This window comes from Crossiella sp. NPDC003009, assembly GCF_053591555.1.
In genome coordinates, this window is sequence record NZ_JBSFUA010000017.1 from 1 (window position 1) to 55,254 (window position 55,254).

Consider the following 55,254-nt stretch of genomic DNA (forward strand, 5'->3'; position numbering starts at 1 on the left):
CAACGGCCTCGTACCGGGTTGTACGTGGCCGTTGCGGCGGCACCGCCAGGGACGGGCTGGGCCCGGCGATCGCGCGCGAGATCCACAGGACGCGGGCCTCACTAACTCATGGCCTTGATGAGCGTCTCCCAGGAACGCAGGAACTCTGGGTACTCCGCCGCGAACTCGGCCAGTGCCCGCTCGCCCTCCGGACTCAGCGGAGTGAGCCGGTAGCTGACCGTGACCATGGAGCCGGTGCCGTTCGGCTCGACCTCAACCGTGACCGTGCCCGCCCGCGAGCCAGGCGTGACCCTGGCGTAGCTGATCCGGCGGTCCGGCTGCCGGTCCAGCACGATCCAGGTGGTGGTCTCACCGTCCACAGTGGTCTCGAACACGGTGCCGGGCTCGGTGTCATCCACTGTGGACACCGGGAACCGGGGCTGCCAGCCGGGCACCCAGCGTTCCTCACCGCGCGCGGTGAACAGCGGGAAGGCCGCGGCCGGGGGCAGCGGGAGCGGGAACTGTCCGGTCAGGTGCCGCGTAGCCGTCATCCGGACCAAGGTAGTCGGAGTTGCGCGGGGAGTCTTGCCAAATTGCCGCGCGGCGGAAGCGGGTCCGGAAGTACGCGGACCGATCACCGGGGGCAAGTTCGGGCCACGCGGAGCTGCTGCACTCCGGCGACGGTCGCCGAGGGCTTCCCGCTCCCCCAGGACGCCGCCGAGCTCATCCTGGCGGCCCACCACTGATCCACTCCGCCCAGTGTTAGCTGCTAACGTGTTAGTGGCTAACACTGGGAGGCGTGGTGGCATTCACCTCTGTGCTGGTGGTGGGGGCCGGACCGACGGGCCTGACGCTGGCTTGCGCGTTGCGCGCGGCCGGGGTGGGCGTGCGGGTGGTGGACGCCGCGCCCGGACCGGCGAGCGGTGTGCACGCGCTGACCGAGCGGCTGGCCGACCTTGGCGTCGCGGTCGAGTGGGGCCGGCAGGTCACCGAGGTCGCGCCGGACGGGGACATCGTGGTGGTGCGGGCGGGCGCGGAGGTCCTGCGCGCGGGCTGGGTGGCCGGGTGCGACGGCGCGCACGGCACCGTGCGCACGGCGGTCCGGCGGCCGGCCTACCGGTGCGGGCGGGTGCTGCTGGCCGGGAGCGCGGCGCACGGCCAGGCCGGGGCCGGGATCGGGGACGCGGAGAACCTGGGCTGGAAGCTGGCCGCCGTGGTGCTCGGGCGCGCGGCCGAGCAGCTGCTGGAGACCTACGAGGCCGAACGGCGGCTGGCGGCCAGGCCGCGGCGGCTGCTGGCCGGACCGGGGCCGGTGTCCTACCGGCGCGGCCCGCTGGCCGGGTCGCGCTCCGGCACCGGCGGCGCGCTTGGCCGCGCCGGCGACCGGGTGCCGGACCTGGCCTGCCACCGCGCCGACGGGTCCCCCACCCGGCTGCATGCCGAGCTCGGCGGCCACTGGGCGCTGCTGTCCGCCTTCGCCAACCAGTCCCCGCTCATCCGCCCCTGGCTGGGCGAGAGCGTGACCGACCTGCGCTGGCCGCGCACCGAGCTGGCACTGGTCCGCCCGGACGGCCACCTCGCCTGGCACGGCCGCCACCTCGAAGGGCTGCGGCGCTGGCTGACCAGGGTCCTGGGGCGGGTGGTCGCAACAGCGCCGATACTGGGCCGGTGAGCGAGACCGACTGGCGGGCCCGGAAGAAGGCGGACACCCGGCGCGCGATCCAGGAACACGCGCTGCGGCTGATCATGGCCAAGGGCTTCGAGGCGACCACCGTCGAAGAGATCGCGGCCGCCGCCGGGGTCTCGCACATGACCTTCTTCCGGCACTTCCCGCGCAAGGAGGACGTGGTCGAGGTCGACGACTACGACCCGATGCTGACCACGCTGCTCACCGAGCGCCCGCCCGAGGAGCCGCCGCTGACCGCGGTGCACCGGGCGGTGCGCGCCGGACTGGCCCGGATACTGCCGCAGGACCGGGAGACCGTGCTGATCCGCACCAAGCTGGTCATGGCCACCCCGGCCCTGCGCGCCCGCAACTACCTCAACGTAGAGGCCACCACCGACCTGTTCGCCACCACCCTGGCCACCCGCGCCGGACTGGCCGAGCCCGACCTGGCCACCAGGGCCCAGGCCGCGGCCGCGGTGGCCGCGCTGACCACCGCGGTCACCGCCTGGGTCGCCCGGGACGGCGAGCCGGAGCTGGTGACGCTGGTGGACGAGTGTTTCGCCGCGCTGGGCGTGCCGGTGGTCAGGGCAGCAGCAGGGTGATCCGGTCGGCGTGCCGCTCCACCGCGGCACGGCTGTAGAGCAGCGGGAAGTACTCGCCGTCCCGCCACTTCCCGGCCAGGTCCCGGTAGTGCCGGTTCGCCTGCACGCCGGACTGGCCGGGAGTGTTGATCGCGCGGGCGGCGTCCCAGTTGCCCACGTCCAGGACCATCCGGAACGAGGCGCCGCTGGTCTGGCGGAAGTCGGTGCGGCGGTAGGAGGACTGGTTCACCGTGTCCTTGGAGCCGCCGCGCGGGAACGGGCCGACGTCGAAGCGGGCCCGCTCCGCCGGGGACAGCGTGGGGCTCAGCGGGTGCTGGAACAGCGTGTGCTGCAACCGGCCCCACTGCCAGGCGGCCGGGTCCGGGCCGAGCAACGTCTCCAGCTCGCGCCATGCGGCGGCCAGGGTGCCGGTGATGAGCTTGTCCCGCTTGGCCACCGGGTCCGCGCCGAACCACTTCTCCGGGCGGGCCATGGCTTCCAGCAGGTTGCGGGTGTCGGGGACGGCGATCAGCGGCGCGGCGGCGGGGGCCACGGTCTGGACGAAGGCCGGGCTGAGGTGCCGGGTCAGCCACAGCTCGAACAGCGCGGCCCTCCCGGACTCCGCCGCCAGCACCGCGTCCCAGCCGCGCAGCAGCGCCAACGCCTTGCCGGACAACGGATCCGCGGCCGGCACGGTGGCCAGCACCTTGGTCAGCTCGCGGGCCGGGATGGACAGCTGGTCGTTCTGCAGGCGCTGGGCGTCGGTCGCGGTGAACCGCTGGTCCGCGTTGAGCACCTCGGTGATCCGGTCGTGCCGGTACGGCAGGCCCCACTCGAACCCGATCGGGTGCGGGAAGCCCGGCGGCAGGTTGTACTGGTTGGCCGTGGCCACGTAGCCCTGAGCCGGGTTGTAGGCGTGCGGCAGGTCGTCGCCGGTGTGGAAACCGGTCCACTCGAACCGGCCGTCGCCGGGCGCGGGCAGCAGGCCGTCGTAGCCGGAGCGCTTGGGCGACAGCCCGCCCGGCACCCAGCCGATGTTGCCGCTGGTGTCGGCGTAGACCTGGTTCTCCGTTGGCGCGCCCCAGTTGCGCATGGCCGCCTTGAACCCGGCGAAGTCCTGCTCGTACATGTACCGCACGCTGCCGAAGTAGGGCGCCATGCCGGGTTCCAGCCAGGCCGAGCGGACCGCGAAGGCGTGCCCGTTCCCGCTGGCCAGCACCGGTCCGTGCCGGGTGAACGGCAGCTCCACCGCCACCGGTTCCCGGCCGGCCACCGCGATCTTCTCGCGCAGCACCTTGATCGGCTCCCAGCCATCCCGGTACCGGTAGCGGCCGGGATCGGCCGGGTCGAGCTGGTAGACGTAGAGGTCCTCCTGGTCCATCCGGAAGATGGTCAGTCCGAAGGCGATCCGGCCGTTGTGCCCGATGGAGACGCCGGGCAGCGCGGGCTCGTTCGCGCCGATCACGTCGAGGCCGGGCGCGGACAGGTGGCTGAGGTAGCGCAGCGAGGGCGCGGCGTAGGCGCGGTGCGGGTCGTTGGCCAGCTGGGCGCGGCCGGTGCCGGTGCGGCTGGGTGCGACCGCCCAGTTGTTGCTGCCCTCGCTGACCTCCTCCCTCGGCGTGGCGACCACCGCGCCGCCGGTGAAGCTGACCTGCTGGGTGGCCAGGGTGAACACCCGCAGCACGTCGGCCGGGACCACGCACGGGTCCAGCCCGCCGGGGGACTGGATCGGCCGGTCGGGCTGCAACCGCTGCCGCAGCTTGTCGGTCTCCGCACCGGCCGCGCAGGCGATCTTGGCCCTGGTCACCTCGTCGGTGAGGTTGCCGGTCAGGCCGTGGCTGCGGATGCGCACCACATCCTCCGGCGACCACCTGGCCGGCCGGTAGCCGAGGCGGCGGAACTCCTCCGGCAGCGCGGCCGGGGTGCGGGCCAGGTGGTCCAGGTAGGCGTTGATGCCCTGGGTGAACCGGGTGGCGATGCCGCGGGCCCGCTCGCCGTAGGCCGCCCACTCCCGGTCCAGGTCGCCGCGGTAGAGGAACAGCCGGGTGGCGCGGTCCTGTTCGACGTAGTCCGGGCCGAGCACCTCGGCGAGCTGCCCGAGGCCGCGCCGCCGCCACAGGTCGATCTGGAACAGCCGGTCCCTGGCGGCCAGGAAGCCCTGGGCCAGGAAAGCGTCATCCTGATGGGTGGCGAAGACGTGCGGCACGCCCCAGGTGTCGGTGACCACCCGCACCGGCCCCTTGACGCCGGGGATGCGGTGCACGTCGAGCGCGGGCGCGGCCGTCGCGGGCGTCAGACCAGCGCCGACACTGACCAGCACGAGCGCCACCAGCAGGAACCGTCTCATCGTCCGCCCCTTCCTCGTCACCGTCTCCAGACACCTTTCCGCATCCGGCGGCGCGGTGTAATACCCGTTGGTCCCGGGAATCCGGCACCCATGACCGAACCGCAGGCCTTCGCCGAGCTACCGCCGGAGCGGGAACCCGATCCCGACGATCCGCACGCCGCCGACTTCGAGGATCCGGAGGACTTCGCCGAGGCCGTCGGCCCGGACCCGACCCCGCAGCAGGTGGACGAGTACCGGCAGCAGTTCGGCAAGGGACCGACTCAGGAACCGCCGGACTGACGCTGCTGCCGCGCCAGGAAGTGCGCTGTGTCCACAGTGGACGGATACAGCGCGCGGTAGTGCCGGTGGCTGTCCGCGTACACCTCAACCCGCGCTGGGTCGGGCTCGACCGTGGCGGCCACCGGGTTCCACCGCCGCGCGTCCACCGGCTCGCCGAGCGCCCCGGCGGCCAGCATGGCGTTGCCGAGGCAGGCGCCCATGGTGTGCCGGGGGACTTCCTGCGCGCGCCCGGTGACGTCGCTGACGATCTGGGTCCACAGCGACCCCTGCGCGCCGCCGCCCACCGCGACCAGCCGCTCCGCCCGCCCACCCGCGGCGGCCATGGCTTCCAGGTTGTGCCGGACGCCGTGCGCCACGCCTTCCAGCGCGGCCCGGTACAGCTCGGCGCGGCCGTGCCGCAGGGTGAGCCCGGCGATGATGCCGCGGGCGTCCGGGTCGAAGATCGGCGTGCGTTCCCCGGCGAAGTAGGGCAGCACCAGCAAGCCGTTGCTGCCCGCGGGCACCCGCGCCGCCTCATCGAGCAGGGTGCTGACCTCGCCGCCGAGCAGGCCGCGAAGCCAGTCGGTGATCGAGCCGGCGGTGGCCATCCCGGCGGCCAGGCTGTAGGTGCCGGGGAACACGCCCCTGGTGGTCCACAGCTCCGGCGCGGGCACGGGATCGGCCGGCACCTGGATCAGGAACATGGTGCTGCCGTACATGATCATGGTGTCGCCGGGCGCGCTGACGCCGGCACTGGTCGCCTCGGCCCAGGCGTCCACCGTGCCCGCGGTGACCGGGATCCCCGGTGGCAGCCCGGTCTCCCGCGCCGCCGCTTCAGTGATCACACCGGCGATCTCGGTGGGCCACAACAGCTCCGGCAGTGACAGGCCGGGCGCGACCCGCTCCGCCCAGTCCCGCGCCCAGTCCGCGGCGTGCAGGTCGTAGAGCGGATCGCACTGGCTGGCCGAGTGGTGGTCGAGCACGAACCGGCCGGTGAGCCGGTGCACCAGGTAGGAGCTGGCCATGAACCACAGCTCGGTCCGGCGGTGCGTCTCCGGCTCCTGCTCGGCCACCCAGCGGATCTTGGGTCCGACCGCCTGGCTGGACAGCGCGGTGCCGCCGCGGGCCAGGATCGGCGCCGCGCCCAGCTCGGCGGTGAGCGCGCTGATCTGCTCGGTCGCCCTGGTGTCCACGCCGTAGAGGATCGCCGGGCGCAGCGGCCTGCCCGCGCCGTCGGCCGGCAGGTAGCAGGGGCCGATCCCGCTGACCGCGACCGCGGTCACCGGCCCGGCTTGGGCCAGTTCCCTGGCCAGCGCCCGGAAATCGGCCCACCACACCGCGTCCGCATCGTGCTCGAACCAGCCCGGCCGTGGGGTGGAGGTCTGGTGCGCCCTGGTCGCGGTGGCCAGCACGGTGCCGTCCCGCCGGGTCAGCACACCCTTGCTGCTGGCGGTCCCGATGTCGATCCCGAGCAGCAGTCCCTGGTCCGCCACCGCGCCGGTCAGGCGTCCTTGGTCAGGTCGACCCCGTGCTCACCGGCCAGCCGCTTGAGGTTGTTCAGATCGGCTTCATGCAGGTCGGCGCGGTGCTCGTCGCCCTCGGCACGGGCCGCGCGGACCGCCTCCTGGGCCTGCGCCACCCGCTGGTGGATGTTCGTCTCGAACTCACTTGCCACGTCTTGGTCCCCGAACTCTTGGAAGAAATCGCTCACCAACGGTCGAAATGCAGCACGTCGGACAACGGCTGGCGCGCGGCGCGCCGGAAGTCCGTGCCGACAGCGTAGGCGGTGGGAATAAGGGCGGCCTGACGGACGTCCGCCGGCAGCCCGAGCAGCCCGGCGATGTCGGTTTCGAACGCCAGGTGCAGGGTGGTCCACGCGGTGCCCAGGCCCCTGGCGCGGGCGGCCAGCATGTAGCTCCAGGCCGCGGGCAGGATCGAGCCCCACAGCCCGGCCTGGTTGCCCTCCGGCAGCTTCGGCGCGCGCAGGCACGGGATGACCAGCACCGGCACCTCGCCCATCTTCTCGCCCAGGTAGGCCACGCTGCTGCCCACCTTGGACTGCACCTTGGCCCGCGCCGGATCCTCGGCGAACAGCTTGCCCGCCGCGCCGCTGGAGTCCAGGTACTCGGCCACCGCGCGCCGGTAGAACTCGCCGATCGCGGTCCGCTGTGCCCGGTCGGTGACCACCAGCCAGTGCCAGCTCTGCCGGTTGCTGCCCGAGGGCGCCTGCAACGCGATCTCCAGGCACTCCTCGATCAGCTCGCGCGGCACCGGGCGGTGCAGGTCGAGGCGTTTGCGGACCGAGCGGGTGGTGGTCAGCAGCTCGTCTGGGGTCAGGTCGAGGGTGGACACGCCAGCAGCGTAGCGACGGTGTCGAGCACCGTCCGGGTGCGGGCGACCTGGTGCGCCCGGAACACCGCGGCCCCGGCGTGCGCGGCGATCGCGGTGGCGGCCAGCGTGCCGTCCACCCGCTCGGCCAGCGGCACACCGAGGGTCTCGCCGACGAAGTCCTTGTTGGACAGGGCCATCAGCACCGGCCACCCCGTGCCCACCAGCTCGTCCGCCCTGCGCAACAGCTCCAGCCCGTGCCAGGTGTTCTTGCCGAAGTCGTGGGTCGGGTCGATCAGGATGCCCGCCCGCGGCACGCCTTGGCGCACCAGGCTTTCCGCCCGCTGCGTGGTCTCGGCGACCACCTCACCGACCAGGTCGGCGAAGCGCACCCGGAACGGGCGGTGCCGGGGCGTCAGCCCGCCGGTGTGCGAGCAGACGAACCCGGCGCCGAACTCCGCGGCCACCTCGATCAGCGCGGGGTCGGCCGCCGCCCAGGTGTCGTTGATCAGGTCCGCGCCCTCGGCGCAGGCCACCCTGGCCACCTCGGCCCGCCAGGTGTCGATGCTGATCACCACCTCGGGGAACCGGGAGCGCACCGCGACCACGAACGGCACCGTCCTGGCGATCTCCTCGGCCACCCCCACCTCGACGCCGGGCCCGGCCTTCACGCCGCCGATGTCGATGATGTCCGCGCCCTCGGCCACCGCCTTGGCCACCGAGGCCATCGCGGCCTCGTCGGCGAAGTTGGCGCCACCGTCGTAGAAGGAGTCGGGGGTGCGGTTGATGATCGCCATGATCATGGCGCCGTTCCTGGCGACCCGGCGCCCGCGAAAGCTCAACTCCACCACGTGCCCAGAACTATCACACGCACCTGACAACCAATGCTGACGCGATCCGCACCCTGGCTATCACCCAGTCGAGTGATCACCCGGTTGAACGTGATTTCACCCGCTCACGCATGATCTCCTCGCCCACCGGAGCTGGTACAAACACCCCACCGAGTGCTGATCACCAAACGGAGGGCTGGCCCAGTCATGACCGCGCCCGGTTCGAACGCCGATCCCGTGGACCCGGCCTGCCACTCCTGCGGCCACGCCGCCACTGACCGCCTGACCGGTCTGCTGGACCGCTGGGGCTGGGACGAACGGGCCCCGGCCGAACTCGCGCAGGCCGCCGCGCAACAGGACTCGCTGGCCCTGCTGGTGATCGACATCGACCACTTCAAGCGGTTCAACGACCGGTTCGGGCACATCGCCGGGGACGCGGTGATCAAGGCGGTGGCCGACACGGTGCGCCGCTCCACCAGGGAGACCGACGTGCTCGGCCGCTACGGCGGGCACGGCGGCGATGAGTTCCTGGTGCTGCTGCGCCAGACCGACGCGGCCGAGGCGCTCTCGGTGGCGCACCGCATCCGCACCGGCGTGCGCGCGATCGCGGTGGACGCGCCCAGCACCGATGGCGGCATCATCCGGCTGGACAAGGTGACCACCTCGATCGGCGTGTGCGCCAGGGTGCCAGCTCCGGAGGAGGACCTGACCGCGTTCGTGGTGGCCGCCGACGCCGCGCTCCAGGTGGCCAAGCAGGCGGGACGGGACCGGATCCGGCTGGCCGAGGACTCCCGCACCCCGCTGCCGGTGCCGCTGGCCAGGCACCGCGCGGAACCGGTGACGCCGGTCCGGCGGTACGTGCCGGTGCTGGTCGGCCTCGGCTCCGCGCTGGCCGCCTTCGCCTACATCGTGGCCTTCGCGCCGCCTCCGGAGCGGGAGGAACCGGCGATGGCGGCCGCGCAGCTCGCCCCGGCCACCCCGGCCACGCACTCGGTGGAGACCACCGTGATCGTGGTGACCACGGTGATCGCCCCGCCGCCGTCCGCCCCGCCGCCGCGCCCGGCGAGCAAGGCGGCCCCGGTGAAGAAGAAGCCCACCACCAGCAAACCCGCGCCGACCACCACGACCACCGAGCAGAAGCCGCTGGTCGACGTCTGCCTGATCATGCGGCAGATGATCGGCCGGGGCTGCTAGGTCGTGTTTCCGGTGTCCCGCCAGCGATAGCCGCGCCAGTTCGGCCGCTGGCGGCACGCCCGGAACGCCCGAATACACCCGGTATGAGGCCGTCCCGGCCGCGCCGCCAGCGGCCGAACCGATCACGACTCTCGCCGACGCGACACCGGAAACACGACCTAGCCGATCAACAGCCGAGCCGCGACCAGGGTGCCGTCGGCGCGCACTTGACCGGCGACCTCCTTGGCCCGCGCGGCCACCTCCGGCCGCAGCACCTGGCCGAGCGCCTCGATCAGAGAGTCCGCGGTCGGCACTCCCCTGGCGTGCGCGAAACCGATGCCCAGGGTCTGGATCCGTTCGGCGAAGTAGTGCTGGTCGTACATCTGCGGCACGATCACCTGCGGCGTGCCGGCCTGGGTGACCGCGGTGGTGGTGCCGGAGCCGCCGTGGTGCACCACCGCGGCCAGCCGGGGGAACAGCGCCTGGTAGTTGACCTCGTCCACGGTCAGGCAGTCCGGCTCGCCGGTCAGGGCCAGGTCGGCCCAGCCACGGGAGATGACCGCCCGGCGGCCGAGCGCCCTGGCTGCCTTGAGCAGGGCGTGGCCCAGGTCGGGCGGCGCGGCCATGCTGCCGAAGCCGAAGAACACCGGCGGCTCCCCAACGGCCAGGAACTCCTCGACCTCGGCCGAGAGCGGCCGGTCGTCGGCCATGGTCCAGGCTCCGGTCTGCACCACCTTCAGCTCCGACGGCTGCGGCCAGGGGGCCAGCACCGGGTCCGCGGCCAGCCAGGGTTCGTCGGTGAACACGTGGTCGCGGACCTCGGTGACCGGCGGCAGGCCGAGCCGGGCACGGTGGGTGTTCAACGGTTCCCGCCAGAGCTGGTTGACCAATTCCGCATTCTCCGCCCACAGTGCCCCGAAATCCGCCCCTTCGGCCGGCGGGTGCTGGCCGAGGCTGTCGAATGGCGCGGGACCGTGGTGCGGAGAAGGCAGTGTGGTCGGACCGTAGGCGATGTAGACGTAGCGCATTCCCAGGTGTTCGGCCACCGAGCGGGCCGCGATCTGCAACGCCGACCAGGCCACGATGACATCACAGCCCGCCGCCGCATCGGGCAGCGCCTCGAACTGGGCGGCCACCGTGGCCGCGATCATCTGCCGCCACTGCTCAGCGGTGGATGGCGCGGGCTTGGCCTCGGGCTCGGCCTTGACCTGCGGCCGCACGTGAAGACCGAGCTCGACCGGGAAGAACGGGAACCCGAGGGAGTCGATCCACTCGCGGTAGTCCGGCGGCGCGGCGATCCGGACCTCCTGACCCAGTTCGCGCAGTCGCACGGCCAGCGCCACCACCGGCTGGACATCACCCCTCGACCCGATTGTCGACAGCAGCACACGCATGACAAAGCCCCCTCGGTAAAGGTGAATGCGCGCAGTGGCACGCACAGCGCGAAATCATGGACCAGGACCGGGGCCTTGCCACAAGTCCCCCACTGCACTATAAGTTCCAATGGGGCGGAAATTCCCTAGTTCGTGAACTCCTTCCGAACCCGGGGCAGCACCTCGGTGCCGAGCAGCTCGATCGCCTTCATCACCTGGTGGTGCGGCACGCCCGACCAGTCCATCTGCATCGCGTACCGGTTCGCCCCGACCAGCTTGCCCACGCTGATCAGCCGGTCGGCCACCTCTTCCGGGCTGCCGGTGAACAGCGCGTTCGCGTTGTCGGTGTAGCCGTCGTAGTCGGCCCTGGTCGGCACCGGCCAGCCGCGCGCCCGCGCCCCGTACTTCATGGTCTGCAACCAGTACGGGTAGAAGATCTCCTTGGCGTCCTGGGAACGCGGCGCGACGAACCCGATCGCGCTCATGGTGACGTGCAGGTCCTCCGGCGCGTGCTCGCCGGCTTCGCCTGCCTGGCGGTAGAGGTCCACCAGCGGGGCGAAGCGTTCCGGCTGGCCGCCGATCACCGCGTACACCACGGGCAGGCCGAGCACCCCGGCGCGGATCGAGGACTCCGGGTGGCCGCCGGTGCCGATGGAGATGCGCAGCCGCCGCCGGTACGGGCGGGGCAGCACGCGCACCTTCTCCAGCGGCGCGCGGTACTTGCCGGACCAGGTCAGCGGGTCCTCGCGGTCGATGCGCAGCAGCAGCGCGAGCTTCTCCTCGAACAGGTCGTCGTAGTCGCCGAGGTCGGCGCCGAAGAGCGGGAAGGACTCGGTGAAGGAGCCGCGCCCGGCCAGCAGCTCGGCCCGGCCCTGGCTGAGCTGGTCCAGGGTGGTGAACTGCTGGTAGAGCCGCACCGGGTCCTCGGTGCTGAGCACGGTGACCGCGGAGCTGAGTGTGATGTGCTCGGTGATGCTGGCCGCGGCGGCCAGCACGGTGGCCGGGTTGGAGATCGCGTACTGGTCCAGGTGGTGCTCGCCGAGGCCGTAGAAGGACAGGCCGAGCTCGTCGGCCAGCTTGATCCGCTCCAGCTGGTTGGCCAGTGCGCGCGCCACGGAGACCTGCTCGCCCGTCACCGGGTCGGGGCTGCGGTCGCCGAAGCTGTAGATACCGAGTTCCATGGCTCCTACAACGTTCCGACGGGGTTAACCGATTCCAGGCAGGTGCAGGCCATGATCGACCAGGCGGATGTGGTGGTGGCGGGCTCCGGCGCGGCCGGGCTTTCCGCGGCGCTGGCCGCGGCCGTGGGCGGGGCCTCGGTGCTGCTGCTGGAGGGCAGCGCGTGCTGGGGCGGCACCACCGCGGTCTCCGGCGGGCAGGCGTGGGTGCCGGACAACCACCGGATGGCCGAGCTGGGCATGGCCGACGACCGGGCCGAGGCGCTGACCTACCTGCTGGGCCGCACCGCCGGACGCGAGCCGGGGCTGGCCGCCGCGTTCGTGGACGGCGCGCCGCGGATGGCCCGGTTCGTGGAGGAGCACAGCCCGATCCGGTTCACCGCGATGAGCGTGCCGGACTCCTTCGCCGAGGCCCCCGGCGGTCGCCCGGCCGGGCGGAACATCGAGGTCGCGCCGGTGGCGCTGGGTGAGCTGGGCCGGGCGGAGGAGCTGTTCTGGTCGCCGCCGTATCCGATGGTGCTGACCAACGAGGAGGTGATCGGGCTGGGCCTGGTCAGCGGCGGCGAGCTGCCCTCGGGGCTGATGGAGTACCGGCTGGCCAACGGGCAGGTCACCCTCGGGCAGGGCCTGGTCAGCGGGCTGCTGCACGGCTGCCGGGCGGCGGGTGTGCGGCTGCGCAAGGGTCAGCCGGTCACCGGTCTGCTGCGCTCCGAGCAGGGGGTCACCGGCGTGCGCACCCCGTACGGCGAGGTCGGTGCGGGCGCGGTGGTGCTGGCCTGCGGTGGGTTCGAACACGATGCGGACATGGCCGCCGGGCTGCTGCACGGGCCGTTCACGCACCCGGTGTCGCCGCCGGTCAACCGGGGCGCGGCGGTGCGGCTGGCGGCGCAGGCCGGGGCCGCGCTGGCACACCTGGGCGAGGCGTGGAGCTGGCCGGTCAGCCAGGGCTCGGCCTGGCCGGACGGCACGCCGCGGCCGGAGCTGGTGATGGCCGAGCGGATGCTGCCGCACGTCATCTGGGTCAACCGGGCCGGGCGGCGGTTCGTCAACGAGTCCAGCCACAACGCCGCACTCGCCTTCGCCGGCACCGACCCGGCCACCGGCCTGCCTGCCAACCAGCCCGCCTGGGCCATCGCGGACGCCGCCTACCGCGCCCGCTACCCCTTCGCCGGGGCCTACCCGGCGCAGCCGCTGCCCGACTACGTGGCCCAGGCCGACACCCTGCCCGACCTCGCCGAGCAGCTCGGCATCTCCCCCGACGCGCTGGCCGCCACCGTCTCGGACTTCAACGCGCACGCGGGCCAGGGCCGGGACCCGGAGTTCGGCCGCGGCGAGACCGCCTACGACCGCCACGGCGGCGACCCCACCGCCGAGCACCCCAACCTCGGCCCGCTCACCGAACCCCCGTTCGTGGCCATGCCGGTGCTGCCCGGCCTGGTCGGCACCAAGGGCGGCGCCAGGGTCGACGCGCACGGTCAGGTGCTGGACTGGGACAACGCGCCGATCCCCGGCCTGTACGCCGCGGGCAACGCGATGGCCGCGGTGATCGGCCCCGGCACGGTGTCCGCGGGCGCGACCATCGGCTCCGCGCTCACCTGGGGCTGGCTGGCCGGCTCGGCCATCGCGGGCCGCTGAGGGTCAGCGCCGGTGACCGTCCCATGTGGACCACCACCGGGCCGCCGCCAACCGGGTGGCAGTCACGCAGCGCCACATCAGACATGCTGGCGTGCCCTCCACTCCGCCGGATGTTGCTGGCACCATGGCGTCCGTGCCACGGCTGGTGAACGAACGCAGGTTGCGCCAGGAGTGTCGCCGGTTGCTGGAGGAGCTGGGCATCCGGCCGCCACTGGACGTGCGGGAGCTGTGCCGCCTGGTCGGCAGGCGGCGCGGGCGGCCGATTCACCTGACGCCGCACCGGTTCCCGGTGCCCGGCCCGTTCGGCGCGTGGACCGCGGGCGCCGAGGCCGACCACATCTACTACCAGGCGCAGACCTCCACGGTGCACCAGGACCACATCATCCTGCACGAGCTGAGCCACCTGCTGGCCGGGCACGAGCCGACCCCGGAGGAGGCGCTGTTCCGGCGCACCCACTACGACACCGCGCAGGAGTACGAGGCCGAGGCGGTGGCCACCATCATCCTGGAGTGGTCCGCGGTGGCCGCGCGGATCAGCGCGGGCGAGTCCAGCAGCCTGCCCGCCCAGCGGATCAGCCGCAGCCTCTCCGGTGAGCGGGCAGGCTGGTTGTGAGCGCGATCTACCCGGTCGCCACCTACCTCACGCTGGGCTGGGTGCTGTTCCTGCTGGCCCGCCGCCCGCACGACATCCGGCTGCGCGCGATCGTCGGCGTGGTCGCCTGCTGGGCGCTGGCCTACCCGTTCCTCAAGCTGGCCAACGCGCACGCCACCTTCGCCGGGCTGTCGCCGATGGGCTCCCGGTTCGTCCAGCACGCGCTGCTGCTGATCGCGGTCAACTGCCTGATCGCGTTCTTCCTGCACTCCGCGCTGGATGAGGAGGTCGCCCGGCGCAGGGCCCGCTGGTGCCTGGTGCCGCTGGGCATCGGGATCACCGTGCTGGCGGTGGCCGCCGTGCTGACCCCGCCCGAGGTGGACACCAACGACCAGTCGGTGACCTCGGTCGCGGTGTTCTTCGTGATGTCGCTGGCCTACGTGGTCTTCGGTTTCAGCGTGGCCTGCTTCTGGACCCTGCGCTACGCCCGCGGCGCGGAGCCCCGGCTGGCCATTGGCCTGCGGCTGGCCGCGGTCGGGCTGGCCGGGATCGTGGCCGCGGACCTGGTGTTCCTGCCGACGGTGCTGATCCGCTGGTCAGGCGGGAGCGTGCCGCGCTGGTTCGTCGACACCGGGATCACCCTGGTGCTGCTGGGCATCCTGCTGTTCCTGGCCGGGGTGTGCTACCCGGCGGCGGGCATGCGGCTGGCCGGGCTCGGCGTGTGGTGGCAGCACCTGCTGCTGTACCGGCGGCTCCATCCACTGTGGACGATCATGCACGAGCGGTTCCCGCAGGACACGCTGGACTCCTTGCCCGCCAACACTCTGCGCGAGCTGTACGGGCTGCGTGGGGTCCACCGCCGCTACTACCGGCGGGTGATCGAGTGCCGGGACGGGCTGGTGCGGATCAGCCCGTACCTCAGCGGCGTGCGGCGGCAGGGGGTGCCGCTGGCCGAGCAGCTGCTGGCCGCGCTGCGCGCGCACGCGGCGGGCATCCCGGCCGCCGAGCACGCGGTCCCGCTGGCCATTCCCAGTGCGGAGGGCCTGGAGGCGGATGTGCGGGAGTTGGTCGCGCTGTCGGACGCGCTGCGCACCGGAGGGCGCTAGCGTGGAGCGGTGACTGACTGACGTTGGCGTAGGGGGGCGCGATGATCGAGGCGATCATCATCGGCGGCGGGATCGCCGGTCCGGTGGCGGCGATGGCGTTGCGGCGGGCCGGGATCGGCGCGACCGTCTACGAGGCCTATCCCAGCGGCGCGGCGGACATCGGCGCGTTCATGTCCATCTTCCCCAACGGGGTGGACGCGCTGGCCGCGATCGGCGCCGAGCACGCGGTGCTGGACCACGCCTTCCCGGCCAGCGGCCTGGAGTTCTTCAACGGCAACGGAAAGCGCCTCGCCGCGATGCCGCTGGTCCCCGGCCCGCAGACCATCACCCGCACGGCGTTGTTCCGCGCCCTGCACGCCGAGGCGGCCCGGCGGGACATCCGGATCGAGCACGGCGCCCGGCTGACCGGGGCGAGCATCGAGCCCGACAGCCGGGTCACCGCGCACTTCGCCGACGGCCGCAGCGCCACCGGCGACGTGCTGATCGGCGCGGACGGCGTGCACTCCAGGGCGCGCACCCTCATCGACCCGGCCGCACCGTCGCCACGGTTCCTCGGCCTGCGCACCATCTGCGGCTACGCGCCGGTGCCAGCCGAGCCGGGCGTGTACCGGATGACCTACGGCCGCAAGGCTTTCTTCGGCTGCACGGCCAGCCCGGACGGCGAGACCTGGTGGTTCGCCAACGTGCCTGGCCCCGAGCTCACCCGGGCCGAGCTGCGGGAGACCTCCGCCGCGCACTGGCAGGACTACACGGCCGGGTTCTACGCCCGCGACCGCGCCGGGATCGCCGAGCTGATCAGGGCCACCACCGGCCGGATCACCCCGAGCAACTCCTACGACCTGGCCAGCCTGCCCCGCTGGTCGGCCGGACCGATGATCGTCATCGGCGACGCGGCACACACCGCCGCGCCCAACGCCGGCCACGGCGCGTCCATGGCGATGGAGGACGCGGTGGTGCTGGCCCAGTGCCTGCGCGACCATCCGGTGCGCGCCGCCTTCGCCCGCTTCGAGGAGATCCGGCGGCCCAGGGTGGAACGCCTGGTGGCGACCAGCGCGCGGATGGGCGGCCGGGCCGCGCCGGGACCGGTGAAACGCCTGCTCCGCGACCTGATGCTGCCCCGCCTGCTGGCCAAGCGCCCGCGCAACTCCTCGGCCTGGCTGACCGAGCACCACATCGAGTGGGGGCAGGTTCAGTAGTCGTCGTCCTCGCCGGAGAACTGCTCCTCCAGCTCGTCCGCGGTGGCGGCCAGCAGGCTCAGCGGCTCGGTGAACTCGTTGAGGTCCAGGTTCTCCAGCGGCAGCGTGTGCCGCAGCACCACGTGCTCCCCCATGATCACCACCCCGCCGGCGACCGTGTTGTGCCCGACCTGCACCAGCAGCGCCCGCAGGTCCACATGCCCAACCTGCCCGCACGGTGAGGCGATCTGCACCCACTCGTGTTTCCGGTCGAGCATCTCCCGGCCGATCAGCACGGTCTGGCTGCGGTCGTCCTCGAACCGCACCAGCAGCCGCAGCTCGTCGGGCCGCTCCTCGACCACCTTGTAGGCCGACCGGACGTAGCTGACCAGCTCGTCCCAGGTTGCCACAATGCCCTCCCCTGCCCCGGAAACACCTGTCGCCGAGCCTAGTGCCCCATGATCTATTCCCGCCGTTCCACACTCCGGGAGCACGCTGCCGGGGCAACCCGCACCCGGATACTGGCCCCATGACCGACCTCACCGCGCACGAGGTGCTCACCACCACCCGCACCGTCCGCCGCCGCCTCGACCTGGAACGCCCGGTCGACCTCGACCTCATCCGCCAGGCCCTGACCACCGCGCTGCAAGCCCCCAGCGGTTCGAACGCCCAGCGCTGGCACTTCCTGGTGATCACCGACGCCGACCAGCGCGCGGCCGTCGGCGAGTACTACCGGCGCGCGGCCGAGGCCTACTTCGACACCCCGGAGTCCGCGGGCAACCAGCCGGACCCCGACCCGGACCGCCAGCGCACCCAGCAGCGGGTCCGCACCAGCTCCGAACACCTGGCGCAGAACATGGGCCGGGTGCCGGTGCTGGTCATCCCGGCCATCGAGACCCCGGACCGCACCGAACTGCCCGCCGGCAACCAGTCCGGCCTGTGGGGATCAATCCTGCCCGCGGCCTGGAGCTACATGCTGGCCGCGCGCAGCCTCGGCCTGGCCACCGCGTGGACCACCCTGCACCTGAAGTACGAGCGCGAGGTCGCCGACCTGCTCGGCCTGCCGCCCACCGTGCACCAGGCCGCGCTGATCCCGACCGCGCACTACACCGGCGAGGGCTTCAAACCCGCGCCGCGCCAGCCACTGGAGCAGGTGCTGCACCTCAACCGGTGGTGACCACCCGGCTGGACCATGATGTCGGCATGCGCACCTTCGTCGACATCTCGGTCCCGCTGATGAGCGGTATCGCCTCCGACCCGCCCGGCTTCACCCCGGAGATCAGCTACCTGGACCACCAGGAGACCGCGGGCGACGTCATCTCCTTCTTCCCCGGTGCGAAGAAGGAGGACCTGCCCGACGGCGAGGGCTGGGCGATCGAGTGGGTGCGGATGACCACCCACTGCGGCACCCACCTGGACGCGCCCTACCACTTCGCGTCCACAATGGACGGCGGGCAGCGGGCGATCACCATCGACGAGGTCCCGCTGGAGTGGTGCCTGCAACCCGGGGTGAAACTGGACTTCCGGCACTTCCCGGACGGCTACGTGGTGACCCCGGCCGACATCGACGCCGAACTGGCCAGGATCGGCCACACCCTGAGCCCGCTGGAGATCGTGGTGGTCAACACCAGCGCGGGCACCCGCTACGGCCAGCCGGACTACGTCTCCACCGGCTGCGGCGTCGGCCGCGCCGCCACCCTGCACCTGCTGGAGCAAGGCGTCCGCCTCACCGGCACCGACGCCTGGAGCTGGGACGCCCCGTTCGTGCACACCGCCAAGCGCTACGCCGCCGAGGGCGACCCGTCGGTGATCTGGGAGGGCCACAAAGCAGGCCGAGACATCGGCTACTGCCACCTGGAGAAGCTGCACAACCTGGAAGCCCTGCCCGCCACCGGTTTCCAGATCTCCTGCTTCCCGCACAAGGTCCACCGCGCCTCAGCCGGCTGGACCCGGGCGGTCGCCATCATCGACACCCCGGAGGCCTGACCCGGAGCTCGCGGGTCGGCGACCGGGTCGCCGGGGATGACCCCGGAGGCGATCGTCACCGTCGCCACGTGGATGCCCTCGGGCCGCAGCTCGGCGTGCAGGGCGCGCGCCCAGTTGCGCAGTCCGGCCATGGCCAGGCCCACGTTGGCCAGGAACGGGGCGGGGACCGTGGCGGAGACGCCGGTGGTGAGCAGCAGGGTGCCCGCGCCGCGCGCCCGCATGTCCGGCAACACCGCCGCCACCGCCGTCACCGCGCCGAGCACGTGCAGCTCGAACTGCTCGGTGGCGGAGGCGACCGTGGTCCGCACCGCGCCGGTGATCGCACCGGTCGGGCTGGGGCTGAACTCCAGCACGTCGACCGGCCCCAGCGCTCGCCCGGCCTGGGCGAGCGCGTCGGTCAGCGCGGCACGGTCCCGGATGTCGGCGGGAAAGGCCGCGGCGGTCACGCCGAGCCCGGTCAGCTCGCCGACCAGGCCGTCGAGCGTGCCGGCGTTCCTGGCGATCAGCCCGACCCGGGCGAACCCGCCGCGACGGATGAGCAGGCGTGCCGTCAGGTGCTGCGGATCCTCGGCCTGGTCGGCGACAAGTGGACCATCCCAGTCATCGGGCAGCTCCGCGACCGGACGCTGCGCTTCAGCGAGCTGCACCGCGCGGTCACCGGCATCTCACAGCGAATGCTCACCCTCACCCTGCGGCAGCTCGAACGCGACGGCCTGCTGACCCGCACCGCGCACCCCAGCGTTCCGCCCCGCGTCGAGTACACCCTCACACCACTGGGCCGCACCCTGCTGGACGCGGCCGAGGGCCTTGGCGAATGGGCCGACGCGCACCGGCACGAGATCGGCGACAACCAGCGCCGCTACGACGAAGTTCAGGCGCGGCAAGCACAATCGCCGGTCTAGCGGAGGGTGTGCAGCAGGGCTTGCAGGGTGCGGCGCCAGGTGTGCGGGGCGGGGGTGGCGAAGCCGAACACCAGGGCGGCGGGTGGGGTTCCGGGCTGGTCGTGCCAGTAGCCGAAGGCGTGCATCCCTTGCAGGAGCAGGCCGTTGGCGCGAGCGGCCGCGACCAGTTCGGCTTCGCGTTCGGCGGACTCCAGTGGCAGCAGGGTTTGCAGGCCCGCCGGGACTCCGTCCACTGTGGACTGTGTCGCGGCCTCGATCGCGGTGACCAGCTCGGTGCGGCGCCTGCGGTAGGCCAGGCGGGCGCGGCGGATGTGGCGGTCGTAGTCGCCTTGCTCGATCAGGTCGGCCAGGGCCAGCTGGTCCACCGAGGGGACGGCCGCGCCCAGTGCGAACAGCTGGTCGCGGACGGGTTGGCGCAGCGCCGGTGGCAGCACCAGCCAGCCGATCCGCACGCCAGGGGCCATGGTCTTGCTGGTGCTGCCCGCGAAGACCACCCGGTCCGGGGCCAGCGCCTGGAGTGCGCCGACCGGGCGCTGGTCGTAGCGGAACTCGCCGTCGTAGTCGTCCTCGATCAGGTAGCCGTCGACCCGGTTCGCCCAGTCCACAAAGGACTTGCGGCGGGCCGGGGTGAGCACACAGCCCTTGGGGAACTGGTGGTTGGGCGTGAGCAGCGCGGCGCGGGCTTCGCTCGACAGGTCAGCGGGGTCCGCGCCGTGGGCGTCCACGGTGAGCGGGGCGGTGGCCAGACCGGCCGCGGTCAGCCACTGGCGGTGCCAGGGCAGGCTGGGGTTCTCGGTGGCGATGGTGCCGATGCCCAGCTCCCGCAACACCCTGGCCAGCACGGCAAGTCCGTGGCTGAAGCCGCAGGTGACCACGACGGCGTCCGGGTCGGCGCGCACGCCGCGGGTGCGGGCCACGTAGTCGGCGAGAGCCGCGCGCAACCCGGGCAGGCCGCCGGGAGCGCCGTAGTCGAAGTCCGTCCGGCCCGCGGTGCTCAGCGCGCGCCGGATGCTGGCGGCCCACGCGGTACGCGGGAAGGCGCTGATGTCCGGGCGGCCAGGCCTCAGGTCCAAAGTGGACGGTACTGGCGTGGTGGGCGGGACGGCGGCGGCGTCAGTCCCAGGCGCTACGCGGGTGCTGGAGCCGCCGCTGCCCGTCAGCCAGCCCTCGGCGATGAGCTGGGTGTAGACCTGCACCACCGTGCCCCTGGCGAGTCCCAGGTCCGCGGCGAGCCTGCGGCTGCCGGGCAGGCGCGCGCCGGGCGCGAGGCGGCCGGAGCGGACCGCCTCGCGCAGCGCTTCCTCCAGTGAGCGACCGACCCCGCCCTGGCCGCGGCGGATACCGCCCAGGTGCAGGTCCAGGCCGGGATCACGCATCCGGGAGCTTCCGGCCGCTGGGCACCGCGAGCCGGTTGTAGGCGTTGATCACCACGATCATCCACATCACCGCCTGGTACTCCTCCTCGGTGAACACCGCGGTGGCGCGCCGGTACATCTCCTCGGGCACCTCCCTGGTCTCGGCCAGCCGGGTGACCTGCTCGGTCAGCTCCAGCGCGGCGCGCTCCTGCTCGGTGAACAGCTCGGTCTCCCGCCAGGCGTTGAGCAGGAAGATCCGGCGTTCGCTCTCCCCCTGCTTGAGCGCCTCCTTGGTGTGCAGGTCGATGCAGAAGGCGCAGCCGTTGAGCTGCGAGCCGCGGATCTTGACCAGTTCCAGGACCTTGGCGTCCAGACCGGCCTCGCGGGCGGCCTTGGCGACGTGTCCGGCGGTTTCCAGCAGGGACTTGTAGGCGGCGGGGATTCCGGTGTTGAGCGCGATTCGTTCGGTCACGAGCCCCACGCTAGGCCCGGTCAGCCCCTGTCCGCTGTACCGGTTGACGACCGATTCCCTGTACCAGTCGGCTTGACTCCGCAAAGTGTGAGTGATTAATTACTCACACTTTCCCGGAGGTGGTCATGACCAGCAGAACTGGTCCCCTGGTCGTGCTCGCGACCGCGCAGTTCCTGGTCGTGCTGAGCACCTCGATCGTGAACGTGGCCCTGCCCGCGATCCGCACCGGACTGGGCCTGGACCCGGCCGGGCTGTCCTGGGTGGTCAACGCCTACGGCCTGGCCTTCGGCGCGTTGCTGCTCCCCGGCGGACGCCTCGCCGACCTGGCAGGCAGACGCCGAGTGCTGCAAGCCGGACTGGCGATCTTCACCGCATCAGCGCTGGTCGCGGCACTGGCCTGGTCACCGGCGGTGCTGATCGGCGCACGGGCGGCCCAGGGCGTCGGCGCGGCCCTGCTGGCCCCGGCCGCGCTGGCCCTGGTGCTCACCCACTACCCGCGACCGGCGGCACGCGGGCGGGCGCTCGGCGTGTGGGGCGCGGTGTCCGGGGCGGGCGGCGCGGCCGGGGTGCTGCTCAGCGGAGTGCTGACCGAGCTGGGCGGCTGGCGGTCGATCTTCGTGTTGATCGGGGCCGCCGGGGTGGTGACGGTGCTGGCGGTGCCGAGGGTGGTGCCGGTGGACCAGCCAGGCAACGGCGGGCGGCTGGACGTGCTCGGCACAGTCAGCGTGACCGGTGGGCTGGTGGCACTGACCTACGGTCTGGCTGCCTCGGGGGTGGCACGCTGGGTAGGACTGGCGGTCGGGGCAGGGTTGCTGGCGGTGTTCGTGCTGGCACAGCGGCGGGTGGCGGAACCGTTGGTCGCGCCCAGGGTGGTGCGGATCCGGTCGGTCCGACTGGCGAACCTGGTGATGCTGGTGCTGGGCGGGTTGTGGGTGGGCCTGTTCTTCTTCCTGCCGCTGTACCAGCAGCAGGTGCTGGGGTACTCGGCGCTGGTGGCCGGGCTGACGCAGCTGCCGCTGGCGGGGGCGATCATCCTGGGCTCGGCGGTGGCGGGTTGGGTGGGGCGGGCCGGGCGGAGCGAGCAGGCCGGGAGCGGCGGGCGGACAGCGCTGGCCGGGAGCGACGGAAGCGGGGCGCGGAGCCGAGACGGGGCGGGTGGCGGAAGCGGGGCGGGTGGCGGAAGCGGGGCGGGTGGCGGAAGCGGGGCGGGTGGCGGAAGCGGGGCGGGTGGCGACAGCGGGGCCCGAAGCGGCAGGGGGGCGCGGGGCGGGTTGCGTGCCTGGGCGGCACCGGCCCTCCTTCCGGCAGCGCTCGCCCTGGTCACCGCCGGGCTGCTCTGGTTCGGCCGCGCCCCGGCCAACGGCGAGTTCCTCGCCGATCTGCTCGGCCCCTCCCTGCTCACCGGCCTCGGCCTGGGCTTCGCCTTCGTTCAGCTCACCGCCCTGGCCAGCGCGAACGTCCCCGCCACCGACACCGGCCTGGCCAGCGGGCTGATCAACACCACCCGCCAGGTCGGTGGCGCGCTCGGCCTGGCCGGACTGACCGCGCTCGGCGAGGACTTCGGCCTGATCTTCACCGCCGCGGCCGGGATCGGCGCGCTCGCGCTCCTGCTCAGTCTTGCGCCCGCAGGAACCCGTCGATGAGCGAGTTCACCGTTTCCGGCACCTCCAGCGCGGCCAGGTGCGCGGCGTTGTCCAGCACCACGAAACGCGCGCCGGGAATCGCATCGGCCATGGCCCGGGTCTCGGCCACCGGGAAGGTCGGATCCTCCACTCCCGCGACCACCAGCACCGGGGTGCGGATCAGGCCGAACAGGCCGCGCTGGTCCGGGCGGCGCGGCACCACGCTGGTCACCGCCCAGGTCACCGAGCTGACGTTCGCCCTGGTCAGGGCGGCGCGGATGGCGGCGACGGCGTGTGGTCTGGTGCGGCGGGAGGTGGGGCCGAGGAAGGCGCCGATCACCGAGGGGACCAGTGGGGCGCGGATGCCGCCCATCAGTCTGGCGATCCTGGTGAGCAGGGCGTACTCCAGTCGCTGGCGGAGGCCCGCCGGGGAGGCGGTGCAGTTCATCAGCACCGCGGCGCCGATGCGGTCCGGGTGCCGGGCGGCGAAGGTGCCGCCGATCATGCCGCCCCAGGAGTTGCCCACGAAGTCGGCCCGCGCCAGGCCCAGGTGGTCCAGGATCTGCACTACGCAGGTGGCGCACTCCTCGAAGGTGAACTCGCGGGTCAGTGGCTGGCTGGCGCCGTGGCCGGGCGGGTCGATGAGCACGACCTGGCGGGTGCCGGCGAAGTACTCCGCCTGGGCTGTCCACAGTGCACTGTCCATCAGCAGGCTGGGCCAGCACAGCATGGCCGGACCGGCGCCTGCCTGGCGGATCCGCAGGCGGCCGAGCACGGTCGGCACGTACACGTCGACTAGTTCCACGGGAACCTCCTGCCACCGAGGTGGCGGCGAGACTACTGGCGTAGTTGGGCCATTGCCCACCTGCGACAGGCAGAACCACCCCGCTGACCCCGGTTCCCTGGCCAGAATCTGCCTTGCCGGACGGCCTCGCAAGGGGGCCGGGCCGTCCGGCCACCGCTGACTACAGACAGGACAGGGATATGTCGAGGACGAAGCTGCGCCGGTTCGGCGTGGGGGTGGTCGTGCTGGCCGCGGTGGGCGGGCTGACCGCGCCGGCCGCGGTGGCCGCCGAGCCGCACGCGGCCACCCAGGCCGCGGTGGACCAGCACCGGCTGAGCCGGGCCGCGATCGGCGGCGGTGCGACCGTGCGTGATGGCGAGACCATGTGGAGCGTCACCAGTGGCACCCGGATGCTGGGGCAGAACCTGCCAGTCGGCGCGGAGCACAAGGTGCGCACCGGCAGCCTGGCCAAGACCTTCACCGCCGCGATGATCTTGCAGCTGGTCGATGAGGGCAAGCTCAGCCTGGACGCCAAGGTGGAGCAGTACCTGCCGGGTGTGGTGCAGGGCAACGGTTACGACGGCAACACCATCAGCCTGCGCCAGCTGCTCAACCACACCAGCGGCATCTACGACTACGTCACCGTGGCGCTGACCAACCCGCAGCTCCAGCTGCGCCAGTTCACCCTGGCCCAGGTGGCCGCGCTCGGCCTGGCCAACCCGCCCTACTTCGCGCCTGGCCAGGGCTGGCGCTACTCCGGCACCAACTACATCCTGCTCGGCATGATCATCGAGGCGGTGACCAAGCGGACCTACCCCGAGGAGCTGGCCACCCGCATCGTCACCCCGCTCGGCCTGACCAACACCTTCGTCCCGGCTGGCACCAAGGCGCTGCCGCCAGGGCACGTGCGCGGCTACATCGGCCGCGGCCTCTACGTCGACGTCACCCAGGTGTTCGAGCCGAGCCTCGGCGGGTCCAGCGGCGGCATCGTGACCAGCGGCGCGGACGCGACGAAGTTCTACCAGAGCCTGCTCGGCGGCAAGATCGTCTCACCGGCGCGGCTGGCCGAGATGCTCACCCCGTACACCGGCCCGAACGCCCCCGAGTACGGCATGGGCATCATGCGCATCCCGCTGCCCTGCGGCGGCGAGGCCTGGGGCCACGACGGCGTCTGGCCGGGCTACCACTCCATGGCCGCGGCCACCACCGGCGGCCGCGCCGCGTTCGCCACGGTCAACAACCTGGACCCGGCCGAGCTGGCCGGCGCCTCCTCCTCCGGCACCCCGGCCAGCCAGCTGGTCGAAGCCGTGAAGACCGCGCTCTGCGACCGCTGAACCTCCCTGCGACAGAAGGAATACCGCACATGTCTCTCCCCACTCTGCTGCGGCGCGGCGCGGTCCTGCTGACCGTCGCGGTGGCCGCCACCACCACCGGCGCCGCCACCGCCGCGCCCACCTCAGCCAAGGACGTCGCGCAGGCCGCGGTCAACGCGCTGGTCGGCCAGCACCGCGCGATGGGCTCCTCGGCGTTCAAGCTCGGCACCGGCGAACACTGGTCGGTGCACGCGGGCAAGGTCTCCGGGCAGGAGAACCGGCCGATCACCGAGCAGGACCACTTCCGCGTCGGCAGCCTGACCAAGATGTTCGTCTCCACCGTGGTCCTGCAGCTGGTCGCCGAGGGCAAGGTCGGGCTGGACACCGGTTTCGGCGCCTACCTGCCCGGTCTGGCCACCGGCACCACGCACGACGACACCAAGATCACCGTGCGGAACCTGTTGCAGCACACCAGCGGCATCGGCGAGTACCTCAACACCATCGTGGCGCTGCCGACGAACTGGTGGCGCACCTGGAACGTGCTCGACCACGCCAAGTCGGGGCTGTCCCAGAACTCGCTGTTCCCGCCCGGCAGCAAGTACAGCTACTCCAACACCAACTACATCCTGCTCGGCCTGCTCATCGAGCGGGTCACCGGGCGCACGGTGAACCAGGAGATCGCCGAGCGCATCCTGCTTCCGCACGGGCTGGCCAACACCGGTTTGCAGACCGCGGGCCAGCAGCTGATGCCGGCGCCGTACGTGACCGGTTACGTGGCGGTGCCGCTGGTGCCGGTGCGCATCGACAGCCGTTCGCAGGACCCGACCCTGGCCTGGGCGGCCGGCGCGATGTACTCCACCGCGGTGGACGTGGCGAAGTTCCTCGACCTGCTGCTCAAGGGCAAGCTGCTGCCGCCCGCGCAGCTGGAGGAGATGAAGAAGCCGTTCCCCGGCGGGTTCTACGGGCTCGGCCTGGCCAAGATCGATCTGCCCTGCGGGGTCAGCGCCTACGGGCACAACGGCGCGATGGCCGGCTACACCACGTTCGGCTTCGCCACCGAGAGCGGCAAGCAGTCGGTGGTGCTGAGCAGTGTGACCCCGATGAGCAACGGCGGTCTCAAGCTCAACGACGACACCATGGCCGCGACTCTGTGTGCCTGAGCTACCCAGGTTGACCGTCGGCGTCCCCGGCTCCTATGGTCCGGTCCGGGGCTCGGGGACGCGACGGGGGTGGACGGTGTTGGAGGCGCTGGACCCCGCCACCGAACACGGCCAGGTCTACCGCGCGCTGGTCGCGCTGCCACGCACCACGGTCGGCGCGCTGGCCGCCGAGACCGGCATCGAGGCCGAGCGGGTGCGCCAGGTGCTGCACGAGCTGGCCGGGCTGCGCATCGCGGTGGCGCTCAACCTGGAGGGCACCGCGTGGGAGGCCAACTCCCCCACCGAGATCACCGAGTCCTTCCTGCAGCGCGATGCGGTGCGCCGGGCCGAGCTGCGGCGCACCGGCACCGAGCTGGAGCGGCTGTTTCGCTTCGCCCGCAAGGAGAACGGCAACTACGGCCCGCTGGAAGTGATCAGCGACACCGACCAGATCCTGGCCACCATGCAGCAGCTGCAACGGGCCGCGCGGCGCGAGGTGCGGGTGATCGACCGGCCGCCGTACTTCGCCCCGCCCTCCTACTACGTCGCCCAGGAGAAGCTGCAGTACGAGCGGATGGCCGCCGGGGTCGCCTACCGCACGATCTACTACGAGGCGGCCTTCAGCGACACCACCGTGCCGGACATCTCGGACATGGTGACCGCGGGTGAGCAGGCCCGCACCATGGAGGACCTGCCGATGAAGCTGGTGATCGGCGACGACGAGCTGGCCGTGGTGACCCTGGAGGCGGACAGCGGTCCCGGCGTGGTCGCGCTGCTGGTGCGGACCTCCAGCCTGTTCACCGCGCTGTCCAACACCTTCGAGACGCTGTGGAAGCTGGCGGTCCCGGTCTCCGCGGCCGGGGTGGACGCCCCCGAGGATCCCCGGGACCGCCAGATCCTCACCCTGATGGCCATCGGCGCCACCGACGACGCGATCGCGCGCAGGCTGAACCTGTCTCGCCGCACGGTGGTCCGCCGGGTGGCCGTCCTGCAGGAGCGGCTCGGCGCGACCACCCGGTTCCAGGCCGGGGTGCAGGCGGCGCGGCGCGGCTGGCTCTGAGGCGGCTACTTCACCACCCGGTACTTCAGGTGGGTCACGCCGATGCCCTGCGCCACCGAGAACGGCCCGTCCACCGGCGTGGTGCCCAGCGACTGGAAGTACGGGGTGCCGCCGCCGAGCACCACCGGCACCAGCTCCACCCACAGCTCGTCCACCAGCCCCGCGGCCAGGGCCTGGCTGCCGATGGTGCCCGCGGCCACACCCACGATCTTGTCACCGGCAAGTTCCCTGGCCTTGGCGATGGCGGCCTCGATGCCCTCGGTGACGAAGAGGAAGTTCTCCCCTTCCCGCTGCCAGCCCTCGGGCACCTGGTGGGTGAGCACCACCACCGGGCAGCCCATCGGGTGCAGGCCGCCCCAGCCGCCGGTCTGGTCGAACACGCCACGGCCGCACACAATCGACCCGTAGCCCTCGATCTGGCCGCGCACGTGGGCGGCGCTGGTCTCGGTGAGCTTGAAGGACAGCTCGGGGTTGGTGGTGGTGATCTCGATGTCACCGGTGTGGCACCACCGGAACAGCTGGTCGAAGCCGGAGTTGTCCGGCCCGGAGACGTAGCCGTCCAGGGACATGCTCGCGCCGACGATCACCTTCGCCATGGTCCTGCTCCTGTCTGTTCGAGGTCTTCGCAGGGTTGGACCAGGGCCGCGGCAGAAACTCATCGGTCCCCGGGCAGCCATTCCGGCCGGGAGGAACCGCGGGCACCAGCACCGTGCGGTAGCGGCCGGGTGTGGCGGCGGTGGCGCTGCCTCCCCAACTGGCCGGGCACCGACCGGTGACCTGGTCACCCCGTGGTGACCTGCCGTCCTTGCAGGTAACCACCACCTGCCCTTTATCTTGCGGCACATGAGATTTCTCGCCGTACTGCTGGCGGTCGCGCTGGCCCTCCCACTGGCCGCCACGACCGCCGGGGCAACCACCCGGCCCGCTCTCCGCATCGCCGCGCAGAGCCCGGAGATGATCTGGAACGCGGTGGCCGTCGACCGTGGGCGGGTGTTCGTCTCCGGTCCCCGCTGGAGTGGCTCGCGCGGTCCGGCGCTGGGCAGGCTGGACCGGGACGGCTCGCCCCGGCCCTATCCCAGCCCGGAGTGGAACTCCTGGCGGGCCGGGCAGGATCCCGGACGGAAGTTCGTCAATGTCAACGCCATCCACCACGACGGGCGGGGTTCGCTGTGGGTGGTGGACACCGGCTCGCCCGACTTCGGCGGTGACCCACTCCCCCGCGGCGCGAAGCTGGTCCGGATCACCTTGGCCACCAACGAGGTCAGCTGGATCCACCACTTCGACGGCTCGGTCGCCCTGCCCGGCAGCTACCTTGACGACGTCCGGTTCCACGGCCGCCACGCCTACCTGACCGACGCGGGCCGCCCCGGCCTGGTGGTGCTGGACCTCGCCACGGGTCTCGCCCGCCGGGTGCTGGACAACCACCCCTCCACCGTCGCGCCCACCGACCGGCCGCTGGTGCTGGACGGCGCGGTGTTGCGCGCGCCGGATGGCAACCCGCTGCGGGTGCACGCCGATCCGCTGGAGCTGTCCCCGGACCGGAAGTGGCTCTACTACGGCACATTGCACGGGCCGTGGTCCCGGGTGCCGACCCGTCTGCTGGACGATCCCGGTGTCTCCGCCGGGCGGCTCGCGGCCGCGGTCGAGCCGTGGGCGGAGCTGCCCGCGGTGGGCGGCACGGCCATGGACGGCGACGGGAACCTCTACTTCACCGACCTGGTGGCGCACGCGCTCAAGCGCCGCGCCCCGGACGGCCGGATCAGCACCGTCGTCCAGGACGATCGTCTGCATTGGACGGACGCGCCGTTCCTCGAGCCGGGCGGGCGGATCTGGCTGCCGGTGCCGCAGCTGGACCGGGTGGCCCTGTTCCACCAGGGGCAGAGTGCCGTCCGGTGGCCGGTCCAGCTGTTCACCGTCCGGCCTCACGGCGTGTCCACCGCGAGCTCCGGCGGCGCGGCCGCGTAGGCGGTGGAGGAAGCCTTCATCGGCCGGCCCCTGGCCAGGTCGGCGCGCGGGGGCGCGGCCTGTCCTGGGCCGGGGCCGCGGCCGCGGCGCCGGGTAAGGCCACGCCGACGCCGACGCTGGCCAGGACAGTGCCCGTGCCGGCAGGGCAGAAACTATGCGTCAAGTGGGAGATCGCGGCGGTTGTCGGTGCGCGTGGATACGTTGTGCGCCGTGACGACGTGGAAAGACCGCCTCAGCGCACTCGCCAGGGACCGCCTGCCCGCTGAGGCGGCGGAGGCGTGGATCGAGCTGTTCCGGCCCGGCATCCGGCTCGCCGCCGCCGGAGCGGGGCCGCGGGTGGCGCGGCTGGGTGGGAACCCGGCTCTGCCGCCCGAGGTGGACTGGCCGAGCTGGCCGGACCACGGGCCGCTCAACTTCATCGCCTCGGTGGACTGCGCGGTACTACCGCGCGAGTTCCTGCGCATTCCGCTGCCGACCACGGGCACGCTGCTGTTCTTCTACTTCGACGGCGAACGCCAGCCGGGTTGTCCCGACCCGGCCCTGGTCGAGGACGTCGAGGGCAGCCGGGTGATCTTCGTGCCGGCGGGCACGGCGGTCACCGAACGGACGGCGCCGCCCGGCATCGACCCCTACCCGGGCGTTGACCTCGTCGCCGAGGTCGTGGCGACCGCCCCGGAGCGCGAGCACCTCCTGCTGGAGCAGACCCGGACGGCGAGCGGAGCCACGCTGGCCGAGGCCGTGCGGACGGTCCTGGGGTCCGGGGCGGTCGGGCGCCGACGTGTTCGGCGAGCTGCGCTGGGAGGTGGACAACGGGCCGTTCCACCAGGTCGGCGGTTTCGCCGCGCCGGTCCAGGGTCCGGTGGAGAACGAGCTGGCCGCCCTGGAACTCGCGGGCTCCTGGCAGGACCCGGGTTTCGCCGGGGAAGCGGCGCGCTGGGTGCTGCTCGCCCAGATCGACAGTTGCGAGGAAGCCGACATGTGCTGGGGTGACGCCGGAATGCTCTACTGGGTGATCCGGGCCGAGGACCTGGCCGCGGGCCGGTTCGAGGCGGCTCGGTGCACCATGCAGTGCGGCTGACTCAGTCCACTGGCTCGGGGACCAGTTTCCGCTGCTCGCGCAGGATTCGCCGCTGCTCCATCAACTCGGTGAGACAGTGGTGGCAACGCACCACGAACCAGCGGCGCGGATGATGCGCCATGCGGTGCCACCGGGTGGGTCCACCGGTGAGCATCTTCTGGTGGGCCCGGTCGAGGGCCTGATCGGCCGCGATCAGCAACCGGCCCAGCACGAGGACCAGCGCACCTCCCGCAACGAGGATGACGAGCACGATAATCAGCGACCAAGGCATCTTGGAAAAGTTCCTACCGAACGGGCTTGAATGCTCCCTCAGCTGAGGGACCGATGACGATGGCGGCGACGGCGCGCGCCCTCAACCTGGGCGCGCGCCGTCGCCGCCACCGGGTAAGGCCGATCTGCCCGCTGTGCGGACCAGCCGTGTGGCTGCCTCCTCCACGGCCCAGCGGTCCACGTCCATGCGTGGTCCCTTCCTTCCCTCGCACCCCGACTGTGTGCCGTCCGCACTGACGGCCAGAAACCCCCCGCTGACCGGGGAAATCGCCCTTCGGCCAGTCGTTGCTGTTGATCAACATCCTAGGTAGCAGCGGAAATGCGCGGCAAGGAGACACGGGCAAACGGCACCTAAGGGGTGACAAGTGCGGCTGGGGAGAGCGCTTACCGATTGTTGTCCTCTCATACGAACGGCGGTTGTCCGGTTTCGCCACCCAGCGCCATAGTGCTGGATTGAGAGCGCTCTCTCCCCACGTTTGCGTCGGGCCCGATGCCAAGTGAGAGGGAGTTCCGCAATGGCTTCTTCAACGACGAAGAGACGCCCTGCCCTGTTCGCTCCTACTGGGTGCCGACGTTGTACCAGGACAACGTCGCGGTGCCGAGCTGAAGGTGGTGGCGGGCAACGCCAAGGCCACCGGCCCGAACCACAACATCGCGCGCTGGTCCTGCCTGCACGCCGGGCACGTGAGCCTCTTCTGCAACGTCTGGCCCGCCGCCGAGTTGGACCGCCGGGTGCGGGCCTGCCTGCACGCGGTGGTCAAGTGCAACCACGCCGGCGTGCCCGGATGAGGCGGGTCCTGGTGACCGTCCTGCTGGTGCTCGGCCTGACCGGCTGTGCCCAGCGGGCGGAGGCCCCGCCGCCGTCCACGCCCTCGCCGACGGCGGCGGGAGCCTTCGGGCCGGCTGAGACCGCCTTCGTCGAGCTGGTCATCGCCACCGACGACCAGGCGGTGAAACTGCTGGACGCTGGTGCGCGGCGGGCCGGGCCCGGGCTTCGGGAACTGGCGACGGATCTGGCCGCGGCCCGGCGGGCGGAGCTGGCCGCGCTGCACGAGCTGCTGCGCCAGGCCAGGGTGGCCTACGTGAACAACCACGAGGGCCACGACATGCCCGGCATGCCGACCGAGCCGGAGCTGACCGCGCTGGCCGCGGCCCCGGACTTCGACCGAGAGTTCGCCCGGCTGCTGCGCGCGCACCTCACCGAGTCGGCCACCGTGGCCGGGTCGGCGGGCTCGCTCACCCACTCGGCCACCAAGGCGGCGGCGGGCCGGATGAGCGAGGGGCGCAAGGCCGAGCTCGCCCGGTTGGACCAGCTCGGACGCGGCTGAGCGGTCGGCGGGAGCCGGTATAAAGATCAGGTGTCCGACTCCCGCCGTCCCTCGGCCGACCGCGTGACCCTGGAGGTCGTGGCGCGGGTCGCGGGGGTGTCGCGGGCGACGGTGTCCAGGGTGGTCAACGGCAAGGCCAGCGTGGACGAGTCGCTGCGCCAGGCGGTGGAGCGGGCCATCTCCGAGACCGGCTACCTGCCCAACCTGGCGGCCCGCTCGCTGGTCACCCGGCGCGCGGACGCGATCGCGCTGGTGCTGCCCGAGGAGAGCCGGATCCTGGGCGACCCGTTCTTCGGCCGGGTGGTCAGCGGGGTGACCAGTGTGCTCACCCCGCTCGGCCTGCACCTGGTGCTGCTGATGACCGGCCGGGACACCAGGGAGCAGGTGGTCACCGACCTGCGCCAGGGCCGCCTGGACGGGGTGATCCTGATCCACACCTACCCGCAGGACCCGCTGCCCGGCCAGCTGGTCAAGGCCCGCCTGCCGGTGGTGCTGGCCGGGAGACCGCAGACCCCGGCCCGGATCACGCACGTGGACGTGGACCAGGCCGCGGGCGGCGCGCTGGCCGCCCAGCACCTGCACGCGCTGGGCCGCCGCCGCTTCGCCACCATCACCGGACCGCTGGACGCGCCGGCCGGGCAGGGCCGCCTGCACGGGTTCCGGGACACCCTCACCGCACTGGGCCAGCCCGCGCCGCTGGTCGCCGAGGGCGACTTCAGCCGGGACGGCGGTGCCGACGCGATGGGTCGGCTGCTGGCGGCGGAGCCGGAGCTGGACGCGGTGTTCGTGGCCTCGGACCTGATGGCGCAGGGCGCGCTGCCGGTGCTGCGGCGGCACGGGCTGCGGGTGCCGGCGGACGTGGCCGTGGTCGGCTTCGACGACAGCAGCGCGGCGCTGGCCTGCGAGCCGCCGCTGACCACGGTCCGCCAGCCGGTGGAGGACATGGCCGCAGAGCTGGCCAGACAGGTGCTGACCAGGGTGGACAACCCGGAGGTGCCGCCGGCCGCGGTGGTCTTCGAGCCGACCCTGGTGCACCGGGACTCGGCCTGACCGATGAGTTTTCGCCCTCGCCGGAGTCACAACAGTGACGTCAGAGCGAGGAGGACTCATGCGGAAGCTGTACCTGTCGATCTCGATGAGCCTGGACGGGTTCGCGTGCGGGCCGGACGGCGAGCTGGACTGGATCATGGTGGACGATCCGGAGCTGTCGGAGCTGATGGCCGAGCAGCTGCGCGGCATCGACGCGATGATCTTCGGCCACACCGCCTACCGCGAGCTCGCCCAGTACTGGATCGACGGACCGACCGAGAAGCCGGTGGACCGCGAGCACACCCGGCTGATGAACTCGATCACCAAGCTGGTGTTGTCCAGGGGCGAGCCGGAGCTGCACTGGACCCCGGCCCGGCGGATCGGCGCGGACCTGCACGCCGAGATCACCGAGCTGAAAGCCCAGCCGGGCAAGGACATCGCGGTCTTCGCCGGGGCCGAGACGGCCCGCGCGCTGGCGTCCTATGTGGACGAGTACCGGCTGCTGGTCTACCCGCTGCGGCTGGGCGCGGGGCGCCCGGTGTTCACCGAGCGCCCGGAGCGGCTGGAGTTTCTGGGCAGCCGCGAGTTCGCCGCCTCCGGGGTGGTGCAGCTCAGGTATCGGCCGGTGCGCTGACCTTGCCGGAGCGGCGGCGCATCAGCTTGGCGATGCCGTCGATGGAGCGGTCCAGCTCGGAGCCACTGGGGTTGTCCTGCACCATGTAGGTCCAGGTGGAGGTGGGCCGGATGACCCCGGCCGCGGGCAGGTCGGCGCCCTCGGCGGTGATCGGCACCGCGGTGAAGGTCTCCACCACCCTGGTCTTCAGCTCGGCAGGCAGGTCCTGGCGGAAGGCCGGGATGGCCACCCGGTGGAACTCGTCGAGCGGGTTCTCCCTGGCCAGCGCCCGCAGGTGGATGGTCTCGCGGAGTTCGGCCAGCAGCGCGAGGTGGTCGGCCCAGCAGCGGTCCATGTGGTGCAGGGTGACCTGCCGGGCCGCCTCGATGAGGACCTCCTCCGGGATGTCCTGCGCGCGCAGCTCCTTGAGCCGCTCGGCGCAGGGCTCCTCCAGGTCCTTGAGCGCCCGGTCGGTGCGCAGCACCTCCTCGCGCTCCTTGGCCAGCTGGTCGCGCTGGTGCTCCAGCAGCTGGTTGTAGCGCCAGGTGTTGCTGTGCATGGTGAGCATCTCGGCGTCGGCCACCCGCTGCAGGTGGTCGATCATCTTCGCGTTGCGCACCGGGCCGTAGCGCAGCACCAGCTCGTCGGTGAGGCTGACGAAGAACACCGAGCGGCCGGGGTCGCCCTGCCGTCCGGCGCGGCCGCGGAGCTGGTCGTCCAGTCGGCGGCTGAGCTGGCGGCCGGTGCCGATGACGTAGAGGCCGCCGGTCTCCCGCACCCGCTCGGCGTCGCGCTGGTCCGCGCCACCCAGGCGGATGTCGGTGCCGCGCCCGGCCATCTGGGTGGACACGGTGACCGTGCCGTAGGTGCCGGCCTCGGCGATGATCGCGGCTTCCTTGGCGTCGTTCTTGGCGTTGAGCACCGTGCACTCGACCCCGGCCGCGCGCAGCCGCTCGGCCAGGCGCTCGGACTCGGCCACGTCCAGGGTGCCGAGCAGGATCGGCTGGCCGGTGGCGTGCACCTCCAGCACGTGCTCGACGATCGCGGTCTCCTTCTCCTCGACGGTGTCGAAGAGGCGGTCCGGCTCGTCCACCCGCACGCACGGCTGGTGCGGCGGGATCTCGGCGACCTCCAGGTTGTAGAAGGTCTGGAGCTGCTCGGCGGCGACCACGGCGGTGCCGGTCATGCCGCAGACGGTGCGGTAGCGGCGGATGAAGCCCTGCACGGTCATGGTGTCCAGCACCTCGCCGGACTCGCTGGGGGCCAGGCCCTCCTTGGCCTCCACCGCGGCCTGCAGGCCGTCCGGCCAGCGCTGCAGGTTGGCCACCCGGCCGCGGGACTCGTTGATCAGGTGCACCTGGCCGTCCTTGACCAGGTAGTGCACGTCCTTGACCAGCAGCACGCGGGCGTGCAGGGCCAGGTTGACCAGGGTGAGCGTGCTGGAGATGTGCTCCTCGGAGTAGAGGTCGATCTCCAGGGAGGCTTCCACCACGGCCGCGCCGACGTCGGTGAGGGCCACGTTGCGGCCCTCCTGGTCGGCGGTGAAGTCCACGCCCGGCCGCAGCGTGCGGACCAGCTCGGTGATCGAGCGGGAGGGCGCCACGCCCTCGGCGGCGCCTGCCAGCACCAGCGGCACCCTGGCCTCGTCGACCAGCACCGAGTCGGCCTCGTCCACGATGGCCACGTCGTTGTCCGGCGCGACCAGGGCCGCCACCGAGGTGGCCAGCCGGTCGCGGAGCAGGTCGAAGCCGATCTCGCTGACCGGGGCGTAGGTGACCTGGGCGGCGTAGGCGGCGCGGCGCTCGGCCTTGGTGGACACCGAGCCGACCCAGCTGACCGAGACGCCGAGGAGCTCATAGAGCGGGGCCATCCACTCCGCGTCCCGGCGGGCCAGGTAGTCGTTGACCGAGACCACGTGCACCGAGCGCCCGCGCAGCGCGAAGGCGGCCGCGGCGATCGCGCCGGCCAGGGTCTTGCCCTCGCCGGTGGCCATCTCCACCACGTCCCCGGCCAGCATCCGGGCCGCGCCCAGCAGCTGCTCGTCGAAGGGCCGCTCGCCGATCGAGCGTTCGGCGGCCTCACGGGCGATGGGGAGGAACCTGAGCAGGTCGTCCACGTGCTCGGCGGCGGCCGAGGTGAGCTCGGCGTCGGTGAACCCGGCCGCCCACTCGGCGTGCGCGCCCGAGGCCACGACCAGCTTGGCCGACCGGGACCGCGCCCGCTCGGCCTTCCCACGCAGCAGCTTCCAGAACATCCGCCGCACCGGGTTCCCCCTCATCCGCCTGCCCCTAGTCGGCAGGCACGTGTTCCTCGTGACCCAGCTCGCGCAGGGCCACCCGTAGCCGGTGCATCGCGTCGTCGAGCTTCGCGCCGTCCGATTCCATCTCTACCCGGCTGAAGTCGAAATCGTCCATGTCCCAGACTGGCGACACGTGCACGTGCAGGTGCGGAACCTCGAACCCGGCCACGATCAGCCCTGCCCTCGGCGCCGCCCACGCACGCTGCACACCCTGCCCGATGACCTGTGCGATTGCCATACAGCGACCGAGCAGTTCCGGGTCGGCCGCGGTCCACTGGTCGACCTCGGCGTGCGGCACGACCAGGGTGTGGCCGGGCCGCAGCGGCGCGATGCTCAGGAACGCGGAGACCTCCGCCTCGCGCCAGACGAAGCGGCCGGGCAGCTCACCGGCGATGATCCGGGAGAACAGAGTCGACATGCGCCCATTCTCGCCAACCCGCCGGGCGGGGGCATATCGCGGGTGTATCGGAATCCGCATACGGGCCGGCAACACCGCGCTGACTTGACTGGCGGTATGACCTCTCACGGGAGATGGGACCGGCGCACGGCATTGCGGGCCATGGCCGCGCTGGCCGGCGTCGCCACGGCCGCGCCACTGCTGGGCGAGCCCGCCACAGCCCAGGCCAGTCCCGGCGGTGACGCGGACACCCTGTTCAAGGCCGGGCATTTCGAGCAGGCCGGTCGGGCGTACGAGGAAATCCTGAGAAAGGACCCCGGCAACGTGCACGCCGCCCGTCGACGCGGTTATGTGGGGCTGTTGTCCAACAATTTCCCCGACGCCGAGAAATACCTCAAGACGGCCATCTCGCTGGCGCCGGGCGACCGGGAAGCCCACCGGTTCCTGGCCGACTGCCACACCAGGCAGGACAAGTTCGCCCTGGCCGCACCGCACTGGCAGGGAGCCGACTACCAGGCTTATGCCACGTTGTTCGCGGCCTTCCGCGGTGAGCCGTACCAGATCCACGGCGACACCGGGCGGGCGCCCTTTGTGCAGCTCGACCCGATTCCGCAGGTGGAAGCCTCACTCAACGGCGGACCACTGAAACGGTTCTCCTTCTACACCCGCGTCGACTCGCTGGGCGTGTCGGCGAAGGCGGCCGAGGAAGCCGGACTGCGCGCCGTGGCCAAGGAGAAGGTCGAATACCTCGGCAAGACGTTCTGGTTCTACTACGGAATCCTGGACTCCTTCGCACTGGGCGGCATCGAGCTGCGCAACATTCCGGTGCGCTGGTCGGACGGGGACTCCGGCGAGCAGTCCGACGACGGCATGATCGGCACCTGGATCCTGTACCACTTCCTGGCCACCATCGACTACGCGGGCCGGTCGCTGATCCTGCGCCGCCGAACCCCCGAGACGGCCAGGAAGGCGCGCGCCGAGGCCGAACGGGCCGGCGCCCAGCCCCTGCCGCTGTGGCTGGCCCAGGAGCACCTGTTGTTCAGCAGGGGCAGCGTCGCGGGCTCCGGGCCCGGGGTGGTCGCGGTGAACATCGGCGGCACCGGCGAGGCGGTCGCGGCCATGCCCCAGGAGACGGCCAAGCGGCTGGGCGTCCGCGTCGACGAGGACCGCCCGATGGAGACCGCGGCCGGGGGCCAGGCGGTCACCGTCTACCCCTGCTACCCGAAGGAGGTCCGCCTCGGCAACGCCGTCGCCAGGGACGCCTACTGCTACGCGGGCGCACCGTCCGGGCCCAGCCGCGAAGGGTTCGAGCAGCTGGCCCACCTCTCGCACAGCTTCTACAAGCCCTTCCACGTCACCCTGGACTTCATCGACATGACCATCCAGGTCGCGCGCGGGCCGGCCGGCTGAGCCCGGCTCAGGACACTAGCGCTTCGGCCAGTGCCAGGAGGGCCGGTCGAGGCGTCCCTGGCCCTCGATCCGGGTCTCCCCCAGCTCCTTGACCAGCTCCACCGCGCCCAGGTCGGCCCCGGTCTCCTCGGCGCCCGCCTCGATCGCGGCGATCAGCGGCCGCGCGTGCGAGACCACCACGACCTGGGTGTTCTTCGCCGCGGTGACGATCAGCCTGGCCAGCGAGGGCAGCAGGTCCGGATGCAGGCTGGTCTCCGGCTCGTTGAGCACGAACAGCTCCGGCACCCTCGGGCTGAGCAGCGCGGCCACCCACAGCAGGTAGCGCAGCGTGCCGTCGGAGAGCTCGGCGGCGCGCAGCGGGCGCAGCAGCCCGTGCTGGCGCAGGGACAGCTCGAACCGCCCGTCGGCGTGCCCCACCGAGAGCTGCGAACCGGGGAAGGCGTCCTCGACGGCCAGGCTGAGCGAGTCCGGGTCGCCGATCTCCAGGATGGTCTGCACCGCGGCGGCCAGGTCGGCGCCGTCCTGGCTGAGCACCGGGGTGCGGGTGCCCAGCCGGGCCTGCCGGGCCGGGGCGTCGGCGTCGGTGCGGAAGTGGTCGTAGAACCGCCAGGACCGGATCCGCTCCCGCAGCAGCACCACCTCCGGCGCCACCCTCGGGTCGGTGAACTCGCTGAGCAGGCTGTCATAGGGCCGGATCCGGAAGGTGTCCTCGCCCCAGGCCCCGGTGGCCCCGCGCAGCAGCACCGCCCCGTTGTGCCGCTGGGCGAACAGCTTCTTCTGCGCGAAGACCGGCCCCTGCCAGACCGCCTCGGACTTGATCTCCGGATCCAGCGCGAACGCGGTCTCGCCGGGGATGGGCAGGCCGAGGTCGATCGCGTAGCCGAAGTCGTCCCCGGCGAAGCCCAGCCGCAGCCCGACCGGCTCCCTGCGCACCGTGCCCTGCACCGCGTACCGGCCCTCGCGCACTCCTCGGCCGATCACCGCCGGCCCTGCCCACAGGGTGGACTGCAGGCCGCCCTCCCTGGCCAGTGCGGCCACCGCGCCGTTGCGCGCGGCGTCGGCGAGCAGCCGCAGCGCCCGGTACAGGCTGGACTTGCCGCTGCCGTTGGCGCCGGTGACCAGGTTCAGCTGACGCAAGGGCAGCACCAGCTCGCGCAGGGACCGGTAGTTCTCGACAGCGATGGTGCGGAGCATGGCTGCGAACCTAACGCGCCACCCTGACAGCGGTGGTTCATGCTGTTGCCCATGGAGATCGCGCTGGAGATCATCGGGCTGGTCGTCGCGGTGCTCGCGGTGAGCTTCCTGGCGAAGGTGCTGAACCTGTCCGCCCCGCTGTGCCTGATCGTGGCCGGGGTCGCGCTGTCCTTCCTGCCGGGGGTGCCTGACTACGCGCTCAACCCGGACGTGGTGCTCATCGGCCTGCTGCCGCCGCTGCTCTACGCCACCGCGATCCGCACCTCGCTGATCGACTTCCGGGCCAACCGCGGCCCGATCGGACTGCTGTCGGTCGGCCTGGTCGTGTTCACCACCCTCGGCGTCGGCGCGGTGGCCTGGCTGGCCATCCCCGGCGTGCCGCTGGCCGCGGCCTTCGCCCTCGGCGCGGTGGTGGCCCCGCCGGATGCGGTGGCGGCCACCGCGGTGGCCCGCAAGGTGGGCCTGCCGCGCACCATCGTCCGGGTGCTGGAGGGCGAGAGCCTGGTCAACGACGCGGCCGCGCTGGTCGCGCTGCGCACCGCGATCGCGGCCATGGCGGGCGCGGTCAGCTTCTGGCAGGTCGGCGGGAACTTCCTGCTCGCGGCGGGCGCGGGCGTGCTGCTCGGGCTCCTCGTCGGCCAGGTGGCCAGTGTGCTGCGCACCCGGTTGCAGGACCCGGTCTTCGACACCGGCATGTCGCTGGTGGTGCCCTACGTCGCCTACCTGGCCGCGGAGGCCGTGCACGGTTCCGGCGTGCTGGCGGTGGTGATCGCCGGGCTGATGCTGGGCCACCGGGAGCCCAGGATGCTCAACGGCGCGGCCCGGATCGCGGGCACGGTGAACTGGCAGACCATCCAGTTCCTGCTGGAGAACGTGGTCTTCCTGCTCATCGGCCTGCAGCTGCGCCGCATCCTCACCGAGGTCGGCGACACCGACCTGTCGCTGGGCACCCTGGTGCTGGCCTGCGCCATGGTGCTGCTCGCGACCATCCTCTGCCGGATCCTCTGGATGGTCGGGATCACGTTGCTGCGCAAGGCTTTCGGCCGCAAGGCCTGGCGCTGGCGGTACTCCGCGGTGACCGCGTGGGCCGGCATGCGCGGCGTGGTGACCCTGGCCGCGGTGTTCGTGCTGCCCGAGGACACCCCGCAGCGCCCGGTGCTGGTGCTGGCCGCGTTCGTGGTGGTGGCAGGCACCCTGCTGCTGCAAGGCGGCACCCTGCCCTGGCTGGTCCGCAAGCTGCGGCTGCCCGCCCCCGACCCGGCCCAGGACGCCCTGCAGGAGGCGGTGCTCCTGCAGAACATGACCACCGCTGCCCTGGAGCGGCTGGAGCGGGAGCGCCGCCCCGAGGACACCCCGGAGGTGCTGGACCGCCTGCGCTCCCGGATGAGCAACCGGGTCAACGCCGCCTGGGAGACCCTCGGCCGCTCCGACGAGGACCTGGAAACCCCGAGCTTCGCCTACCGCCGCCTGCGCCGCGCCATGCTGGAGTCCGAAATGGACACTCTGCTGGCGGCCCGCGACCAGAAGGCGGCCGACGACGTGGTGCTGCGCAGGGTGCTGGACATGCTGGCCATCGAAGAGTCCATGTTGGACAGATCAACCCAGCTGGTCAACGACCCCGCCGCCGGCTGGCTCAAGGCCCCGCCCAGCACCGCGGCCTGCAAACACCTCAAGGCCGCGCCCTACCACGTGCCAGCGGACTCCGCGGAAGGCTGCCCGGACTGCCTCGCCGAAGGCACCACCTGGGTGCACCTGCGCCTGTGCCTGACCTGCGGCCACGTCGCCTGCTGCGACTCCAGCCCCGCCCAGCACGCGACCCGGCACTTCCGCGACAGCCAGCACCCGGTGATGCGCAGCTTCGAGCCGGGCGAGAAATGGCGCTGGTGCTTCGTGCACGGCTCGCTGGGTTAGCTCGCCCACCGTCCACAATGGCCCCCAAGTGGGGTCAGTGGGTGAGCAGGACGGCGGTGGCGTTGTCGGTGGCGCCCCGGTCGATCGCGGTCGCGACCAGTTCCTGGGCGCGGGGGCCGAAGCGGGATGGCCTGGCCACGATCGCGGTCATCGTGGCCGGGTCCAGACCGCCGTAGACGCCGTCGCTGCACAGCAGCAGGCCGGTCTCCTCGCGGGTCTCCACCAGTCCGATGTCCCTCGGCCGGCCGGTGCGCACGCTCGCGGTCACGATGTGCTCCATCCTCGGCGTGGTGGCCATGCCCTGCCGCCGGAAGTACTCGGCCACGGTGTGGTCGCTGGTCAGGCGGGTCAGGGTGTGCCCGTCCCAGCGGTAGGCCCGGGCGTCGCCGACCCAGGCGATCCGGTAGCCGCTGCCGAGCTGGTCGGCGAAGGGCATGGCCACCACCAGCACGCAGTCGCCGGTGTGGCTCAGCTCGAGCACCGCGCGCTGGGCGGCCAGGATGGCCTCGGTGGGGCCGCGGGCGGGCAGGGTGCCGGTGGCGGCGGCGACCGCGACCCTGGCGGCGTCGGCCGCGGTCTCGGTGTCGCCGATGCCGTCGGCCAGGGCGAGAACGGGCTGCATGCCCTCCCAGCCAGGGCGCACGGACACGGCGTCGGCGTTGACCCTGCGGTGGCCGGGGTCGGTGGCGGTTTCCCAGTGGACGCGGCTGCGGTTCTCCATCATGGTCATGACTCCAGCGTGGCCCCGTTTCCTAAGAACTTGCTGTGCGCGGGATAGCTCTTCGCTGTGGCCTCGTCGCAGGCAGGTCCCGTCACCGGGGCCGGTACGATCATGGGCAGCAGCGACAGTGGATGAGGCCAGATGACCGACACCGCGCCACAACGGCGAGCACGAGCGGCACGCCCGCCGACCATCCACGACGTCGCCGCGCATGCCGGCGTCTCCCGCGGCACCGTCTCCCGCGTCCTGCAAGGCGGCCACAACGTCAGCCCGGCCGCTCAGGAAGCCGTCACCACCGCGATCCGCAAACTCGGTTATGTGGTCAACCGGGCCGCGCGCAGCCTGGTCACCCAGCGCGCCGGCTCGGTGGCCTTCCTGCTCTCCGAGACCCAGGACCGGTTCTTCGAGGACCCCAACTTCACCACCCTGCTGCGCGCCTGCACCACCGCACTCGCCGAGCACGACCTGCCGCTCATCCTGATCACCGCGGGCACCGAGGACGAGCGCCGCCGGATCGCGCCCTTCCTGTCCGCGCACCACGTCGACGGCGTGCTGCTGGTCTCCTCGCACCGCGGCAACCCGATGATCGACCACCTCCGGCAGGCGAACCTGCCCTTCGTCTGCTGCGGCAAGCCACTCGGCGAGCGCGGCGCGCTGTCCTACGTCGCCTCCGACGACCGCGAAGGCGCCAAGACCATGGTGCGCCACCTGCTCGACACCGGCCGCAAGCGCGTCGCGACCATCGCCGGTCCCCAGGACACTCCCGGCGGCCTGGACCGGCTGCACGGTTACCGCGAGATGCTCGCCGAGCACGGCATCGCCCACGACCAGCGGCTGGTCGCGGTCGGCGACTACAGCCGGGCCAGCGGTGCGGCCTGCATGCGAGAACTGCTGGCCACGGCACCGGATCTGGACGCGGTCTTCGTCGCCTCGGACCTGATGGCGGCGGGCGCGCTGGCCGCGATCGAGCGGGCCGGCCTGCGCGTCCCCGAGGACATCGCGGTCGGCGGCTTCGACGACTCCTCGGTCGCCGTCACCACCCAGCCCCCGCTGACCACGATCCGGCAGCCATGGGACCGCATCAGCGCGATGATGGTCCGCCAGCTGCTGGCCGAGATCAACGGCGAAGGACCGGCCACGGTCATCCTGCCCACCGAGCTCGTCGTCCGCGAGTCGGCCTGAGGCGTGCGGGGCCAGGCTGTGCACGTTCACAGAATCTAACCGACATGCCCTTGAAACACGCGTAAGAATACGCTTTCATCGGAGCGGTTCACCCTGCGGAGCGGGGCCGTGCACGTTCACAGTCCGCTTCGCCCTCCGCCGGTCAGAGGAGATCGGATGATTGCGTACGGCACCAACCTGCGGAAAGCGCTTTCCAGATACGGGCCGGATCGCTTTCCGGAGATCACCGCCGCCGCGCAGCACCTGCCCGGCACGCCGTACCCGGCGACGGCTGGGTGAGCCGCGCCGCCTTCGACCGGCACCGCCCCCTGTTCCGCACTTTCGCGTTCCGCACAGGAAGAGGTACCGCACCGTGTCCCCAGCGTGCCTGGAACCCCAGCGATCCGACACCGGCGCGACCGCCAGCAGCGGCACCCGGTTCCCGCTGTTGCGACGAGCAGCGACCGTCTTCGCCGCCGTCCTGGGCGTCATCACCTCCGGCGTGGCGGCGGTCCCGGCCTCGGCCGCGGACAACCCTTACCAGCGCGGCCCGAACCCGACCTCGGCCGGCGTCGCCGCCTCCCGCGGCACCTTCGCCACCGCGGAGCTGAGCGTGCCGCGCGGGCACGGCTTCGGCGGCGGGAAGATCTACTACCCGGCCGACACCAGCCAGGGCACCTTCGCCGCGGTCGCCATCGTGCCCGGCTACACCGCCACCTGGGCCGCCGAAGGCGCCTGGATGGGCCCGTGGCTGGCCTCCTTCGGTTTTGTGGTCATCGGCATCGACACCAACGGCCGCAACGACTTCGACACCGCACGCGGCACCCAGCTGCTGGCCGCGCTGGACTACCTGACCCAGCGCAGCTCCGTGCGCGGCCGGGTCGACGCCAAGCGCCTTGCGGTGATGGGCCACTCCATGGGCGGCGGCGGGGCACTCGTCGCGGCGCGGCAACGTCCGTCGCTCAAGGCCGCGGTCGGGCTGGCGCCGTTCAAGCCCTCCGGCCCGCCGAGCGCTGACCGGGTGCCCACGATGGTCATCGCCGGTGAGCACGACGGCACCGTCACTCCGTCCTATGTGGACGGTCTGTACCGGGCGATCCCGGCGGGCACGGAGAAGGCCTACCTGGAGTTCGCCGGGGCTGGGCACGCCTTCCCGACCCGCCCGAACCCGCTGCAGATGCGGCTGGTGATCCCGTGGCTGAAGAGCTTCACCGACCACGACACCCGCTACCACCAGTTCCTGTGCCCGCTGAAGGACCGGACCGGCGTCACCGCCTACCGCAGCACCTGCCCGCTCGTGGCGCCCGGAGCCCGCGACTAGCCGGAGGGGCACTGCCATGGCCGACACACCGGCCACGTCGTTCGTCAAGGGCGCGGACATCAGCTGGATGCCGCAGATGGAGGCCAACGGCTACTACTGGCACAACCGGAACGGGCAGCGGCAGGACCTGTTCACCATCCTCAAGGACTACGGCATCACCGCGGTGAGCCTGCGCACCTGGGTGGACCCGGTCGACCACCCCGTCAACGGGCACTGCGGTATCGAGGAGACCGTGCGGATGGCGGCCCGCTGCGAGGCGGCGGGCCTGCGGGTCCTGCTCGGGTTCCACTTCGGCGACACCTGGAACTCCGCCGGCGTGCAGCAGCCGCCGAGGGCGTGGACGGGCTTGTCCTACCAGCGGATGCGCGATGCGCTGCGCGGATACGTGTCCCGCTCGTTGCGGCTGCTCGCCTCCGCGGGGGTGGCGCCAGGCTGGGTGAAGATCGGCAACGAGACCAACAACGGCCTCTGCCACCCCCTCGGCAGCCTCCGCAGACCGGACCAGATGACCGGACTGCTCAACGCCGCCTACGGGGAGTCCAAACAGGTCTTCCCGGACACCCCGGTGCTGGTGCACGCCGCCCAGCCGCAGAAGTTCGCCAGCGTCTCGAACTTCCTCAACGCCTACCGCGACCACGGCGGCAGGTGGGACGTCACCGGGCTTTCCTCCTACGCCCAGGGCGGCGAGGTCTCCGCCGCGCTGAACAGCATGCGGACGATTCAGGCCAACTGGCGTCGACCGGTCATGCAGGTCGAGCACGGCGGGCCGGTGCACAACTCCATCCAGGCCCGCGGTTCCCTGCGGCGGTTCATCACCGGCCTCAAGGGTTTCGGCGGCCTGGGCACCTTCTTCTGGGAGCCGGAGGGCTACCCGCCGTTCACCGGCTACGACATGACCGCCTGGACCAGCACCCGGCGTCCCACGGCGGCCCTGGACGGCTTCCGCAACGTATGACAGGAGACCCAGTGCCCCTCACCCGCCTCGCGTTCCTCACCGTAGCGGTGCACGCCGTCGTGCTGGTTCCCGTCCCCGCCGCGGCCGCGCCGACGGCGTTGCCACCGCAGTGCTCGGGCACCGCGCCGATCCGGTGCAGCTTCGCCGTTCCACCGGGCAACTACGAGGTCACCGTGCAGCTCGGCAGCCCGGCAAAGGCGGCCAGCACGTCGATGTCGGTGGAGACGCGCAGGCAGGTGCTGAACTCCGTGTCCACCAAGGCGGGCCAGCTGGTCCGCACCACGGCGACGGTCAACGTCCGCAACCCGGAGGGGCAGCCCACCGGTGAGGGCGGGAACGGCACGCCAGGTCTGCAGCTCACCTTCGGCGGCAACGCGCCCGCGATCGGCTCGCTGACCGTGACCGCGGCCAAGTCCCCGCTGGTGGTCTACCTCGCCGGTGACTCGACCGTCTGCGACCAGACGACCGCGCCCTTCGCCGGCTGGGGCCAGTTCCTGCCCGCGCGGGTGCGGGGCGGGGCGGTGGTCGCGAACTACGCGGACTCCGGCGAGGGCTCCAGCAGCTTCCTGGCCAACAGCGCGCTGTTCCCGAGGATGAAGCCACTGATCAAGAGCCGCGATCTGGTGTTCATCCAGTTGGCGCACAACGACAAGGACACCACCGCCGAGGTCTTCCGCGACAACCTGGCCAAGCTGGTCAACGGGGTGCGTGAGCGCGGCGGCATTCCGGTGCTGATGACACCGCCGGTGCGCAGGCTGTTCGAGGGCAGCAAGCTCAGCTCGTGGGCGTTGCACGTCAACAACAAGGGCGTGGACCTGCCTGCGGTGATCAGGGCGCTCGGCCGGAGCGCGAACGTGCCGGTGCTCGACCTGACCGCGAAGAGCAAGGCGCTGGTGGAGCCGTTGGGGCAGTCGGCCTCGCAGCGGCTGTACCTCACCAAAGAAGCCAACGACAACACCCACTTCTCCGCGCACGGCGCGGCGGAGACGGCGAACCTCGTCGTGCAGGGAGTCCGGGAGCTGAACCTGTCGCTGGCCGGCTACCTGCGGTGAACGGATGTCGATATCAGTGCAGAGATCACCATGGGATGGTGCGATGTTGTTGAAACCACGGGCACGACGATGGTGGAGCTTACTCCTGGGCTGCGGGGTGCTGGCCGGGCTGCTCAGCGCTCCCGCGGCGGCAGAACCTGTTGCGGCGGAACAGGTCAAGCCCACCGGAAGGACCGTCGACTTCACCGACGGCTGGCAGTTCTCCTTGGTCAACACCACCGGGGCGGAGGCCCCTCAGCCGGGTGCGGGTGATCCGTCCTGGCGGAACGTGCGGCTGCCGCACGACTGGAGCATCGGACTCAACCCGGTGCAGAACGCGCACACCACCGCCGGCACCGCGTTCCTGCCCGGCGGCCTGGGCTGGTACCGCAAGACCTTCACCCTGCCACCCACGGTCGCGGGCAAGAAGGTGGCCATCGAGTTCGACGGTGTCTACATGGACGCCGAGGTCTACCTCAACGGCAAGCTGATCGGCCGCCACCCCTACGGCTACACCGGTTTTGCCCTCGATCTCACCCCGCACGCCCACACCAACGGCACCCCGGATGTGCTCAGCGTCCGGGCCCGCAACCAGATCCCCAGCAGCCGCTGGTACTCCGGCAGCGGCATCTACCGCGACGTCCGCCTCGTCGTCACCGACCCCGTGCACGTCACCCGCCACGGCGTGACCGTGACCACGCCTGACCTGGCGAACACGATCAAGTCCGGTTTCGCCACCATGCGCGTGCAGACCAGCGCCGTGAGCGAGAACTCCCCGGCTCAGGCCGAGATCACCGCCACGGTCAAGGACGCCACGGGCAAGGTCGTCGGGCAGGGCACCACTCGCGCCGAGCTTGCCGCGCAGCCGCGCACCGCGACCACTGATGTGCGGATCGAGCAGCCGGTGCTGTGGTCGGTGGAGCAGCCGCATCTGTACACAGTGGACACCGAGGTCCGGGTGGGCGGGAAGACCGTGGACGCGGTGTCCACCCGCACCGGTGTGCGGTACTTCGCCTTCCACCCGGACAACGGCTTCTCCCTCAACGGCAAGGAGACCAAGCTCAAGGGCGTCAACCTGCACCACGACCTGGGCGCTCTCGGCTCCGCGACCAGCAAGGACGCGATCGTCCGGCAGTTGCAGATCATGAAGAGCATGGGCGTCAACGCGGTGCGCACCTCGCACAACCCACCCGCCCCGGAGTTCACCCAGGCCTGTGAAGAGCTGGGTCTGCTGTTGCAGATCGAGGCATTCGACACCTGGCGCACACCGAAGACCCAGTTCGACTACGGCCGCTTCTTCGACGCCCACAGCAGCGCCGACATCCGCGAGATGGTGCACGCGGCCAAGAACTCCCCGTCTGTGGTGATGTGGTCCATCGGCAACGAGATCCACGACACCACGCTGGCGATCGGCGTCCCGATCGCCAAGCGGCTCATTGCGGACGTGCGGGCGGTGGACCCCACCCGGCCGATCGTGATGGGCTCGGACAAGTACCGCAGGGTGCCGACGGCCGGGTCGCCGCAGGACGAGATCCTGAAACTGCTCGACGGCATGGGCCTGAACTACAACACGGCGGCCTCGGTCGACGCGCTGCACGCCCGCTACCCGACCAAGTTCTTCTTCGAGAGCGAGTCCTCCTCCTCCACGTCCACCCGCGGCTACTACCAGGACCCGGATCAGCTCAACACTGGCGAGAACTTCACGCCCGGGCGTCGCAACGTCTCCTCCTACGACAACAACCTGGAGACCTGGACCTACAGCGGTGAGTACGGTTTGAAGAAGGACCGGGACCGCAAGTGGTTCGCCGGGCAGTTCCTGTGGACCGGCATCGACTACCTCGGCGAGCCCACGCCCTACAACGTGTTCCCCGTGAAGGCCTCGTTCTTCGGCGCGGTGGACACCGCCGGGTTCGCCAAGGACTTCTACCACCTGTTCCGCAGCCAGTGGACCACCGAACCGATGGTGCACCTGCTGCCGATGAACTGGACCGACCACAAACCCGGCGACCAGGTCTCGGTCTGGGCCTACAGCAACGCCGACACCGTCGAGCTGTTCCTCAACGGCAAATCGTTGGGGGAACGCAAGTTCGACACCAAGACCACCACCGGCGGCACCCGCTACCTGGAAACCACCGAAGCGACCGGAGACGACAAGACCGTCACCACTGGCCGTTTCCCGGGCAGCTACACCAGCCCGAACGGCAGCGCGGGCAAGCTACACCTCACGTGGTCGGTACCCTTCCAGCCCGGTCGGCTGGTCGCGGTGGCCAAGCGTGGCGGTACTGAGGTCGCCAGGGATGAGGTCCGCACCGCGGGCGCACCACACGCGATCAAGCTGACCCCGGACCGCAAGGCCACCAAGGCCGACGGCAAAGCACACACCTTCGTCACCGCCGAGGTCGTCGACGCGGCCGGGGTGGTCGTGCCGGGGGCGGACAACCTGATGTCCTTCCGGGTCAACGGCGGCAGCCTGGCGGGGCTGGACAACGGGCGTCAGGAGAGCGCGGAGAACTACCAGGCGGGCTCGCGAACCGCGTTCAACGGCAAGGCACTGGCCATCATCCGATCAGGACAGAGCTCTCCGGTCATCCAAGCGACAGCGAGCGCGCCGGGCCTGCGCGACGGGACCGCGATCGTCGCGGCCACCGGTGCCGGCCCCGGAGCCGCCGAACCCGAACTCCCGGCCGCGCCAGCGGATGTCACGGCCACGCCCCCGGCGGATGCGAGCTACTCGGGCCGGGCGGACACGCTCCCGGCCGCGATGCTCGACGGCAACCCGGCCACCGCCTGGTCCAACTACTACCTCAAGCGTGCCACTGCCCTGCTGCCCGAGGTGAGTCGTGCGCACCAGCGGGACTGGGTGTCGATGTCCACATCGGACACCGGCCAGACGGGCTCGGTGCGGGCCTCGTTCATCACCGACGCCACGCACGCCCTGCCCGCGAACATCGCGGTGTCCTATTGGGACGGACGTGCGTTCGTCCCGGTGCGCAATGCCCGGATCGAGTGGGCGACGGCGTCAGGGCGGCCGACCAGGATCACCTTCAGTCCGGTGCGCACCAGTCGCATCCGGCTGGACCTGACCAGCCGCGCGCCGGGCACCGGCCGTGGCTTCCTCCGGATCGCGGAGCTGACGGCCGGACGGTGACCTGGGGCGTGTGGTCCCCCGCGCGGGGTCGGGGGACCACACGCCGCGAGGCACCAGTGTCCTGAGTCGGAAGGTTCGGTGGCGGTATCGGCGGTCCAGGTTTCCGCTGGGCGTGCCGAGGGGAAGCCCTCGTACCGGGTTGTACGTGGGCTTTCCCTCGGTGCGCTCAGCGGGAAGCTGGGCCGTCGAGACCGCTGGCGAACTTCCGACTCAGGGCACTAGCGCAGGTACGAGGCGAGCCCGATTCGCTGGTCCCGCAACGCCTTGGCCACCACGCCGGCGATCCGCAGCGCACCGGCCCGCTCGAAGTGGGTGTGGTCGTTGCAGAAGAACGCGCCCACCGGGCCGGTGTTCCAGTTCCCGTTGTGCGGGCAGAACTTCAGCGAGTTGTAGAGGGTGTAGCTCAGCCGGTGCAGGTCGATCAGCGGTGCCCCGGAACGGGTGGCCGCGTCCGCGGTCTCCCGGAGGAAACCACGGCTGGCGACCGCGGTGCCGCCCTGGCAGCGGAGTGCCGAGACCGGTGTCAGCAGCACCGGGTGCGCGCCGCGGTCCTTGGCCGCCTTGGCCATCATGGACAGCAGCTCCTGGTAGCGGGCCGATCCGACGTGCCGGGGACAGGACGAGCTGCCGTCGTTGATGCCGAACTGGATGATCAGGTAGTCACCCGCCCGCATGCCGGTGCTCGGGTTGAGCATGTCCAGCCAGCGCTTGGCGAAGGTCTTCGGGGAGACCACGCACTCACCGTCCGTGCCCTTGGTGTCCTTGACATTGGACTCGTACAGCCAGGTCTGCACACTGCGCCCGCCGACGGCGCTGTTGACCACGGTGGCATCGCCGGTGAACAACGAGCCGAACTGGCTGCCCCAGCCCGCCGGGCAGTTGCCGTTCGGGTTGGCCATTGTGGAGTCACCGGCCAGCCAGACCTTGATCTTCGGCGCGGCGGCGGTGCTGGCGGCGGGCGCGCAGTCGGCCGCGCGGTCTTGTCCGGCTTGGGCGGCCAGGGCGTCGCCCGCGCCTGCCGTCAAGGTGAACTGGGTGATGAGGACTGCCAAGGGCAGCAGGAGTCGCTTGGGGAAGAATCTCATTGTCTCTCCACGGCAGGGGGACTCACGGGCCAGCATCACGATGACTTTCACCAGCCGGTTTCGCCCCTGTCAACAAGGGATGCGCCAGGCGGGCTGGATTCGATTCGGTTCGACCACAACGCCGGAATGTTCGACGCCGTCAGGGCCGCGGCCGACGGCCCCGGCCCACCGCGGTCGACGCGCGCACCACGAGCTCCGGCTGGAACTTCACGTGCCGGTGCACGTGGTCCGGGTCGCCCTCGGCCTCTTCCAGCAGGAGCTGTGCGGCGGTGCGGCCGAGTTGTTCGCGCGGCTGGCGGACCGAGGTGAGCGGGACGGCCGCGGCGGCGGCGAACTCGATGTCGTCGTAGCCCACCACGGCGAGATCGTCCGGGACGTCCAGGCCCTGCTGGGTCATGGACTGGAGCAGGCCGAGCGCGAGCAGGTCGTTGGCGCAGAACGCGGCGGTGGGCCGGCGCGCGGACGGCAGGCCCACCAGCCGCTCCCCCGCGCTGCGGCCTTCGGCCACCCGCAAACCCTTGGTTTCCAACAAGGTCAGCGCGCCGGGTGGCAGACCGGCCTGCGCCAGCGCCCGCAGCGCGCCCTGGTGGCGGTCGCGCACCTGCTGGATGGACATCGGGCCGCCGACCATCGCGATCCGGGTGTGGCCGGTCTCGATCAGGTGCGTCATCGCGAGCTCGCCGCCGAGCACGTCGTCCACGGCCACCGAACACCGCGTGCCGTCCTGCGTCTCGCGGTCGACCAGCACCACCGGCGTGCCCCGGCTCAGCAGCTCCGCGAACCGCTCGGCGTCCGCGTCCACCGGCGTGATCAGGATGCCCTCGACGCGCTGTTCGTGCAGCAGCTCCAGGTACTCGCGTTCGCGGCCGGCGTCGGAGGCGCTGTTGCACAGGTACACCGCGAGGCCTGCCGCCCGCGCGGTGTCCTCCACGCTGCGCGCCACGTCGGTGAAGAACGGGTTCGCCGCGTCCAGCACCACGTAGGCGATGACCCGGCTGCGGCCCGCGCGCAGTTGGCGGGCGGACTCGTTGCGCACGAAGCCGAGCTCGGAGATCGCGGCCAGCACCCGCAGCCGGGTGGCGGGCGCGACCACCTCCGGCCGGTTCAGCACGTTGGAGACGGTCGCGTTGGACACGCCGGCGCGCCGCGCGACCTCGCGGATGCCGACGGCAGGTTTCACGAGCAGCTCCTCCGCTTGAAACGTGACAGCGAATCGTACCTCCGCCGTCTTGACACTGAGCCCCCTCCGCACCCAGGCTGCTCCTAGCCCGACCTTTAAAACGTTTCAACGAGGAGCCGGATGTGGACCGACCTCCCCTGGTGGCGCTGGACGAGGTGAGCAAGGCCTTCGGCGCGGTGCGCGCGCTCTCCGGCGTGTCGCTCCAGCTGCCGCCCGGTGAGGCGCACGCGCTGCTCGGGGAGAACGGCGCGGGCAAGTCGACGCTGATCAAGACGCTGGCCGGGGTGCACCGGCCGGACGCCGGGCGGGTGCTGGTCGACGGGCAGCAGCAGCGGTTCGCCGGACCCGCGGGCGCGCTCGCCGCGGGCATCGCGGTGATCTACCAGGAGCCGACGCTCTTCGGTGACCTGTCGGTGGCGGAGAACGTGTTCATGGGCCGTCAGCCACTGCGGTTCGGCAGGCGCGTCGACGTGGCCCTGATGCACGCCCGCACGGAGGAGCTGTTCGCCCGCCTCGGTGTGCGGCTGGACCCGGCGCGGCCGGCGCGCGGGCTCTCCATCGCGGACCAGCAGCTGGTGGAGATCGCCAAGGCGTTGTCCTTCGAGGCCCGCGTGATCGTCATGGACGAGCCGACCGCGGCCCTGTCCGCGCACGAGGTGCAGCGGCTTTTTGGCGTGGTCCAGGCCTTGCGCGAACAGCAGGCCGCGGTGCTGTTCGTCTCGCACCGGCTGGAAGAGGTGTTCGCGCTGTGCCAGCGGGCCACCGTGCTGCGCGACGGCGAGCTGGTCTGGTCCGGCCAGCTCAACGGTGAGACGCCCGACTCCCTGGTGCGCCGGATGGTCGGCCGCGAGCTGTCCCAGCTGTTCCCCAAGCAGGACACCACCGCGGGCGAGGTGCTGCTCTCGGTGCGGCGGCTCACCCGCGAAGGCGTCTTCACCGACGTCTCCTTCGACGTCAGGGCGGGCGAGATCGTCGCGCTGTCCGGTCTGGTCGGCGCCGGTCGCAGCGAGGTCGCGCGGGCGGTGTTCGGCATCGACCGGCCCGACGCGGGCGAGGTGCTGGTGGGCGGCCGACGGTTGAAACCCGGCTCCCCTGCCGCCGCGATGGCCGCGGGCATCGGGTTCGTGCCAGAGGACCGCCGTCAGCAGGGCCTGGTGATGGACGCCTCGATCGAACGCAACACCGCGCTCGCCTCGCTGGCCCGGCTGTCCACCTTCGGGTTGCTGCGGCGGCGCGGCGAACGCGCGCTCGCCCAGGACTGGGCGGTCCGGCTGCGGCTGAAGTTCGCCCGGCTGAGCGATCCGGTGGGTGTGCTCTCCGGCGGCAACCAGCAGAAGGTGGTGCTGGCCAAGTGGCTGGCCAGAGCGCCGTCGGTGCTGATCGTCGACGAGCCCACCCGCGGCATCGACGTGGGCACCAAGGCCGAGGTGCACCGGCTGCTCGCCGAGCTGGCCGGCCGGGGCGTGGCGGTGCTGATGATCTCCTCGGAGCTGCCAGAGGTGCTCGGCATGGCCGACCGCGTGCTGGTGATGCACGAGGGCCGCCTGGCCGAGGAGCTCTCTCGCGCCGAAGCCACCGAGGAACGGGTGGCGCTGGCCGCGGCCGGCAGGACGGTGGCTCGATGACGCCGCTGACCACGGCCGCGCCGCCGCGCCGCACCGCGGCCCGCCGCCTCAGCGACCGCCTCGGCCGGGTGCGCGAGCTGGGCATCCTGGTCGCGCTCGCGCTGGTGGTGATCCCGACCGCCGTGGCGAACCCGAGGTTCGTGCAGGCGCAGAGCGTCCGCGACCTGCTGCTCAACGCCTCGATCGTGGCGCTGCTCGCGGTCGGCCAGACCCTGGTGGTGGTGACCCGCAACGTCGACCTGTCCGTCGGCTCGGTGCTGGGCCTGTCCGCCTTCCTCACCGCGCAGCAGTTCGCCGAGCACCCCGGCACCCCACTGCTGGCCGGCATCGGGTTCGGTGTCGCGGTCGGCCTGGCCTGCGGTCTGCTCAACGGCGCGCTGGTCGCCCTCGGCAACGTGCCCAGCCTGGTGGTCACCCTCGGCACCCTCTACGTCTTCCGCGGCCTGGACTACGCGCTGGCCCAGGGCAGGCAGGTCAACGCGGCGAACCTGCCGGACGCACTGCTCGGCCTCGGCAGCAGCCGGGTCCTGGGCATCCCGGTGCTGGTGCTGGCCACGGTGCTGGTCATCGCGGTCGCCGCGGTGTACCTGCGCTCTTACCGCTCCGGCCGCGAGCTGTACGCGATCGGCTCGAACCCGGCGGCCGCGGTGCTGGCCGGTATCCCAGTGGCCAGGCGCACGCTGACCGCCTTCGCCCTCTCCGGACTCATCGCCGGGCTGGCCGGCGCGCTGTGGGTGGCCCGCTACGGCACCGTGGACGCGGCCACCGGCACCGGGCTGGAGCTCCAGGTGGTCGCGGCCGTGGTGGTCGGCGGCGTGGCGATCTTCGGTGGCTGGGGCACGGTGGCGGGCGCGGCGCTCGGCGCGCTGCTGCTGGCCACGATCACCAGTTGCCTGGTGGTGCTGCAGATCCCCGCGTTCTGGCAGCAGGCGATCGCGGGCGCGCTGCTGCTCAGCGCGATCACCGTGGACCGCCTGCTGGCCCTCCGCCTGGTGAAGGCGTTGCGCCGCGCGGAAGGGACCAGCCATGCGTAAGTTCCTGCGCTGGGAGACGGCACTGGTGGTGCTGCTGCTGGTCGTGGCGGTCACCGGTCAGCTCAGCACCGGCGGCTCGTTCCTCTCCGGTGGCAACCTGTTCTACCTCGGGCTGGACATCGGGGAGATCGCGCTGATCGCGCTGCCGCTGACGCTGGTCGTGGTGGCAGGCCAGATCGACCTGTCCGTGGCCTCGGTGCTCGGGCTCTCCAGCGCGCTGGTGGGTTCGCTGTGGAACGCGGGCTGGCCGCTGGAGACGATCCTGCCGTTCGTGGTCGTGGTGGGCGCGGTGTGCGGCGCGGTCAACGGCCTGCTCGTCACCCGGCTCGGGCTGCCCTCGCTCGCGGTCACCATCGGCACCCTCGCGCTCTACCGCGGCCTCGCGCTGGTGGTGCTGGGCGACACCGCGGTCGCGGACTTCCCGGCGAGCTACACCGCCTTCGGTTCGACGCCGGTGCCCGGCACGGACATCCCCTACCCCATCGCGCTGGCCGCGGTGCTGGCCGTGCTGTTCGGGATCACGTTGCACGCCAGCTCGTTCGGGCGGTCGGTGTTCGCCATCGGCGCCAACGAGGAAGCGGCCCGCTTCTCCGGCATCCGGGTCAAGCGGGTCAAGCTGGTCCTGTTCGTGCTCACCGGCGCGGTGGCCGCGGTGGCCGGCATCGTCTACACCTTCCGCTTCTCCAGCGCCCGCGCCGACAACGGCTCCGGGCTCGAACTGGCCGTGGTGGCCGCGGTCCTGCTCGGCGGCGTGTCCATCTTCGGCGGCAAGGGATCGCTGTTCGGCGTGCTCGCCGGCGTGCTGCTGCTGGGCGGTCTGCGCAACCTGCTGATCCTGCAGGACACCTCCACCGAGGTGCTCACCATCGTCACCGGCCTGCTGCTGCTGGTGAGCGTGCTCGCCCCCTCGATCACCCGGGCCGTATCCAGCCGACGAGCCGGAAACCCAGGAAAGGCAACGCCATGAACCCACGTCTTGTGCTCGCCCTGGTGGTGTCCGGGGCCCTCGCGCTCACCGCCTGTGGTGGCACCACGAAGGACAACGCGGGCCAGCAGACCGGGGGCGCGGCGAACCCGGCCGCGGCGAACCCGGGCGCGCCGCTGCGGGCAGGCCTGAAGATCACTTTCCTGCCCAAGCAGGTGAACAACCCGTACTTCACCGTCGCGCAGAAGGGCGCCGAGCGGGCAGGCGCGGCGGTCAAGGCCGAGGTGAAGGCGACCGGTCCCTCCGACGCCGCCGCCTCCTCACAGGTCACCTACATCAACACCGCCGGACAGCAACGGCAGCACGCGCTGGTGCTCTCCGCCAACGACGCCAACGCGGTCGCGCCCGCCCTGAAGTCCGCCCGCGGCCAAGGGCTGAAGGTGGTCACCTTCGACTCCGACGCGGCGCAGGACGCGCGGGACGTCTTCGTCAACCAGGCCTCCCCGCAGGACATCGCGGCCGGCCAGGTGAAGCTGATCTCCGAGGCCGTCGGCGGCTCCGGTGAGATCGCGATCCTGTCCGCCACGCCGAATGCCACCAACCAGAACGCCTGGATCGAGCTGATGAAGGCCGAGCTGGCCAAGCCCGAGCGCGCCGGGCTGAAGCTGGTGGAGACCGCCTACGGCAACGACGACGACCAGACCTCGTTCCAGAAGACCC

At 71.9% G+C, this 55,254-nt stretch carries 53 protein-coding genes and 2 pseudogenes (1 of these 55 only partly in view); 34 read left to right on the forward strand and 21 right to left on the reverse strand.

Annotated features, from left to right (window positions below; all coding sequences use genetic code 11):
* Positions 1 to 101: 101 nt before the first annotated feature.
* A complete protein-coding gene (locus ACWDY5_RS19515; RefSeq protein ID WP_449723593.1) occupies positions 102 to 530 on the reverse strand; it encodes an SRPBCC family protein in 429 nt (142 codons plus the stop codon).
* A 251-nt stretch (positions 531 to 781) separates the two neighbouring features.
* On the opposite strand from ACWDY5_RS19515, the gene ACWDY5_RS19520 reads away from it, so the two are divergent.
* Positions 782 to 1,651: an FAD-dependent monooxygenase gene (locus tag ACWDY5_RS19520; RefSeq protein ID WP_449723594.1), complete on the forward strand. Its 870-nt coding sequence runs from the start codon at positions 782 to 784 to the stop codon at positions 1,649 to 1,651.
* Positions 1,648 to 2,247, forward strand: coding sequence for a TetR/AcrR family transcriptional regulator (locus tag ACWDY5_RS19525; protein WP_449723595.1), 600 nt, complete (start codon positions 1,648 to 1,650; stop codon positions 2,245 to 2,247). Before ACWDY5_RS19520 ends, ACWDY5_RS19525 begins: the two co-directional genes overlap by 4 nt.
* On the opposite strand, the gene ACWDY5_RS19530 is transcribed toward ACWDY5_RS19525, so the two are convergent.
* Positions 2,228 to 4,573, reverse strand: a complete 2,346-nt coding sequence (locus ACWDY5_RS19530) for a penicillin acylase family protein (protein WP_449723596.1) — start codon at positions 4,571 to 4,573, stop codon at positions 2,228 to 2,230. The two genes, ACWDY5_RS19525 and ACWDY5_RS19530, sit on opposite strands and share 20 nt — an antisense overlap.
* 90 nt (positions 4,574 to 4,663) lie before the next feature.
* Here ACWDY5_RS19530 and ACWDY5_RS19535 point away from each other — a divergent pair, with 90 nt between their 5' ends.
* Entirely contained in the window at positions 4,664 to 4,852 is a 189-nt protein-coding gene (locus ACWDY5_RS19535) for a hypothetical protein (RefSeq protein WP_449723597.1), read from the forward strand.
* On the opposite strand, the gene ACWDY5_RS19540 is transcribed toward ACWDY5_RS19535, so the two are convergent.
* Genes ACWDY5_RS19540 through folP form a run of 4 tightly spaced genes read right to left on the reverse strand, consistent with a single transcriptional unit; the run spans position 4,834 to position 7,962 of the window.
* Positions 4,834 to 6,324, reverse strand: a complete 1,491-nt coding sequence (locus ACWDY5_RS19540) for an FGGY-family carbohydrate kinase (protein ID WP_449723598.1) — start codon at positions 6,322 to 6,324, stop codon at positions 4,834 to 4,836. The genes ACWDY5_RS19535 and ACWDY5_RS19540 overlap by 19 nt on opposite strands.
* A gap of 8 nt (positions 6,325 to 6,332) precedes the next feature.
* Positions 6,333 to 6,506 carry a hypothetical protein gene (locus tag ACWDY5_RS19545; protein ID WP_283659447.1) on the reverse strand — a complete coding sequence of 58 codons (174 nt, stop codon included), beginning with the start codon at positions 6,504 to 6,506 and terminating at the stop codon, positions 6,333 to 6,335.
* Positions 6,507 to 6,538: 32 nt separating this feature from the next.
* On the reverse strand, positions 6,539 to 7,168 hold the full coding sequence (locus ACWDY5_RS19550; RefSeq protein ID WP_449723712.1) for a nitroreductase family protein: 630 nt from the start codon (positions 7,166 to 7,168) through the stop codon (positions 6,539 to 6,541).
* Positions 7,165 to 7,962: a dihydropteroate synthase gene (gene folP / locus ACWDY5_RS19555; RefSeq protein ID WP_449723599.1), complete on the reverse strand. Its 798-nt coding sequence runs from the start codon at positions 7,960 to 7,962 to the stop codon at positions 7,165 to 7,167. Before folP ends, ACWDY5_RS19550 begins: the two co-directional genes overlap by 4 nt.
* A 234-nt stretch (positions 7,963 to 8,196) precedes the next feature.
* Here folP and ACWDY5_RS19560 point away from each other — a divergent pair, with 234 nt between their 5' ends.
* Positions 8,197 to 9,183, forward strand: coding sequence for a GGDEF domain-containing protein (locus ACWDY5_RS19560; protein ID WP_449723600.1), 987 nt, complete (start codon positions 8,197 to 8,199; stop codon positions 9,181 to 9,183).
* 158 nt (positions 9,184 to 9,341) lie between these two features.
* On the opposite strand, the gene ACWDY5_RS19565 is transcribed toward ACWDY5_RS19560, so the two are convergent.
* Both ACWDY5_RS19565 and ACWDY5_RS19570 read right to left on the reverse strand, forming a co-directional pair.
* Positions 9,342 to 10,556 carry a glycosyltransferase gene (locus ACWDY5_RS19565; RefSeq protein WP_449723601.1) on the reverse strand — a complete coding sequence of 405 codons (1,215 nt, stop codon included), beginning with the start codon at positions 10,554 to 10,556 and terminating at the stop codon, positions 9,342 to 9,344.
* A 125-nt stretch (positions 10,557 to 10,681) separates the two neighbouring features.
* The gene (locus tag ACWDY5_RS19570; protein ID WP_449723602.1) at positions 10,682 to 11,716 is read right to left on the reverse strand and encodes an LLM class flavin-dependent oxidoreductase; all 1,035 of its coding nucleotides are present in this window, start codon (positions 11,714 to 11,716) and stop codon (positions 10,682 to 10,684) included.
* Positions 11,717 to 11,767: 51 nt separating this feature from the next.
* Between ACWDY5_RS19570 and ACWDY5_RS19575 the strand changes: the two genes are divergently transcribed.
* From ACWDY5_RS19575 to ACWDY5_RS19590, 4 genes are all read left to right on the forward strand, one after another.
* Complete coding sequence (locus ACWDY5_RS19575; RefSeq protein ID WP_449723603.1) at positions 11,768 to 13,348, forward strand: FAD-dependent oxidoreductase; 1,581 nt, start codon at positions 11,768 to 11,770, stop codon at positions 13,346 to 13,348.
* Between the two features lie 145 nt (positions 13,349 to 13,493).
* Complete coding sequence (locus ACWDY5_RS19580; protein WP_449723713.1) at positions 13,494 to 13,961, forward strand: hypothetical protein; 468 nt, start codon at positions 13,494 to 13,496, stop codon at positions 13,959 to 13,961.
* Positions 13,958 to 15,046: an MAB_1171c family putative transporter gene (locus ACWDY5_RS19585; protein ID WP_449723604.1), complete on the forward strand. Its 1,089-nt coding sequence runs from the start codon at positions 13,958 to 13,960 to the stop codon at positions 15,044 to 15,046. Before ACWDY5_RS19580 ends, ACWDY5_RS19585 begins: the two co-directional genes overlap by 4 nt.
* Before the next feature lie 41 nt (positions 15,047 to 15,087).
* Entirely contained in the window at positions 15,088 to 16,242 is a 1,155-nt protein-coding gene (locus ACWDY5_RS19590; protein WP_449723605.1) for an FAD-dependent oxidoreductase, read from the forward strand.
* Here the strand turns inward: ACWDY5_RS19590 and ACWDY5_RS19595 are convergent.
* Entirely contained in the window at positions 16,236 to 16,631 is a 396-nt protein-coding gene (locus ACWDY5_RS19595) for a hypothetical protein (protein ID WP_449723606.1), read from the reverse strand. The genes ACWDY5_RS19590 and ACWDY5_RS19595 overlap by 7 nt on opposite strands.
* Before the next feature lie 119 nt (positions 16,632 to 16,750).
* On the opposite strand from ACWDY5_RS19595, the gene ACWDY5_RS19600 reads away from it, so the two are divergent.
* The gene (locus ACWDY5_RS19600; protein ID WP_449723607.1) at positions 16,751 to 17,398 is read left to right on the forward strand and encodes a nitroreductase family protein; all 648 of its coding nucleotides are present in this window, start codon (positions 16,751 to 16,753) and stop codon (positions 17,396 to 17,398) included.
* A gap of 26 nt (positions 17,399 to 17,424) precedes the next feature.
* Entirely contained in the window at positions 17,425 to 18,207 is a 783-nt protein-coding gene (locus ACWDY5_RS19605; RefSeq protein WP_449723608.1) for a cyclase family protein, read from the forward strand.
* Between the two features lie 113 nt (positions 18,208 to 18,320).
* Here the strand turns inward: ACWDY5_RS19605 and ACWDY5_RS19610 are convergent.
* Positions 18,321 to 18,854: pseudogene (locus ACWDY5_RS19610) on the reverse strand (SDR family NAD(P)-dependent oxidoreductase); the annotation flags it as partial.
* Between ACWDY5_RS19610 and ACWDY5_RS19615 the strand changes: the two are divergent.
* A complete protein-coding gene (locus ACWDY5_RS19615; RefSeq protein ID WP_449723609.1) occupies positions 18,762 to 19,109 on the forward strand; it encodes a winged helix-turn-helix transcriptional regulator in 348 nt (115 codons plus the stop codon). The pseudogene ACWDY5_RS19610 and the gene ACWDY5_RS19615 sit on opposite strands and share 93 nt — an antisense overlap.
* Here the strand turns inward: ACWDY5_RS19615 and pdxR are convergent.
* Together pdxR and ACWDY5_RS19625 are read right to left on the reverse strand one after the other, a co-directional pair.
* Positions 19,106 to 20,485 carry a MocR-like pyridoxine biosynthesis transcription factor PdxR gene (pdxR, locus tag ACWDY5_RS19620; RefSeq protein WP_449723610.1) on the reverse strand — a complete coding sequence of 460 codons (1,380 nt, stop codon included), beginning with the start codon at positions 20,483 to 20,485 and terminating at the stop codon, positions 19,106 to 19,108. The two genes, ACWDY5_RS19615 and pdxR, sit on opposite strands and share 4 nt — an antisense overlap.
* Positions 20,478 to 20,936, reverse strand: a complete 459-nt coding sequence (locus tag ACWDY5_RS19625; RefSeq protein ID WP_449723611.1) for a carboxymuconolactone decarboxylase family protein — start codon at positions 20,934 to 20,936, stop codon at positions 20,478 to 20,480. Before ACWDY5_RS19625 ends, pdxR begins: the two co-directional genes overlap by 8 nt.
* 125 nt (positions 20,937 to 21,061) lie before the next feature.
* Between ACWDY5_RS19625 and ACWDY5_RS19630 the strand changes: the two genes are divergently transcribed.
* Complete coding sequence (locus ACWDY5_RS19630) at positions 21,062 to 22,579, forward strand: MFS transporter (protein ID WP_449723612.1); 1,518 nt, start codon at positions 21,062 to 21,064, stop codon at positions 22,577 to 22,579.
* Here the strand turns inward: ACWDY5_RS19630 and ACWDY5_RS19635 are convergent.
* Entirely contained in the window at positions 22,548 to 23,363 is an 816-nt protein-coding gene (locus tag ACWDY5_RS19635; protein WP_449723613.1) for an alpha/beta fold hydrolase, read from the reverse strand. The genes ACWDY5_RS19630 and ACWDY5_RS19635 overlap by 32 nt on opposite strands.
* Before the next feature lie 179 nt (positions 23,364 to 23,542).
* Here ACWDY5_RS19635 and ACWDY5_RS19640 point away from each other — a divergent pair, with 179 nt between their 5' ends.
* The 3 genes from ACWDY5_RS19640 (at position 23,543) to ACWDY5_RS19650 (ending at position 26,854) form a co-directional block, all read left to right on the forward strand.
* On the forward strand, positions 23,543 to 24,676 hold the full coding sequence (locus tag ACWDY5_RS19640; protein ID WP_449723614.1) for a serine hydrolase domain-containing protein: 1,134 nt from the start codon (positions 23,543 to 23,545) through the stop codon (positions 24,674 to 24,676).
* A gap of 29 nt (positions 24,677 to 24,705) precedes the next feature.
* Entirely contained in the window at positions 24,706 to 25,815 is a 1,110-nt protein-coding gene (locus tag ACWDY5_RS19645) for a serine hydrolase domain-containing protein (RefSeq protein ID WP_449723615.1), read from the forward strand.
* Between the two features lie 76 nt (positions 25,816 to 25,891).
* Entirely contained in the window at positions 25,892 to 26,854 is a 963-nt protein-coding gene (locus ACWDY5_RS19650) for a LuxR C-terminal-related transcriptional regulator (RefSeq protein WP_449723616.1), read from the forward strand.
* A gap of 5 nt (positions 26,855 to 26,859) precedes the next feature.
* Here the strand turns inward: ACWDY5_RS19650 and ACWDY5_RS19655 are convergent, their stop codons facing one another.
* The gene (locus tag ACWDY5_RS19655; RefSeq protein WP_449723617.1) at positions 26,860 to 27,450 is read right to left on the reverse strand and encodes a dihydrofolate reductase family protein; all 591 of its coding nucleotides are present in this window, start codon (positions 27,448 to 27,450) and stop codon (positions 26,860 to 26,862) included.
* 247 nt (positions 27,451 to 27,697) lie between these two features.
* Here ACWDY5_RS19655 and ACWDY5_RS19660 point away from each other — a divergent pair, with 247 nt between their 5' ends.
* From ACWDY5_RS19660 to ACWDY5_RS19670, 3 genes and pseudogenes are all read left to right on the forward strand, one after another.
* A complete protein-coding gene (locus ACWDY5_RS19660; RefSeq protein WP_449723618.1) occupies positions 27,698 to 28,819 on the forward strand; it encodes an L-dopachrome tautomerase-related protein in 1,122 nt (373 codons plus the stop codon).
* Positions 28,820 to 29,194: 375 nt separating this feature from the next.
* Positions 29,195 to 29,350 (forward strand): annotated as a pseudogene (locus ACWDY5_RS19665) (DUF1963 domain-containing protein); the annotation flags it as partial.
* A gap of 247 nt (positions 29,351 to 29,597) precedes the next feature.
* Positions 29,598 to 29,897: a DUF1963 domain-containing protein gene (locus ACWDY5_RS19670; protein ID WP_449723619.1), complete on the forward strand. Its 300-nt coding sequence runs from the start codon at positions 29,598 to 29,600 to the stop codon at positions 29,895 to 29,897.
* A 1-nt stretch (position 29,898) separates the two neighbouring features.
* On the opposite strand, the gene ACWDY5_RS19675 is transcribed toward ACWDY5_RS19670, so the two are convergent.
* On the reverse strand, positions 29,899 to 30,168 hold the full coding sequence (locus tag ACWDY5_RS19675) for a hypothetical protein (protein ID WP_449723620.1): 270 nt from the start codon (positions 30,166 to 30,168) through the stop codon (positions 29,899 to 29,901).
* Positions 30,169 to 30,779: 611 nt separating this feature from the next.
* Between ACWDY5_RS19675 and ACWDY5_RS19680 the strand changes: the two genes are divergently transcribed.
* The 4 genes from ACWDY5_RS19680 to ACWDY5_RS19695 are packed head-to-tail and all read left to right on the forward strand — an operon-like array spanning position 30,780 to position 33,158.
* On the forward strand, positions 30,780 to 30,956 hold the full coding sequence (locus ACWDY5_RS19680; protein ID WP_449723621.1) for a hypothetical protein: 177 nt from the start codon (positions 30,780 to 30,782) through the stop codon (positions 30,954 to 30,956).
* Positions 30,953 to 31,495, forward strand: coding sequence for a DUF305 domain-containing protein (locus ACWDY5_RS19685; RefSeq protein WP_449723622.1), 543 nt, complete (start codon positions 30,953 to 30,955; stop codon positions 31,493 to 31,495). The genes ACWDY5_RS19680 and ACWDY5_RS19685 overlap by 4 nt, the downstream gene beginning before the upstream one ends.
* Before the next feature lie 30 nt (positions 31,496 to 31,525).
* Positions 31,526 to 32,545 (forward strand): LacI family DNA-binding transcriptional regulator, encoded by a 1,020-nt coding sequence (locus ACWDY5_RS19690; protein ID WP_449723623.1) that lies wholly within the window; start codon positions 31,526 to 31,528, stop codon positions 32,543 to 32,545.
* Between the two features lie 58 nt (positions 32,546 to 32,603).
* The gene (locus ACWDY5_RS19695) at positions 32,604 to 33,158 is read left to right on the forward strand and encodes a dihydrofolate reductase family protein (protein ID WP_449723624.1); all 555 of its coding nucleotides are present in this window, start codon (positions 32,604 to 32,606) and stop codon (positions 33,156 to 33,158) included.
* On the opposite strand, the gene secA2 is transcribed toward ACWDY5_RS19695, so the two are convergent.
* Positions 33,136 to 35,415, reverse strand: a complete 2,280-nt coding sequence (secA2, locus tag ACWDY5_RS19700; protein ID WP_449723625.1) for an accessory Sec system translocase SecA2 — start codon at positions 35,413 to 35,415, stop codon at positions 33,136 to 33,138. The genes ACWDY5_RS19695 and secA2 overlap by 23 nt on opposite strands.
* A gap of 10 nt (positions 35,416 to 35,425) precedes the next feature.
* Positions 35,426 to 35,854, reverse strand: a complete 429-nt coding sequence (locus ACWDY5_RS19705) for an HIT family protein (RefSeq protein ID WP_283659474.1) — start codon at positions 35,852 to 35,854, stop codon at positions 35,426 to 35,428.
* Between the two features lie 96 nt (positions 35,855 to 35,950).
* Between ACWDY5_RS19705 and ACWDY5_RS19710 the strand changes: the two genes are divergently transcribed.
* Complete coding sequence (locus ACWDY5_RS19710; RefSeq protein ID WP_449723626.1) at positions 35,951 to 37,243, forward strand: tetratricopeptide repeat protein; 1,293 nt, start codon at positions 35,951 to 35,953, stop codon at positions 37,241 to 37,243.
* A 15-nt stretch (positions 37,244 to 37,258) separates the two neighbouring features.
* On the opposite strand, the gene ACWDY5_RS19715 is transcribed toward ACWDY5_RS19710, so the two are convergent.
* Positions 37,259 to 38,437, reverse strand: a complete 1,179-nt coding sequence (locus ACWDY5_RS19715) for an AAA family ATPase (RefSeq protein WP_449723627.1) — start codon at positions 38,435 to 38,437, stop codon at positions 37,259 to 37,261.
* A gap of 51 nt (positions 38,438 to 38,488) precedes the next feature.
* On the opposite strand from ACWDY5_RS19715, the gene ACWDY5_RS19720 reads away from it, so the two are divergent.
* Entirely contained in the window at positions 38,489 to 40,348 is a 1,860-nt protein-coding gene (locus ACWDY5_RS19720) for a Na+/H+ antiporter (protein WP_449723628.1), read from the forward strand.
* Positions 40,349 to 40,382: 34 nt separating this feature from the next.
* Here the strand turns inward: ACWDY5_RS19720 and ACWDY5_RS19725 are convergent, their stop codons facing one another.
* Positions 40,383 to 41,078, reverse strand: a complete 696-nt coding sequence (locus tag ACWDY5_RS19725; protein WP_449723629.1) for a PP2C family protein-serine/threonine phosphatase — start codon at positions 41,076 to 41,078, stop codon at positions 40,383 to 40,385.
* A gap of 132 nt (positions 41,079 to 41,210) precedes the next feature.
* On the opposite strand from ACWDY5_RS19725, the gene ACWDY5_RS19730 reads away from it, so the two are divergent.
* The 6 genes from ACWDY5_RS19730 to ACWDY5_RS19755 all read left to right on the forward strand — a co-directional run bounded on the left by ACWDY5_RS19730 (position 41,211) and on the right by ACWDY5_RS19755 (position 48,685).
* Complete coding sequence (locus ACWDY5_RS19730; protein ID WP_449723630.1) at positions 41,211 to 42,251, forward strand: LacI family DNA-binding transcriptional regulator; 1,041 nt, start codon at positions 41,211 to 41,213, stop codon at positions 42,249 to 42,251.
* 156 nt (positions 42,252 to 42,407) lie between these two features.
* Positions 42,408 to 42,530: a hypothetical protein gene (locus tag ACWDY5_RS19735; RefSeq protein ID WP_449723631.1), complete on the forward strand. Its 123-nt coding sequence runs from the start codon at positions 42,408 to 42,410 to the stop codon at positions 42,528 to 42,530.
* A 73-nt stretch (positions 42,531 to 42,603) separates the two neighbouring features.
* Positions 42,604 to 43,551, forward strand: a complete 948-nt coding sequence (locus tag ACWDY5_RS19740; RefSeq protein ID WP_449723632.1) for a dienelactone hydrolase family protein — start codon at positions 42,604 to 42,606, stop codon at positions 43,549 to 43,551.
* 16 nt (positions 43,552 to 43,567) lie between these two features.
* Complete coding sequence (locus ACWDY5_RS19745) at positions 43,568 to 44,506, forward strand: glycosyl hydrolase 53 family protein (protein ID WP_449723633.1); 939 nt, start codon at positions 43,568 to 43,570, stop codon at positions 44,504 to 44,506.
* 11 nt (positions 44,507 to 44,517) lie between these two features.
* Positions 44,518 to 45,558, forward strand: a complete 1,041-nt coding sequence (locus ACWDY5_RS19750) for a rhamnogalacturonan acetylesterase (protein WP_449723634.1) — start codon at positions 44,518 to 44,520, stop codon at positions 45,556 to 45,558.
* A 97-nt stretch (positions 45,559 to 45,655) separates the two neighbouring features.
* Positions 45,656 to 48,685: a glycoside hydrolase family 2 TIM barrel-domain containing protein gene (locus ACWDY5_RS19755; protein WP_449723635.1), complete on the forward strand. Its 3,030-nt coding sequence runs from the start codon at positions 45,656 to 45,658 to the stop codon at positions 48,683 to 48,685.
* Positions 48,686 to 48,903: 218 nt separating this feature from the next.
* On the opposite strand, the gene ACWDY5_RS19760 is transcribed toward ACWDY5_RS19755, so the two are convergent.
* Together ACWDY5_RS19760 and ACWDY5_RS19765 are read right to left on the reverse strand one after the other, a co-directional pair.
* Entirely contained in the window at positions 48,904 to 49,770 is an 867-nt protein-coding gene (locus tag ACWDY5_RS19760; RefSeq protein WP_449723636.1) for a GDSL-type esterase/lipase family protein, read from the reverse strand.
* Positions 49,771 to 49,909: 139 nt separating this feature from the next.
* The gene (locus ACWDY5_RS19765) at positions 49,910 to 50,950 is read right to left on the reverse strand and encodes a LacI family DNA-binding transcriptional regulator (protein WP_449723637.1); all 1,041 of its coding nucleotides are present in this window, start codon (positions 50,948 to 50,950) and stop codon (positions 49,910 to 49,912) included.
* Positions 50,951 to 51,072: 122 nt separating this feature from the next.
* On the opposite strand from ACWDY5_RS19765, the gene ACWDY5_RS19770 reads away from it, so the two are divergent.
* The 4 genes in view from ACWDY5_RS19770 to rhaS are tightly spaced (each overlapping or abutting the next) and all read left to right on the forward strand, a layout consistent with a single transcriptional unit that may run on beyond the window.
* Complete coding sequence (locus ACWDY5_RS19770) at positions 51,073 to 52,575, forward strand: sugar ABC transporter ATP-binding protein (protein ID WP_449723638.1); 1,503 nt, start codon at positions 51,073 to 51,075, stop codon at positions 52,573 to 52,575.
* Positions 52,572 to 53,609 carry an ABC transporter permease gene (locus ACWDY5_RS19775; protein WP_449723639.1) on the forward strand — a complete coding sequence of 346 codons (1,038 nt, stop codon included), beginning with the start codon at positions 52,572 to 52,574 and terminating at the stop codon, positions 53,607 to 53,609. The genes ACWDY5_RS19770 and ACWDY5_RS19775 overlap by 4 nt, the downstream gene beginning before the upstream one ends.
* A complete protein-coding gene (locus ACWDY5_RS19780; RefSeq protein WP_449723640.1) occupies positions 53,602 to 54,576 on the forward strand; it encodes an ABC transporter permease in 975 nt (324 codons plus the stop codon). The genes ACWDY5_RS19775 and ACWDY5_RS19780 overlap by 8 nt, the downstream gene beginning before the upstream one ends.
* Positions 54,573 to 55,254: the 5' portion of a rhamnose ABC transporter substrate-binding protein gene (gene rhaS, locus ACWDY5_RS19785; protein ID WP_449723641.1), read on the forward strand. The gene runs 380 nt beyond the window's last position; only the first 682 of its 1,062 coding nucleotides appear in the window; it begins with the start codon at positions 54,573 to 54,575; its stop codon lies off the right edge, out of view. The genes ACWDY5_RS19780 and rhaS overlap by 4 nt, the downstream gene beginning before the upstream one ends.

Bases quoted from the DNA above. Each gene is read 5' to 3' on its own strand.
- ACWDY5_RS19600 (WP_449723607.1), top strand. From the start codon at position 16,751: ATGACCGACCTCACCGCGCACGAGGTGCTCACCACCACCCGCACCGTC.
- ACWDY5_RS19515 (WP_449723593.1), bottom strand. From the start codon at position 530: ATGACGGCTACGCGGCACCTGACCGGACAGTTCCCGCTCCCGCTGCCC.
- ACWDY5_RS19675 (WP_449723620.1), bottom strand. From the start codon at position 30,168: ATGCCTTGGTCGCTGATTATCGTGCTCGTCATCCTCGTTGCGGGAGGT.
- ACWDY5_RS19630 (WP_449723612.1), top strand. From the start codon at position 21,062: ATGACCAGCAGAACTGGTCCCCTGGTCGTGCTCGCGACCGCGCAGTTC.
- ACWDY5_RS19570 (WP_449723602.1), bottom strand. From the start codon at position 11,716: ATGGAACTCGGTATCTACAGCTTCGGCGACCGCAGCCCCGACCCGGTG.
- ACWDY5_RS19530 (WP_449723596.1), bottom strand. From the start codon at position 4,573: ATGAGACGGTTCCTGCTGGTGGCGCTCGTGCTGGTCAGTGTCGGCGCT.
- ACWDY5_RS19640 (WP_449723614.1), top strand. From the start codon at position 23,543: ATGTCGAGGACGAAGCTGCGCCGGTTCGGCGTGGGGGTGGTCGTGCTG.
- ACWDY5_RS19715 (WP_449723627.1), bottom strand. From the start codon at position 38,437: ATGCTCCGCACCATCGCTGTCGAGAACTACCGGTCCCTGCGCGAGCTG.
- ACWDY5_RS19735 (WP_449723631.1), top strand. From the start codon at position 42,408: ATGATTGCGTACGGCACCAACCTGCGGAAAGCGCTTTCCAGATACGGG.
- pdxR (WP_449723610.1), bottom strand. From the start codon at position 20,485: ATGCGTGATCCCGGCCTGGACCTGCACCTGGGCGGTATCCGCCGCGGC.
- ACWDY5_RS19560 (WP_449723600.1), top strand. From the start codon at position 8,197: ATGACCGCGCCCGGTTCGAACGCCGATCCCGTGGACCCGGCCTGCCAC.
- ACWDY5_RS19775 (WP_449723639.1), top strand. From the start codon at position 52,572: ATGACGCCGCTGACCACGGCCGCGCCGCCGCGCCGCACCGCGGCCCGC.
- ACWDY5_RS19605 (WP_449723608.1), top strand. From the start codon at position 17,425: ATGCGCACCTTCGTCGACATCTCGGTCCCGCTGATGAGCGGTATCGCC.
- folP (WP_449723599.1), bottom strand. From the start codon at position 7,962: ATGATCATGGCGATCATCAACCGCACCCCCGACTCCTTCTACGACGGT.
- ACWDY5_RS19660 (WP_449723618.1), top strand. From the start codon at position 27,698: ATGAGATTTCTCGCCGTACTGCTGGCGGTCGCGCTGGCCCTCCCACTG.
- ACWDY5_RS19760 (WP_449723636.1), bottom strand. From the start codon at position 49,770: ATGAGATTCTTCCCCAAGCGACTCCTGCTGCCCTTGGCAGTCCTCATC.
- ACWDY5_RS19745 (WP_449723633.1), top strand. From the start codon at position 43,568: ATGGCCGACACACCGGCCACGTCGTTCGTCAAGGGCGCGGACATCAGC.
- ACWDY5_RS19730 (WP_449723630.1), top strand. From the start codon at position 41,211: ATGACCGACACCGCGCCACAACGGCGAGCACGAGCGGCACGCCCGCCG.
- ACWDY5_RS19720 (WP_449723628.1), top strand. From the start codon at position 38,489: ATGGAGATCGCGCTGGAGATCATCGGGCTGGTCGTCGCGGTGCTCGCG.
- ACWDY5_RS19695 (WP_449723624.1), top strand. From the start codon at position 32,604: ATGCGGAAGCTGTACCTGTCGATCTCGATGAGCCTGGACGGGTTCGCG.
- ACWDY5_RS19535 (WP_449723597.1), top strand. From the start codon at position 4,664: ATGACCGAACCGCAGGCCTTCGCCGAGCTACCGCCGGAGCGGGAACCC.
- ACWDY5_RS19590 (WP_449723605.1), top strand. From the start codon at position 15,088: ATGATCGAGGCGATCATCATCGGCGGCGGGATCGCCGGTCCGGTGGCG.
- ACWDY5_RS19725 (WP_449723629.1), bottom strand. From the start codon at position 41,078: ATGACCATGATGGAGAACCGCAGCCGCGTCCACTGGGAAACCGCCACC.
- ACWDY5_RS19645 (WP_449723615.1), top strand. From the start codon at position 24,706: ATGTCTCTCCCCACTCTGCTGCGGCGCGGCGCGGTCCTGCTGACCGTC.
- ACWDY5_RS19710 (WP_449723626.1), top strand. From the start codon at position 35,951: ATGACCTCTCACGGGAGATGGGACCGGCGCACGGCATTGCGGGCCATG.
- ACWDY5_RS19780 (WP_449723640.1), top strand. From the start codon at position 53,602: ATGCGTAAGTTCCTGCGCTGGGAGACGGCACTGGTGGTGCTGCTGCTG.
- ACWDY5_RS19575 (WP_449723603.1), top strand. From the start codon at position 11,768: ATGATCGACCAGGCGGATGTGGTGGTGGCGGGCTCCGGCGCGGCCGGG.
- secA2 (WP_449723625.1), bottom strand. From the start codon at position 35,415: ATGAGGGGGAACCCGGTGCGGCGGATGTTCTGGAAGCTGCTGCGTGGG.
- ACWDY5_RS19685 (WP_449723622.1), top strand. From the start codon at position 30,953: ATGAGGCGGGTCCTGGTGACCGTCCTGCTGGTGCTCGGCCTGACCGGC.
- ACWDY5_RS19655 (WP_449723617.1), bottom strand. From the start codon at position 27,450: ATGGCGAAGGTGATCGTCGGCGCGAGCATGTCCCTGGACGGCTACGTC.
- ACWDY5_RS19705 (WP_283659474.1), bottom strand. From the start codon at position 35,854: ATGTCGACTCTGTTCTCCCGGATCATCGCCGGTGAGCTGCCCGGCCGC.
- ACWDY5_RS19565 (WP_449723601.1), bottom strand. From the start codon at position 10,556: ATGCGTGTGCTGCTGTCGACAATCGGGTCGAGGGGTGATGTCCAGCCG.